Source organism: candidate division WOR-3 bacterium (assembly GCA_039802005.1).
Classification (GTDB): Bacteria; Hydrothermota; Tepidihabitantia; order SM23-42; family JAOAFX01; genus JAOAFX01.
Window position 1 is genome coordinate 1 of sequence record JBDRVV010000015.1, and the last position, 57,671, is coordinate 57,671.

Genomic DNA, 57,671 nt, shown 5'->3' on the forward strand with positions numbered 1-57,671 from the left:
ATATAATATTTCATTGCCAGCGTAGCTCAGGTGGCAGAGCAGCGGTTTCGTAAACCGCAGGTCAGCAGTTCGAATCTGCTCGCTGGCTATAAGAATCTTAGAAAATTTTTATAGATTTTTAACTAATTTTCTGGGGATTGCTTTTTCTTTAATAACTCTCTACTTGCCGCAGCAAGAACCTGGTCTTTCTGATTTGCTATTTTCTTCAGAATTTCTATGGATTTCGGAGTACCAATTTTTGCAAAGGCATTCAAAACCGATAACTTTGTTTCCTGAATTATGTCGCCTTTAAAAAATGGTTTTTCATCTAAAATTGCTGTTAAATAATCAAGAATTGTATCATCACCTTTTTCGCCAAGAACTTCAATGATTGACCTCCTGAATTGTTCCTCTTTTTCATCCGGAATAGATTTACGCTGTTTCAACCAGGTGGCGACCTCAACCAGTTTTTCCTTTACATCTTCTTTGGGTAGCGACTTGATTGACAAAATCACCACCGAACGATGGGGACTATTTAATCCAAGTTTTATATATTCATAAATTTTTTCGCCATCAATTTTGTTTAAACTTTCAATAACTGCCAGTTGTACCCTTTCATCTTTATCCTCCATCAATTTGCCAAGGTGTTCTACTGCTGTCTGTGCTTTTAATTCACCCAAAATATATATACCATTACGACGGACATACCACTCTTGTGAATTAAGCAATTTTACTATTTCGGGGATAATCTTTTCACCCATCCGGATAAGAACATCAATAATTTTCATCCTGACTGACTTATCTTCAGCATCCTTAAGGGTATCAATAAGCATTGGTATAGAGTAATCAGCCATCGCAATCAATGCATCCCTTGCTTCAACATACGAACCCTGATCCCATAAAAGGGAAACAAGCTCGGGTAGATAATTCTGATCTTTTATCTCTGCAATAGTCCTTATAACAATATGTTTCTTATCAAGTAAAGATTTTTCTTTGCGCACAAGATGCCGGCTGAATTTTTTAGAAATAAATTGCACGATCTCTTCACGCTGATGTTTTTGTGCAAGAAAATATAAATTCTTAAGACTATCTACTATTTTTTTGAAAATACTTATATCCTCTTCTGTATCGCTCAATGTATCAAAACGGTCAACAAGTAATCTGACAAGTTCGTAATTCTTAGTTTCAAAAATTTTATTACTCAATTGCATTAGTTTGTCAATTGCCTCTGTGCGGTTCTGTGCCGAGGAATCCCTCAACTGGGGGAATAAACTCCTCATCTGTTGTTCTAAATTCTTTTCCATTATTTTATCTGCAACATCAGTTCCTTTCGTTGCCTTCATTTCACTCATCAATCGTGCAACAATCTTCTCAAAATTTATCTCCGGAACATTGACTCGTATTGATGAAAGTATATCAGGTAATCTTGTACCTGTAATATTCTTTAAGATATCAACGATTTCATCTTCCACATTTGGTGATTTTTCTTTTGCCTTAGTTGCAATGATATCAATAATGTCTTCATCAGCCATAGTAGGAATTAAACTTTTAAAAAGCAGTGCAAGTTTCTTATTTTCAGTTTTATAACGCACAATATTTTTCTTAATAGTAGGTGAAAGAACTGCAAGCATACGCGAGAATATTACCGCATACTCATCCCATCTTTCTTCTCCATACTGGTCAGCAATCATCCCTGCGAGTTTCTCAAGTCCGGTTATTACTTTACTCGTCTGAATTTCTGCTGATTCATTACCGAGAACACCAATTCCAGCAAGAAAACTGCCCAGCTGTTTTATCCGCTCTTCTTCAGTCCAGGTTTGTTGAGAAATCACAAGTGACTCCAGAAAATTCGTCCAGTCAAGTTGTTTTACTTCTTCTTCCGAAGAAACAACACCAACACGATATTTGTTTATTTTGATACTCAAAATACCTCGTGCTCTCACCAGAGCAACGATATCTCCATAATCAGCAAGATCCGCTGGCGTAGCTGCCATTGCCAGGAAGAAAGCGCGTATTTCATCTTCCGGCGCATTTATATCAAACGTAATGCTTTTAACACCAAGTCGGATAAATCTATCCACAAGACTTTTTACAAGTGGTAATTTTTTCGATTCAAACCTATCTTCGCCCATCATCAAAACATCCTCTATTACAACAACAGATACCGATTCTTGTTCTATTGGCAATTCTTTTAGTAAAATCTTTATTCGTTGAATTACCGGTTCCAGAGAGGGATGCCCCTTAGGGTAAATGCGACAGATATTAATACCGAGTCCAAGTTGTTTAATGAATTCAGTTTTAAATTCAATGGTTTGATCCTCGGGCATAATCACCTCAGTTTTAATTTATATGCACGAACTGTAATATAATTCTCAATGACTTCTCCATATTCTTCGTATTCAAAAAAAGAACGAGTCGCCTGATAGAGCGATTCTCCCACCAAAACTACATTACTTTCTGCATTCTTTTGTAATACAAGACTCTTAGCAAAACCCTCGGTTACAAAGATTGCATTACGTAAATCTCCTTTTATATTGTAGATAGATGCGGGTGCCATCTCTAGCCCACATTTTATTTTACATTCTTTTATTAGTGGAGAAATCTTATTGCATTCCTTAACTTTTTTAATTATCTCTTCAACCGCCATAATTGAGAGATGGGGTGCGTAACCACTTTCTCTGTTTAAACCAAATATACCAACAATTTCATCACCAATAACCTGATATAGTATGCCTCTATATTTCTCAATAATTGCATAGAAACTACCGAAGAGACTGTTTAAAAAGTTCATCACATCTTCTGCTGTCATGCTCTCACTTAACCCGGTAAAGCCCGATAAATCAGCACGTAAAAAAGTTAATGGTAACTCCTCAAGTGGTAATGTTTTTTCTAAAGAAAGTATCTTACCACAATAAGGACAAAAATTTGCCTTTTCGGGCAAAGTATTTTTACATTCAGGACAATTTGACATTTAAATCTCCAGTAATCTGGTATATTCTTTCTTTTTAATAAAATATGAGCGATTTTCCGAGTTCAATCTTGACTTAATATCATCGAGAACATAAAGTGCCTTGCGTCCATAATAATGTGCCTGTTCTATCTCATTGTGTTCATAACAAAATACTGCAAGTTTATACAATGCCTGTCCAATCAATGGTGGATATTTCAATGTCTCACTGATAGTAAGTGCATTTTTTAGATGATCCATCGCCTTTATCTCATCAATATCAGAAAGTATTAAATAACAATAAAATTCAATTTCCTTATTATTTAACTTTTGTGCTAAATTAAAAGCACTGTTAACAAATTCCCTTGCCCTTTCAACCTGATTCAGGTTTATTAAACTTAAAGACTTCTTCAGATTAATTTCTGCCAGTAAATTATCACGTACCAATAAGGAAATTTTCTTATCAGCAATATTTAAATAACGATTGACTTCAGCCTCATTTTTTTGCATCGACTCTATTATTGCTAAATTTAGCACAGATTTTAATGTAATTTCAAAACCAATTTGCTCGGTCAGACTGAATGCCTCCAGAAAATATTGTTTGGCCTTTTGTAAGTTACCCACCTGATAATAATTCTCTCCAATTAAATATTTCAATTCTGCAAGATCGAGTATTTCATTAACTTTTACTAAATCACTCTGTGCGTAGTCAAGGTACTCAAAACTGAGCTCATAATTTCCAAGATTTTGGTGCATTTTTGAAAGATTCAATAGACACGGCAATTCACCTTCTTTATAATTATTATTGCGTGCAGTAACCCAAGCGAGATTATAATTCAACAAACTTTTTTCTGGTTCATTTCTCGACTGATAGAGTTTACCCAAACCAGTATATAGTAGTGTGAGTATATCATACATTTGGTCATTACAAGTTTCAATTGCGGAAATATATAATTCTTCCGACCTTTTAAATTCATTAAGTAAATAACAGGCAACGGCTAAACGCTCGGTAAAAAGAAGATTCCATCTTAATAAATTCAACCTGCGAGTATTTTCCATACCCTGTTCAGATATTGTCTTCATTCGCTGGATATCGCCTTTCAATTCATAAAGGTCGCTGAGATTTAATTGACATTCAACTATTTTTTCAAGTTCAATTACCCCTGGATGTTCTTCTACAATTCTTAAAACAGTGTTGTAATAATTCATTGCAGGTTCAATCGAATATAAAGTTTTTGCTTTGTCTCCCGACAATTTGAAATAATAACTTGCCTTCTCAAATCTTTCACAGGATAGAAATTGTTGAGCGAGAACTTCGTAATATTCAGAAAGACAATTGGCATATATATTTTCGAGTAATTCGGCAATCCTTTTGTGTATATCTTTTCTTTTTTTAATTGGCAAAGTCGTATATACCGCATCTCTTAAAAGATTATGCCTAAAAATATATACCGGGTCTTCACTGTCACGAAACTGGACGATGTAATCTTCTTTTATTAAGTAATCAAGCCGTTCCTGTATGTCGGGTACATTACCCAAAAGATTTGTAATAATCTTTCGAGTAAAACTGTATCCTACAACGGATGCATAATCAATCAACAAGCGATGGGCTGAAGAGAGAGCATCTATACCCGACATCACAACACCATAAAGGTCATCAAGGAAAGGTAATCGTCTTTCTTTTTCTAAATACCATTTACCTTCTTCATTTTGTTTGATAAGTTGAGTCCTCCTAACATTTCTTATCGTTTCAATAACAAATAATGGATTGCCTCCGGATATACGGAATATGAACTCTGCAAGTTTCTCATCCACCTCACAATTCAAAATGTGTTTAATCAAATCTTTAACGGCATCAAACGAGAGGGGGTTTAAGTTGATGATATCAAGAGGCTGATTTATTTTACCACTTATGTCCTCTATAAAATTCACCATCAATAAAAAAATTGGAAAATCCGAAAGTTCATTAACAAAATAATTCACCAACATTTTACTCAAATTGTCTGCGCGATTGAATTCCTCAAAAATTAAAACTAATGGTTTTCTTTTACAAATTACCTTGAGAACATTCTTTACTGCACTAAATATCTCCTCTTGTATCTTATGTAATTTCTCTCCCCAAATCCGTCTCATATCCGTTGTAAAAAGATGTTTTAAACCTTGTGCGTCCTGTAATGTCAGATTATTGTTTTCTATAAATTCATCAATTTTTTTCTCAATTTTTTTTACATCATCATATTCATCCAGACTCAAAAGTTCACGGAAGAACGTCTTAAATGGATAATATGGGGTATGGATCTCTATCGCACAATAACTTTCGTAAACATAATAATTTCTGTCATGTTTGATAAACTCTATAAATTCTTCTTTAAGTCTGGTTTTACCGATACCCATCTGACCTGTTATTGCACAAATTTTCAGAGTTTTTGTTTCATTCACCATTTTTGCAGCATTTACCAATTTTTCAAATTCTTTCTCCCTTCCTAACAATGGAAATTTGGATGCAACAATTTTCCTTTTTTCTTTTAATAACCCTTTTAGTTTATAGATTTTGATGGACCCAGTTCTGCCCTTTACTGTTCGTTCTCCCACAAAATCAACATCTACGATATTAGAAACTCCTTCGTAGGCAGAACTACTTAAGTATATTTCGTCCGGCGGACATATTTGAGTCAGCCGTGCTGCTACATTAACTGTATCGCCAATAATAGTTAAATAAGAAAGTTCCTCTATTACATAACCAAAAAATACCCAACCAGTATTCACCCCGAATGAAATACGCCAGTCTCCAATTTCTTTTTTTCCAATTTTATTTTGATAATAATCTCTTATTGCTAAGATGCACTCGATTGCTCGCTCAGGGTCATCGCGATGTGTCCTTGGAATGCCAAAAGCAGCAAGAATGCGGTTATCAGGGAAAATCTTATTAGCAGTACCTTCGTATTTTTTTATTATATTCTCCAACTCATCCATTGTTTCAGCAAGATAAATTGCATTCAGACGGGCTTTTGACTTATCTATAACCTTTGCCGTATTAATAAAATTAACAAAAAATAATGTTGCGATACGAGATTCACCACCCCATAATTTTACATGTTCGCTATCAATTTGAGATTCTACTGAATGAACAAGCTTTGCTCCACAATTAGGACAAAATTTGTATGACTCTAAAATTTTTACATAACCACAAAAACTACACTCCCCCATAGCAAGAAATTATACACAAAATTTACAAAGTGTCAATAATGAAAAATTTAATATTTTGAATAAATACAGCGCTAAATGCTTTTAACTTTTGTGCAGTAATTTTTCAATCTCATAATGTTTCCCATCCTCTGCCGCAAGAACCGATATACCAGTTTTCTCACTTAATTGCCTTGCAATATTCCAGGGCCCCTTACGGATAATGGTCATACCAAAATGAGTGATGATAGCGACCTTTGGTTTAATACCTGAAATTATCTCTTCACAATCGGAAACAGATAGGTGGTCAATTTCAGAAGATTCAAGTTTCAGAAGGCTCAATATGACAATTTCGCCTTTATAGGCATTTATCAATTCTGGGAAAAACTTCGTATCAACAATATATGAAATTGAATAATTATCATAACTTAATTTAATACCATAAGTTTCGACCCGATGTTCGTGTTTGATGGGAAATTTAATTTTTAATCCATTTAATTGAATTTCAAATCCCGGGGTAATTATCTTTATTTCTTTTAAAAATTCTAATAAATAATCAAAAACTACACCTCCTTTGCCAAATGCATCACTCGGCGCAAATAAGACTCCATTCTTTTTAAATCCACCTTGGGTCAACACATCAAGATAAACATTTATATCTGCGGAGTGATCAATGTGCTTATGAGTCAAGATTATCGCATCAATCTTTTCAGGATTAAATTTTGGTAAATATGTTAAGAAGCGATAATATGACTCTGGACCAGGGTCAACAAGGATATTCTTCCCTCCTATTCTAAAAAAAATCCCACCCGTTGCACGTAGTTGTTTGGCAATAACAAACCGTGCACCTCCGGTGCCCAAAAAAATAATTTCGTCTTTCTTCGGTTTTTTGATCTTTGTCGTCATTTTAATACTTTTCACACAAATTATTATTAAAAAAAATAAATAATTTCACCATACTCTAAATCGTTTCCCTGTCAATGATTTTCAAAATCTCCGTAATGGTTTCTTCAAGGTTTATATTCTTCACCACATATTTGTAATCTTTCATATACTTTAGTTCCTTGGTCGCGGTTTTCAAACGATTCTCAATCTCCTTTTCGTTATCAGTATTTCTTTTTATCAATCTTTTTTTTAACTCAGCAAAATCAGGTGGCAAGACAAATATATAAATTCCATCGGGATATAGTGGCATTAATTTCTTTGCACCCTGGACATCAATATCCATTAGAACATGGAAACCATTTTTTAAATTTTTTTCTAAAAAATCTTTAGGTGTTCCATAATAATGTCCGTGTACAATTGCATATTCAGCAAACTTACCCTCTGCAATCCAGCGTTTAAATTCTTTTTCAGTAAGAAAAAAATATTCCCTTCCATTTACCTCACCTTTTCTTTTTGCCCTTGAAGTTGCAGATATAGAATACACAATATCTTTACGTCTTGCTACTATTTCATTACATATAGTAGTTTTACCAACGCCGGATGGACCTGAAATAACTATTAATTTCGCCCTTTTACTCAATGTTTTGTACCTGTTCTCTGATTTTTTCTATCCCCTCTTTAATATTCACTACCGATTCACTTATCCTCAGGTAATTTGCCTTAACACTCAATGTATTTGCCTCTCTCTGCATTTCCTGAAGCAAAAAATTCAGCCGTCTTCCGGGGTATTTTTCATTATCAAGGGCATCTTTAAATGCCTTGATGTGTCCTGATAATCTTGAATATTCTTCTGCAACATCGGTTCTATCTGCAATATAAAGCATTTCCTGATATAATCTTGAACGGTCAACATTTTCGTTAATTCCTTTAACCAAATCATTTAAGTGCTTTTTGTAGTACTCATTCCTTTCCGGTATCATTAATTTAATCTTCTCAACTTCCTGGATAATATCACATAAGATTTTCATAATTTCTTGTTTTGTATGTTCACCCTCTCTTTTCTTTGACATAATCAATTCATTCAATGCCTGATTAAAAATTGGTTTAAAACTTTTGAATATCAATTTTGTATCTGTCTGACTCTGACTTATCTTTATCAAACCCGGTATGGAAAGCAGAGTATTTATATTTAATGAACCTGTCACTTTATACTTCTTTTTAATTTCTCGCGCAATTGTTAAATATGCATCAAGCAATTCTTTGTCAACTTCAAATCTATTTCCTAAGATTTCGCGGTCCTGTTGAACCACGACAACGATATGCCCACGACATATGTTTTCCTGTAGAATTTTCTTTATCTCATCTTCAAATGGGCTGAAAGAACTTGGCAACTTAAGGGAGATATCAAGAAACCGATGGTTATATGACCTTATCTCCACATCAAATTTTATTGGCGGATTTTTTATCTCACCGCTCGCCCTGCCTATTCCGGTCATACTATATGGCATAATTAAACCTCCAGGATGATTGTCACAGGCCCATTATTTTCCAAACTCACAAGCATCCTTTCACCGAAAACGCCCGATTTTGTAGAAATACCATTATTTCTTAATTTCTCAATAAAAAACTCATACAACCTCTTCGCCCTCTCTGGCTCTTCTGCGTTTGTAAAAGATGGCCTCCTGCCCCTGCTTGTGTCAGCGAGTAAGGTAAATTGAGATACCACCAATGCTTCACCATTGATGTCTTTTAGTGAAAGATTAAATTTTCCATTATTGTCTTCAAAAATTCTCAAATTTACACAGGTTTGTGCTAAATCATCTGCCTGCTTTTCAGTATCACCTTTTTTTACACCGAGCAATATCAACAGCCCCTCCCCAATCTTGGAAATTATCTTATCTTCTATTATGACTTCTGCTTTTTTCACTCTTTGTAAAACTGCCTTCACTTTGAAATTGCCTCAAGAATTGACTTTGCAAAGTCCTTCGCTGCTTGTGGTCCTGAACCTGTGATAACATTACCACAGATCTCTATATCCCTGCCTGTATATTCTCTACAATGTGGTTTAATTTCATCTGCAACTCCGGGATAAACAGTCACCTTTTTATCCTTAAGAATCCCTGCCCTTGCCAGAACAATCGGGGCAATACAGATCGCTGCAACAATTTTGTTTTTTTCATAAAAACTATTGATAATGGAGTGAAGGATTTTATCATCCCATAGTTCTCTACAACCAATTCCTCCTGCAATAATCAATGCCACGAAACTATCGGGATTCACTTGAGATATTAAAATTTCTGGTTTTACTACCATACCCATCATACCCATTGCAGGCGTGGTATCAGTAGAAGCAATAACAACCTTAAATCCTGAATTTTTCAAAAGTTCAAATGGTTCCTTAAATTCTTCATCTCGAAAATCATTATGCGCAATGACAATCAGTACTGATTTTTTCTGAAAAACTTCATTCTCGGTTTTTGAAAATGTTGGTTTTTGTTCTTTACTACCTCCACAAAACACAAAAAGTAGTAACCCGAGAATAAAATTTCTTTTCATAAAACCTCCTGAATTCAATTTAAAAAGCGGGAGACGGGATTCGAACCCGCAACCAACGGCTTGGAAGGCCGTGACTCTACCATTGAGCTACTCCCGCATAACTCTCTTCATTTCTCTTAAAATTTTATTGTTTGAAATAATTATACCTGTTTAAAAGAAAAAGTCAACAATCAAAAAAAAAACAGCTCCTTGACAATCTTCTCTACTTCATTATACTAATTATGATGGCTGTAAATATACAGGAAATCGCAATAGACTTGATTAAAACAATAAAAGCAGCACAAATCTATCAAACCAACCATCCAAGTTTCAAAAATTTTTTTAATCAGTTTTACAAAGACATCACTGAATATCTAAAAACTAATTATGAATTTATTCTCAAAATAGAAAGATTTTCAATACGTTATGAAGAAAGAATTATCTATGAAGAAACTGAAAAAGATATCAGTGTTGCCTTTAGACTATTCAAAGACGGGATAAGGGAAATTAAGTTTACTGAAGGTATCACGGAAGATGAATTGTTGATCTTTATAGAAATTGTAAGTCGAACTGACCGTGATCAGGATATTGCCTTAAACCTTTGGGAATGTGATTTTTCACACATAACTTTCTATGTTGTAGAAGAAGAGGAAGAAGAAAAATTCGCATATACCCTCCCTGAATTACCAAAACTTGAAATAAATTACGACGATACGGTGAAAGGGATTCTTACCAGAGAAAAGATTGACTTCGCTGATAAAATATCTGTGGAAATAACCCCCGAGGAACTAAGAACTTTAAAATCGGAAATTGATGAAATTGAAAACCAAACCGAACTTAGTATTGTAATCACCACTTTGATTGATGTGTTAAAAAATACAAAATCGCCTGAAGTCGTTGAGGCTCTTGCGGAAATACTCGAACTTTGCATCAATAGTAATGATTTCAAAAATGCAGTTCTAATCGTAAATTACCTGTGGAATTATGCAGATATAAACCTTATACCGAGAATAGAAAATGAAGGTATGATCGCAAGCTTTGCAGAATTACCGGACACCCTCGACGACCAATCATTTAGCGATTTCGTTGCATTGATTGGTTTTTTTTCAAAAAAAACAATCCCTTGGTTCATCCGTATTCTAAAAAATGTGAAAAATGATGAACGCCTGCGCGTTCTACAAGAACGACTGGCTTATATCTGCCAGGGTGATGTTGAACCAATTTTAACTTTTCTAAAAGAAAGAGACATTAAAATCCTCACAAATGCAATTGTAATTTTGGGCAAGATAAAAAACCCTTCTGTTATCTCACATTTAAAAACCTTAACTTTGCATCCATCTCCCCTGGTTAGAAAGTCAATAGTGGACGCCTTAACTGAATTTGGTGAAACCAAAATGATCTCTGATTTTCTTGAAGACACGGATGTAAATGTAAGGATAAGGGCGCTCCAGGCTCTTGAAAAATTAGGTGGCTATACTGCTATCTATCAAAAATTGATTAGAACAATAAAAAAACGAGAATTTTTGAATTTGAATTACAATGAACAGAAAGCATATTTTGATTGTCTGATTGCCAATGGGAATAAAAATCTCGTGAGAGATTTAGAAAAAATTTTATTTAAATGGATTTTGTTCGGTAAACAGAAATATTTAGTAAAAAGACAGTTATCAGCACAAGCTCTGGCTAAAATTGGTAATGAAACTGCTGTTTCTATTCTCAGGAAAGGTATGAAGAAGAAAAACGAAGATATAAAGGCGGTATGTGAAACCGCTTTAAAATTTATAGAGAGTAAAAATGAGCAAACCCGATAAAGATTTTATTAATAGTCTTTATGCCCTCATAAAAGCGACTTTTGTTTATGATTTTAACAATGATGTTGTTGTCAACCTTATAAATAAGTTTATGAATCAGTTAAAATTTTTCTTCCAAACAAATAATCAAATTGAGATCATGAGATACCGTGATTATATATTCTTTAACAAAATAAGAATGCGTTTTGAAATTGAAGGTTATGCAAGTTTACAATTCATAGAAGAAAATCTAAAAAAACTCGGAATAAAATCAATTATATTACTTCCGAACTTAAAAGCCCAAGAAATACTAAAATTTGCATCCCTCTTTAAACTCAACCGAGAGGGATTTGTTCAGAAATATAACGAAATCAAATTTAATTCAATTAATGTTGAATTTTATACTGAACAGGAAGAGACAATTCCTGAATTTCTCAAAGATGGAGAACAGATAAAAAAAACATACTTTAAGGCACTAAAGGTGACAAAAAATTTAATACAGAACCTTTGGAATCGACAGGCCGTTGATACTAAGAGCTTCCGGAGGGTTATTTATACATTGATTGACAGTTTGAGTCAGGATGAATTTGGTTTAACAGCACTAACCGCTATAAAAAATTTTGATGAATATACATATAACCATTCATTGAATGTTGGTGTTCTTTCTCTGGCTATGGGACAGCGCCTTGATCTGGAACGAAAAAATCTTGTAAAACTTGGGACCGGCGGATTATTACACGATATAGGAAAAGTCGCTATTTCAAAAGATTTAATTGACAAAAATGGACCGCTCACAAAAGAAGAATGGGAAATTATGAAGAAGCATTCGGTCTTTGGAGTAAGCGAAATAATAAAAACAAGGGGGTTAGATGATATCGCCTTCGCATCACTTTTAGCAGCTTATCAACACCACTGGAATTGTGACGGCACTGGATATCCCGAAAAAATAGATCCCAAAATACAACCCAATCTCTTTGCACGGATAATTCGTATTTGTGATGCATACGATGCAATGACCACATCAAGACCCTATCAGGTTTTACCCTATTTGCCTGCTGTAGCAATACGGGTGATCTGGGCGCATGCCGGGACTTATTTTGACCGAACACTGACTAAAGTTTTCATCCAAATTTTAGGAATTTATCCAGTGAGCAGTTGTGTTGAACTCAACAATGAAGAAATCGCAATTGTTTTACGTCAAAATCCTGCTAATATTGATAGACCAATTATTAAAATTGTATTAAATAATAAGAGAGAAAAAATAAACGGGCCGATTGTTGACCTTGGTTTAGAAAAAAGCCTAAATATACTGAGGGCAATTTATCCACAAAAATATGATATAAATCCTGCAGAACATCTTATTACACTGTAACAAAATTTACCTATTGACTTTTGCATATCTATAGATAAAATTGGACCATGAATAGAAATATTGCTGTTTTAGCGTCGGGTCGGGGTTCAAACCTTGAGGCAATCATCAAAAATATTGAGAATGGAACCTGTATTGCTAATCTTGTGCTCGTTATTAGCGATAATCCTGAAGCACGGGCATTGCAAATCGCCCGCGACCACAATATAAAGGCATTATATCTTGACCCCGGGCCAAAAAAGACATGGCTTTTACCGGAATATGAAGAAAATTATGTAAAGGTATTAAAAGAGCATGATGTCTATCTTGTATGTCTCGCAGGATTTATGAGAATAATCAAACAACCGCTATTGACGGCATTTCCTGGTAGGATTTTGAATATTCATCCATCTCTGCTCCCAGCATTTCCCGGGCTTGATGTTCAAAGGAAAGCGCTTGAGTATGGAGTTAAATATTCGGGATGCACTGTTCATTTTGTTGACGATACAGTGGATGGCGGTCCCATTATAACGCAGGCAGTAGTACCTATTTATGACAATGATACACCAGAGGCACTGGCAGAGAGAATCCTAAAAGAAGAACACAGAATTTACACCGAAGCAATAAATCTTGTTCTATCAGGTAAATTTAGGATAATAGGTAGAAGGGTCATTCGGGAAGAATCTTGATAAGATATTTCGCAATTGTTAATAATAAAATCACCGAAAGTGATAAAGACTCTGCAGCCATATATTATTTTATAAATCCAGACGACAATGAAAAAAAATTTCTCATCGAAAATTATAGAATTGATGAGCATACACTCAATTCAGCGCTTGACCCCAACGAACTTGCCCGTATGGAGTTTGAGCCAGAACATATCGCCATAATTTTAAAAAGGCCCAAAAAATATGAAGCGCGCGACCAACTGCTATTTAAAGTGCCAACAATTGGAATATTCTTATTCAAAAACTTTATGTTAATCGTCTCGGCAGAAGATATAATATTATTTGACGGCAAATTATTTTTAAGTGTATCAAATTTAAATGAACTACTGCTCAAAATAATTTATAGGTCAATCCACCATTTCGTTGACCATCTTAAAGTAATCAATATGATAACCGATGAATTGGAACAAAAAATAAACCGCTCAATGGAAAACCGTTATTTGATAAATATGTTCACTCTTGAAAAAAGCCTCGTCTATTATCTTGATGCAATTCATTCAAATAGTATGCTAATCGAAAAGATAAAACATAATGCGGCTAAATTTGAACTGAACCAGGAACAATTAGAGTTACTTGATGATATTACCATTGAAAACAATCAATGTTATGAACAGGCTCAGAACTATTCTGAAATTCTTGCAAGTTTGATGGATGCCCGCGCCTCCATTGTGAGTAATAATCTAAATATTTTAATAAAGGTATTAAATATTATTACAATTTTATTAATGGTGCCGACGATGGTCGTTTCTATATTTTCAATGAATGTGCCATTGCCTTTACAGGGGCACCCTTATGCATTCTGGATTATTCTTGGCTTATCAGGGTTGAGTGTGCTCACGGTGATTTTTATTTGGTGGAGATTGAAGCTTTAAAAAGATGGTTAGTGGGTTAGGGTTGAGAAACTACTGAATTGGTCATTGGGTTTAGTAGTTTGTTTAAAGACCAACAACCATAGACCAAAGACCATACCAGCATCCATGCCCATTAACCATAGACCATCTGTTAAAGGGCGGTTAGCTCAGCTGGTTAGAGCGTCGGTCTCACATACCGAAGGTCGAGCGTTCAAGTCGCTCACCGCCCATGCGAAATTGGCTTGCAGTCACCAAGTGAAACGCAGGTGAATGCAACTGCCAAATTCAGCATCCCGAACGCAGTGAGGGATATGTTAAGTTTGTAATAAATTTTTGAAATTTTTGAATTCAGCGTATATCTTCTTTTTCAGAAAAATATCCCGTGGTTCTCCCTCGGGTATTTTACTTAAAATTTCCTCAAGTAACTTATCAGCGACAGATAAATGATTCTTTGATTCAGTTATCTTCGTTAAATAATAATAAACCTGCGCCAGATAAAAATTTATTACAAATTTGGTTTCGTTATCATATTCAACCTTTTCATATCCAAGGGCAGTTTTTAGCAGATCAAGTGCTGTGTATAAATGTGTAACGAGTAATTTTTTTTCAATAATTGATTGTTTTATTTTCACCTTTGCCCTGCCAATTATACAAGTTAGTTTACTTTCAGGATCAAATAATTCTTCACACCTTTTTTCTAATTCCTCAAACATATTAAATGCCTTTTCATAATTACCTTTTTCTGTCTCCAATTCAGCAAGACTTATCATTACTTCATTTGCGTTCCTAACACTTCCTAATTTAACAAATATTTCATAAGCATTTTTAAAATAATATTCTGCTTTTGGTAGGTCACCCTTTTCAAGATAAATGTTACCAAGGCCATAATTTCCGTAGCCATTACCAAGTTGATTGTTTATCTGGGCATTTATATTTAAATATTCATTATATTTTTCTTCTGCCTTATCTAATGCACCAAGTTGATAATATGTGTTGCCGATATTGTAAGTAGCAATCGCACGGGCAAGGAGATTACCTGTTTTTATATCTATCTCAAGCGATTTGTTAAGATATTCAAGCGCCTTATAGTAATCTGATTGACGCGTATAATAACCACAAATATTATTGTATATAACCGCCATACCAGGTATATCCTCTAACATTTCGTATATCTTTAATGCCTTACTATACGCCTCAAAAGATTTTTCATATTCACCAGTATGAGAATAGATTGAACCAAGTTGATTATAAACCCTTGCGATTTTTTTCTTGGTTTGAATATTGGGGGCATCTTTCACATTTGTTAGTATCTGTTCAAGAACATTACGTGCCTGTTTTAATTCGCCCTTGAGATAGTATATCCAGGCAATACCAAGCCAGGTGTCGAACTTTTCCTCCTCGGAGAAATCTATAAGTAATTTTAATGATTCGTCATAAATTTGCAGCGCTTTTTCATAGTCACTGATTCTCTGATATGCATCTGCCATTTGATTAAGTATTTTGACCTTATCAAGTGTGCTATGTGCTATTTTAAATGCCCTTTCATAAAGCTCAATAGCATCTTCGCAACATCCTATTCTACTATATATTCCTCCCAATTTATACATTGTATCAAAAATAGTTTTGCTATCTTCGTCGGTATCAGGCTTTAATTCCTTAAGTACATATAAATAATACGAAATTGCTTCCATATTTGCGTAGCATTTTTGTGCATTTTCGCCCGCTTTCAAAGCATAATAAATTGCCTTATCTTTACAATCTGCTTTCGCATAATGTTCAAAAAGAACATCGTAAAATTCTGCAATCCGTTCAGAAAATAATGATTCGATAGTTTTCGCAACCAAAAGATGTAATTCTTTTACTTTCTTATCAGGAATACTTTTATAGATTGACTCTCGAACCAGTGCATGATTGAATGCATAATCCTGGTGATTATTTGTGTAAATGTAGCCAATTTCTAAAAGTCGGTTTATTAGATTATCAAGATTATCCCAGAATCGTGTGAATCCCTGCAATACCTTTTTATTAAATGTCCTTCCTAAAACTGCCATTTCAGAGAGTAAATCTCTCAATTCGGGACTCAATGTATCATATGACGCCTGTATTATACCTTCAATTGTATAAGGAATATCAAATTCAATCTCTCTTTCGCTCGCCAGCCACTCATTGCCACGCCGATAAATTATACCCTTAGAAATTAAAAATTTGATTAATTCTTCAAGAAAGAATGGGTTGCCGCCTGCATCACTTACTATCTTTTCTACTAAATCTTCGGGCAATTTTGGTATTTTTAGTAAATTTTTTGACAGTTCCAAGGTTTCTTCTCTGGTTAAAGGTTTAAGATAAATTTCATTTATTTTAATTTCCTTTTTTAATTGTTCTTTTATCTGCCAGAATGGTTTATTCTTTTCGGGACGTGAAATTAAAATTATGAGTGCTTTAATTCCGCTGTGTGTCTGCAAGAAAAATCGCAGTAACTCAAGAGTTGATTCGTCAGAAAGATACAAATCGTCGATGCAATAAACAGCAGGATTTTTTTGTGCATAATTCTCTAAAATCTGACTCACGGCATTAAAAATCTGCAATTTTATTTCTTCGGGTTTTAAATATTTAACCTTTTCTTCGTATTTTGCAGCAAGTTTAATATTAAAAAGTTCTGCGATATAAGGGAATATATCCTCTGCCTTTTCACCCATAAGTCTTTCAACTGTAGTTAAAAGTTTTGCCATCATCGACATTTCGCTATCTTCAGTTCTTATGTCAAAAATTTGTTTAAGAATTTCCAAAAATGGATAATAAAGTGTTTCACGATAGGGCGAACACCTACCAATACACCAGTTTATATTCTTTACCTTTTCCAGCGCCATACTCAATGACTGCGTGAATAGTTCTTCAAGTAACCGTGACTTTCCCACGCCAGCTTCTCCAAGTATAAGAACAATATTACCCTTTCCTAAAAATAGTTCTTCAATAAAATGGGAAAGAATAACCAATTCCTGTTTTCGGTCCACAAGTGGTGAACTTAAACCTTCAATTCCCCTTCTCTTTACAAATCCGGTCTTCTGCCTCTGTACATTATACACAATTATTTCCTGTTTTGACCCCTGTGGTAAAAATCGCAAAGGTTCTGAAAACTCAAAAACCGGTTTAGTAATTTGATAGACTTCATCGCTCACAAGCAATTCGTTTTCCTTTGCATATTCCATTATCCTTGCGGCAAAATTGACCGCATCGCCCATTACGGTATATTCGGATTTAATCTTTGAACCAACCGATGCAGCATATACCCGTCCTAAGTTTATGCCGATCCTTAAACCCAAAGGTTTCTTGATTTTTTCTTTTAGTTTTGAAATCTGATTGAGCATCAATAAACCTGATTTGATCGCCCTTTCCGGGTCCTCTTCATGGGCAGATGGTACACCAAATGTTGCCATTAAAACTCTACCTTCATGTTTGTCAATGTTTCCTTCATACAACTTAATCGCCTCGTCCAATTCATTAAATACAGTTTTTATAAATTCAACATATTCTTCGGTATCCAACTCTTGCTTCCAGGAATCTATCTGCGTAACTTCAGCAAACAGAATTACACAGGGTTTTAACCTCGCTTCTCTATCTTTTTCCATTCTTCAATTATCTCCTTGTTGTTAGGTAAATTCAAAAATTTATTTTGATATTCAAAATTTTTAATCTTTTGGGCACGAGAAACAACAATGTCATAAGAAAATTGCAAAAATTTGTATGCCTCCTTCGTTCTATTAATTTTATTCAGAATTTTATAATGGGTGTAGTAAATTTGTTCTTTATCTCCTTCAATCTCCTGTATACTTAAAAGTTTTTCAACCGCCCAGCTTGAGTATTGAAATGCCTTTTTTATATCATCTCTTTTTAACCATAAAAGTGCAAAATTGGATTGTGCAATTATCTCGTATGATGGATTCTTCACTTCCCGTGCCAGAGAAAGTGCAATTTTAAGTTCTTCCTCGGCATAATTTAAATGCCCCACCTGTAAATACACAATCCCTAATAGATTATGATAATATGCCAGATATTCTTTGGAGCCAATCTCTTTCGAAATTTCAATTGCGTTCTTAAGATACCCAACTGCCTCATCATATTTACCACTTTGTAGAGAGCAGGTGGCAATATTTCCATAACGGATTGCCATTCCAGATTTGTTCTTTATCGACTCGTCAATTTGTAAGGCTTGCATAAAGCATTCGAAGGCCTTCTCAATATCGCCTAATACCCCGTAAATATGCCCGATATTTGACAATCTTATTGCCTCTCCTTTTCTATTTAATTTCCTACGATCTATCTCTAACGCCTCTTGAAAATTTTTTAATGCCTCTTCATACTCACCAAATTGGATATGGACTCCCCCTATATTAGAAAGTATCTGCGCAACAAAAAGTGAATCGTTAATCTTACGAGCAATATTAAGCGCATCTTTATAATAAATTAGGGATTGTTCAAATTTGTTTAAATAATAATAAACATTAGCAATGTTCACATTCAATCTACTCAATGCGATTTTATCCTCTCCTTTTTCGTACATTGTCTTTGCTTTTGAATAATAAATAAGCGCCTGCTCTTTATCCCCAAGTTTCCAGTAACAGAGTCCAACGCCCTTTAAAATATTTCCTATGAGCTTATAATTATCACTTTCTTTCATAGAATCTAATGCCAAATTAAAAATTCTCAAAGCCTGAGAAATTTCATTCTTATTATAATAATTAATGCCCATTCTTTCAAGTATCAGTGTTTCTTGTTTTTCTTTATTCAATCTATTTAAAATTTCTAATGCACTATCATAATCTGCGATTGACTCAAAATATTCAGCCTGTTTCAACATTGCCTTCCGTTGATAATCCAAATTATTTATTTTTACCGCAAGTTTATACAAATCATTTATTGTCTTTAATTCTTCGTTTCTATCGCCAATCATATGAAGCAAATTTATTTTTTTAATTAATATATCACATTTTTCATCTTCATTTGTTGTTACCAGGTCTAAAAGTTCGTTATAAACCGTTAAACATTTCTCATAAGAAAACTCTTTTTCAAGATAATCTGCCCATTTTATTAAAAAGAGATATGCATCTTTTATTTCGCCTGCTTCTTTTAAATGAAATGCAACAAGTCCATAACTTCCCAATTGATTTGCATTCTCTTTCAATGCATCTGCAATCTTTAAATGAATTTCCTGACGATTTTTTTTTGTTAACCGTGTCCCTATACATTCACGCAGGGTATCCGAGTTAAAATATATTTTTGAATCTTTGTAATATAATAGCCCTCTATTAAGACAGTAATTTAAGAATTCATTTGCATCTGGTAACACTTTTAGAATTATTTGATAATCTATTTCATCATTTATGAGACTTAAAATACATAATCCTTTTAAATAATTCCTCGGTATTGAATCAACAATTGCCTCAGTAATTTCTTTAATTCTCCAAGAATTTGGCAATTTTTTTAATTCACTACCCATAGGAAATGAATTCTTAATTAAAATACTTATTTCCATGGCATAATAAGGATTACCACGGCACAAATTTACAATATCTTTTTTAAATTCATCGGTAATAAAATAATCCTTAAGATGATAAGCAACTATATCTAAAATAGCACAATCAGGCAATGGCTTAAGTTCTATAAATTCAACACTTTTTTTTATATCCCCTATTATTTTCTCTATAATCGGTAAATTTTTATCCCGTACTTCAATAATAATAGTAATTTTGTTATTTTGAATGTTTCCTTTCAAATATTCAAGAAAACTCAGCGAATGTTCATCAATAACTTCAACATTCTTTAAAATAATTATTACCGGTTTTGTTTTTGATGATTGTATAAACACGCTTAGCATCTCCCGGAATAATTTAAATTTATAATTCTCTTCACCCGGAGGAAGAGTAAAATCTGGGGAAATCTGATATACAATTTTCATAAAGGCTGAGCAAGGGATAAGATAATCTTGTTCGTTAAAAGTTGTTTCATATACATTAAATATATTGTTTTTGTTAATTCTATTTATAGCCTCATTTATAAAAACTGTTTTCCCAATTCCCATATCGCCCGAAATGATTATAAATTTAGGTATCTTTAAAAGTGCGTTATAAATTTTTTCAAACTCTTCACTCCGATATTCAAAGAAAAAAGGAAAAGCAACACCCGGAATAATTTTTTCCTTAACTTGAAAACCCTCCTTGGATTTCTCAAACAAAAAGTAATCTTTATTGATATCATAACATTTTTCATTAACGAGAATCTCCCCTTTTTCTGCAATTTCCTCCAGATGGGAAACTTCATCAAATAGATGTCCGTATATTTCTTCTCCCAATATCAGAATCTCGCCGGTTCCAACCCCAATATGGACATCTACTTGATAACGCATTTTCTTCATTGCCTCCTGAATCCTTAAGGCACTCCATAATGCATTACTTGAATCATTTCCATAAGAACGCGGGAACCCGAATATGGCAACCACTCTGTCTCCCTCATGTCTGATTATTGTCCCATAATGGCTATGGATTATTAAATCAATATTATTAAAACACTCATTTATAAAATCAGTTGTTTTTTCCGCCCCAATCTTATTAGTTAATTCAGTAAATCCAGAGATATCAGCGTAAAGAAGCGTTGCCAATCTCTTTTCATTCACATTTTGATTATATAAAAATTATTAAAAAATTCAAGTATATTCAAAAATTCTTCTTGACTTTCTAAAAATATTCAATATAATATAAGTGATGGAAGCAAAAGCCATCAAAAAATCCCCAATAACTGAAGATTATTTTACTCCTGAAGAGATTGTTGCCCGGCTTGACCGTTATATCATTGGGCAATCGGAGGCAAAAAAGGCAGTCGCAATTGCTTTAAGGAACCGCTGGCGCCGTCAGAGAGTCAAAGGAAAAATTAAAGAAGAAATATACCCTAACAATATTATACTTATTGGACCAACCGGCGTTGGCAAAACTGAAATCGCAAGAAGGTTAGCAGATCTGGCAAATGCCCCTTTTGTTAAAGTTGAAGCCTCACGCTATACAGAAGTAGGTTATGTAGGAAGGGATGTTGAATCAATGGTTCGCGACCTTGTCGAAATTGCAGTGAACATGGTTCGTCAGGAAAAGTACCGCACAGTTGAAGAAAAGGCACGTCAGTATGCCGAAGAAAGAATACTTGATATAATCTTACCAAGCCCAACTCGGAATGATAAAAATGGAATCAGTGATCAAACCCGTGAAAAAATCAGGGCATTGCTAAGAGCCAATAAACTTGATGACCGGATTGTTGAAATAGAAGTAACACGGAAGGCAACACCACTTATTGAAATTTTCAGTCAGGCAGGTGTTGAAGATTTTAGTATTGCAATTGAAGAAGCACTGGGCAACAAATTGCCTAAAAAGAAAAAGAAGAAAAAAATGACAGTTAAAGAAGCCATGAAGTATCTTCAAATGGAAGAAACAGACCGGCTGATTGACATGGATGAAGTTATAAGTGAAGCGAGGGAACGTGCCGAACAAACTGGTATCATATTCATAGACGAAATTGACAAAATCGCAGGTGGTGGTATCACAAGTGGACCGGATGTATCCCGTGAGGGTGTTCAAAGGGACCTCTTACCCATTGTGGAAGGTTCAAGCGTAATGACAAAATACGGAATGGTAAAAACTGACCACATTCTATTCATTGCGGCTGGTGCATTTCATAATAAAAAGCCTTCGGACTTGATACCCGAGTTGCAGGGAAGATTTCCGATCAGAGTTGAACTCTCACCATTAACGAAAGAAGATTTTTGTAGAATTCTTGTGGAACCAGATAATTCTCTTATAAAACAATACATTGCCCTATTTAAAACCGAGGGTATTGAATTAGAGTTCACCGATGACGCCATCAATGCTATTGCGGAGACAGCCGCGAAGGTAAATGAATCTACCGAAAATATTGGCGCACGAAGACTACACACAGTGATGTCCAAATTGCTGGAAGAACTTTTATTCACCGCACCAAACATCAGTATGAAAAGTATAAAAATTACAGGTGATTATGTGCACAGGAAACTTGCTGAAATAGTGAAAAATGTTGACGTATCAAGGTATATTCTTTAGTCTCTAATATGGAGACCAAAGAATTCAATACTATAGAATTCCCCAGAGTTTTACTTTATGTCGTTGATAATACTGACCAGGGGATATTCACTCCAGCAATTCAATTTTGTAAATTATTCAAAAGTCAACTCTTTGTTCTATTTGTTCTCGAAGAACATAGAATATCAAAATTAGCTTCTATAACTCACGAAAATATTGAATCAATAAAACAAAGAATTGAAGAAGAAGGTTGGGAAATGCTGTATCTTGTTGAAGATGAAGCAGTTGAAAATGGAGTAAGGACTTCTCTCCATATGGAGAATGGCCAGGTTCCGAGAGTAATTAAAAAATATTTGGAAAATTATAAAATTAATTTAATCCTGGTTAAGAAACGCGAAGAAACAAAAAAAATTTTTGTCTCGGCAACCGTGCCGGTATTTGGTTTATAAATAAAAGGGGGTGTAATGGAATTAAAAATTTCAAACTTTCTCAAACCTGAGGCAGTCATTATGGAAATGAATGCCACAGAAAAATTGGCAGCGATAAGAGAGCTGGTTGAATTTATGGTTGATAAAAATATCGCCCGCAACCGTGAACAATTATTTGAAGCGCTGGCAAAGAGAGAAAATCTTGAATCTACGGGAATTGGAGATGGCATCGCAATTCCCCATGCACGTACTGACTCAGTAGACGACCTCGTTCTTGTCTTTGCACGCTCCTCAGCTGGTATTGACTTTTCATCTATTGATGGGAAACCATCTCACATAATTTTTTTAATAGCCTCCCCCGAGAATAAAAAATCAGAATACATAATTGCGCTGGCGAAACTATCCAGACTTTTAAGGAAACTGCCCGTAAGAGAACAATTGAAAAATGCCAGCAATCCACAGGAGGTTCTTAATATAATTAAAAATAACGAAGAATAGAAACCCTATGCATTTGAATTTAATTCTAAAAAGGATGCCGAGATTATATTTAATTATTCTAATTTTATCGTTTTATACCCAATCATTCGCAAATAAAATTCTGATCCCTATGGATTTATCTCAAACCGAGCACCTAAAAGCTTACGGCATTGCCTACCACGCCCTTCAATATGGCATTACTGTGGAATGGTTGCTAAACTATCGAGGTGGTTCTTTTCTTATGGATTATAGTTCAATAATAGAAAAAGAATGCGCATTTGAAAACGTTAAATTGGAAATAGTTGCACCATCTCAAGTGTTAGAAATTTATCAAATGATACAGGACAATAATATGGAATCAATACTTCTGGAAAAGGCGCCGAAGATAGCAGTCTATATTCCTGAAAATTTTGAACCCTGGGATGATGCAGTAACCCTTGCCCTTGAATACGCTAAGATTCCTTACGAACAAATCTGGGATGAGGATGTATTAAAAGGAAAACTCACAAAATATGATTGGCTCCATTTACATCATGAAGATTTTACCGGGCAATATGGAAAATTTTATGCGGGATACCATAACACCGAGTGGTATCAAGAAGAAGTGATAAAAAATGAAACAATGGCAAAAAAACTGGGATTCAAAAAAGTATCCCAATTAAAACTTGCTGTCGCACTTGCGATAAAAGATTATATAAATCAAGGTGGTTTTGTATTTTCAATGTGTTCTGCTTGTGATACATGGGAGATAGCACTTGCCGCACAATTCACCGATATATGCCATAATGTTTTTGACGGTGACCCATTTGACTATAATGCTAATAATAAACTTGATTTTTCACAATGTCTCGCCTTTGAAAATTTTCAGGTCATCCTTGACCCACTTGTATATGAACACTCAACGATAGATGTTAGTATTGAAGCAGCCCAGCGAGGACCAAATACATATTTTTCATTATTTGATTTCAGTGCCAAGTTTGATCCTGTCCCTTGTATGCTCGTTCAAAATCATACTTCTCTCGTTAAAGAATTTTTAGGACAATGTTCGGGATTTAGAAGAAATACACTTAAACCATCAGTCCTCGTGCTCGGTGAAGTTATAGGAACAGAAGAAATTAAGTATATTCACGGAAATTTTGGTAAAGGAACATTTACTTATCTTGCTGGGCATGACCCTGAAGATTACCAGCATTTTGTGGGTGACCCCCCTACTGATCTGAGAAATTATAAAAATTCACCAGGATATCGTTTAATTCTCAACAATGTGCTCTTTCCTGCTGCGAGAAAAAAGGAGTTAAAAACATAAATAAATCAAGATTGTCAATCCCCTTAATTGAAATTAAAGAAAGAGAAATATTGGTATTTGACGATTTAGAAGAGAAAGAATTAAATCTTGCCGAGAAAAAGTATTTTACCAGTCTGAAAATAGTAAATGCCAGGATAAGTATTACAAAAAAGGCACTCGGCGTGAGTGCAGACTTCAATGTTCAATTCAATGTTGAACTTACATGCGCAAGGTGTCTTACTTCCTTCACGCAGGATTTTAATGAGTCGTTGCACCTCGATTATGTTGCAGGGAAAGACCCACTTTTATCCTCGGAAAAAGTTGAATTAAAATCTGGCGACATAGATAAAGTATATTATACCGGACCCGATATTGATCTCAGCATTGGTATTAGAGAAATAATCATTCTTGCTATTCCCCCAGCGCCTTTATGCAATAAAGAGTGTAAAGGCATTTGCCCAATCTGTGGAAAAAATCTGAACAGAGAAAAATGCAATTGTAAAATTATAAAGTCTGGCCTGTTCACACCGAAAACAAAAAATGCTTAACCTTCTTATATTAAGCATTCTTTCTATTGACACAATCATCAATGTGCCAGAATTGAAAAATGCCCATTATGGAATCATCATTTTAGATTTAAATAAAGACAGTATTATCTACAATTACAATGGAGAAAAGTTGCTGGTGCCTGCATCAAATATGAAAATTATTACGACTGCTGCATCATTATATTTTCTTGGCAAAGAATTCCGATATAAAACCTGCCTTTATCTAAGAGGTACAATAAAAGATAAAAAATTGTATGGAGATATTATCTTACAAGGGCGTGGTGACCCTTATTTTAGTCTTGAAAATCTTGAAAGATTTGTGAATAAAATCAAATCTCTTGGAATCATTGAAATAAACGGCGGGATAATTATCATTGATGATTATTTCACTGATGAACGACTCCCTGCTGGCTGGTCCTGGCATTATCTTGATGCAAAATATGCACCAGAAATAAGTGCCCTCTCATTTAACAAAAATGTTGTATCAGTAAGATTACGTCCCACAAATGTCGGAGAATTAGCAAATGTTTATATATATCCTGCCACAGGTTATATAAAATTGATCAATCGTATGACGACAACGGCAAATTCAGAAAATATAATAATTTACCGAAAGCCAGAGGAGAATACTATCGTAGTTGATGGATTTATAAACATTAAAAACGCGAGGGATATTAATGTGGCGGTTAAAGACCCAGCGATGTTCGTTGGAGAATACTTTAAAGAAAGGTTAATTGCCAGTAATATAAAAATCTCAAATCCTGTATCAAGAATTAAAACTTATGAATTGTTTTTAAACCAGACACAGCCGCTTTTAATTGATTCGATCCTCTCCCCTGCTCTATCGGAAATAATAAAAGAAACAAATACTGAAAGTGAAAATCTTTATGCTGAAATTTTATTAAAAACTCTTGGTGCATTTAGATACAAAGAAGGAAGTTTTAATTCCGGATTGAATGCGGTAAAAGAATTTCTTAATGTTTGCGGGGTTGACACACAAAATATATCTATATGGGATGGTTCAGGACTTTCAAAAAATAATCTTGTCTCACCTGCAGCATTGATTGCGGTTCTTAAATTTATGTATAATAGCTATCTCTTTGAAGATTTTTACAACTCGCTCCCCGAACCCGGAAAAGGAACGCTGAAGGCACGATTTAACGGTTTTTCCGATACACTTAGAGCAAAAACCGGTGCTATTCAAGCAACTTCTTGTTTAAGTGGGTATCTCAAAATCATCAATGGCCAAGATTATGCGTTTTCAATGCTCTTCAACAATTTTACCTGTCCGACAAGAAAAATTACACAAATCCAAGAAAAAATTATTCGTTCATTTGTTGAAGAAGTTCACAAATTAAAAGTAGATGATACAGGTCTGTTAAATCCAATGGAGGTTATAAAGCAATGATAGATTTCAAAAAAAAGCACCGTATCATTCCTCCGCGGAAGCATTACCAGCCAATGAGATTCGTCGGGTTTGGTTTGATATTGATGCTGGTGATAATATTTATTCTCTATAAATTAATTGTAAAATAAATAATTCGCCCGCAACTTATCTTTCTTTGACTGAAGAGAAAACTACCTGCGACGACGCAAAATTCTTAACAGAACCATAAGTCCAATGATAACGAATATTATTGGCCAATCACGATAAAATGAAAAACGGAAACCATAATTAGAAGCCCAAATCCAGACTCCGATAATGATTAAAAATAACGCCCAGAATAATCCACAACCCATTATACCTCCATTTAATATTTCAAATCTTCTTTTCTATCCTTACATCACCATAGCGGTTATCTATCAAAATCTTAGCCTTAGGAGAGTTTAAAATTCCTTTGAGAAAATTATTTTTCTTAATTGTATCTTTCAACGGAAAATCACAATGTATATCTCCATTCATACTTGATATTTCAATCTCTGCTTCGGTCTTATCGCTAATTTTTAAAACCACATCACCGGAACGCGCTTTTATCACTATTCCATCCACATTTTGATATTCAAGTTCAACATCGCCTGAAACAAATTCACCGACAAAACGACCGCTCAATCCTTTGCCGACAATATTTCCTGATACTGAAAGAATTTCAATCCTACCATTTATATTCTCCACTATCAAATCTCCTGATACACCCTTTATTTCAACATTAATATTCCTTGGCGCATCTATTTTTATGTCGCCGCTAATTGTTTTTATCAATAATACATCATTCTCTTCATATATTCTGACTATACCATCCTTTTCTATGATAAAATTATTAATGTCATTTCCCTTTATCTCAAGATCACCGCTTATTCCTTTAAATTCAAGTTTTTTCTTCCCTGGAATTTCTATTTTCTCTGATGTAGAGTGATTTTTAAAAGAAGTACTGAAAATCGCACCCATCATATCCGACATAATATCAGAGAATGAACCCATTCCCTCCCAGAAAAAATTGCGTTTTTTCTTTGATTCAGAATCCCTGACTGCTTCAAGAAGCCTTGCTGCCTCTTCCGCCGTTATCTTACCCTCTTCAAGGAGCTTCAATATCTTCATTTGTTCATTCAATATACACCTCCACCCGCTCATTATCTTCAGTACTTTCCACTTCAACGAGGTTGAATCTGCCGCTTTCTCCTAACTCACCGACAATTTTGTCAATCATTTCCGGAGTGAACTCATCAAGATGGAATTCTTTTCCTTTTATGTTCATTTTGAAACCATCTGGTGCCAGCCCCTGAAATGTTGCACCAAATTTTAATAACAACCTCAAAACACCAATCGGGATATCAACCTTTACCTTTATCTTATCATTATTGCGGTCATAAACACGGACTCTAAAAAAATGAGCCTTATCTGTTGTATCTTTTAAAACCGACAAAAGACGCTCTGCTTCTTCAGGCGTTACTTTTCCTTCAGCGACCATATTCAAAATCTTTCTTCTTTCTTCTGACATTTTAACCTCCTATTTTTTATCTTCGCCTTTTTAAGAATATTTTAATCAACTGTAATACTCCAAATAAAATTAGTATCAATGGCCAATCCTTGTGCCAGTTTATAGGCAATAAGCCAAGATTTGAAAACCATATCAACAAACCAATAAAGATAATAAAAATGGCATCTAAGGTTGGCAACATAAACGACTTTATTTTGCACCTCCTTTTTTCCTACTCTTCAAAATAGCAATTGCCTCATCCACGGTCAATTTCCCTTTTGCAATACCATCTATAGGGTCAATAGGTTCTTCGTAGGGTTTTAGATTCAAACTATTCAATAAGTGGTCGATCTTTGATTTTATAGTAGGATATGAAACACCCAATATCTTCTCAATATCTGTTATCTTTCCTTCAGTCCTTAAGAATATTTTCAAGAATTCATAATCTTCTTCGGGTAATTGGCAGAATTCGCAAGGCGAAAGATCTTTTTTCACCCTTAAATCACATTTTTTACACCTAAGTTCACTTATAACCATTTCTCCACCACAAAGTGGACAGTTTTTAATTTTTTTAATCATACATATATATTATAATCAAATTTTTTAAAATGTCAAGGGATAAAATGAATAAAATTTAAAATATAGTGTTTTTGCATTCAAACCTATCTGCGCTAACGCTTGATAGTTTTGAGCAAAATTGGTGAATGGCAGGCGGGCTGAGTATTTCAAACGCAGTGCAAAATACGAAGTCCCGAGCACAGCGAGGGAAATCGAACCCGTTATTTTTTCCCAAAATCAATGATAAGTTCTTCTTTCTTCCGTCGCGAAAAAGATTTTATCTGTCTCTCCCGATTCAACGCAGAACTCAAATCAGAAAATTCCTCATAATAAACCAGTGAAAAAGGACCTTTATTCTTGGTAAATTTACTTCCCCGCTGGGTATTATGCCTTTTTATCCGTTCCACTAAGTCCTGGGTGATTCCAACATAATAATCCCCAGAAACACTGCTTATTATGTAAACAAAATACTTATTCATAAAAAAATTTATTGGTGCCCCTCATTTCATTCGGGACACTCAATTTTGCATTCAAACCTATCTGCGCTAACGCTTGATAGTTTTGAGCAAAATTGGTGGAGGCGGCGGGAATCGAACCCGCGTCCAGAGTGTTTCAGTGAAGAGGACTACATACTTAGTCCCCTTATGAATCTCCCCTGACCTTAACCAGGGGACGGGTTGGTCAGGGCGAGCCTTTTAAGAAGCCACTATCACCCCCAAAGGCTAAGGAATGATAGGGTTTTGCCCTTTATGACGCCTGTTCCAGGTCGGGCAATCCCGGACAGACGTGACTGCATTTATTTATGCAGCCAGTGCGTATCCTGTGTATGCAGGATGTTTTTTTCTCATGGTCGGATTAACGAGGTGACCAGGACCCTCGGTATGCCCTCTTTCACCCCATTCACCCTGTCAAAACCATTCGCCCCCATTTATTTTGACATCTATGTTTCTAAAATATATTATATCTTGATTTTCATACCTGTCAAGACAAAAAATTAAGTCTTACTTACCTATCTGTAGGAGTGGGATGAAATTTTTATCATAAGGGGCAATAACAATAGTATTATTGGGTGAAGTATAAAGGTGCTGTAGGTTCTCAAGGTATTTCCAGGAAAGGTATGCCCGCCCCCGGTCACCAACCAGAGACTGAGCAATTATTTGCTGGGCTTCGGCAATGCCGGTAGCTTCGATTTTCTTTCTCTCCGCTTCTTTTTTTTCTTTTAATAATACAAACTCCATTTTTTGGGCTTCCTGTTCTGCCTCAAGTTTCGCTTCAATTGCATTCTTCACCTTTGCTGGAAGACTGATGTTTCTCAATAAAACCCTCTCAAGAACAATACCTCTTTTATTAAAATCCTCTGCAAGTTGTCTTTCAATCTCAGATTCAAGATCCTGCCTTTTTTCCGCATATATCTCTATTGCCTGATATTTTGAAGTCGTATTCCTTATTGCAGTCCTTGCTGCTGGGCGAACTATCTTTTCAACATAATCAGCACCTATTTTCTGGAATACATTACCTGCTTCTTCAGGGTTTAAATGATACCAGACTGTCAAATCCATCTTCACTTCCAGCCCATCTCTTGTTAATGCAGTTATTGCATCATCACCTTTAATCTGCCCCTCTTCGTATGCGATAGACATGGTATATGCCTGTGTTCTTATACTCATAATATGCAGGTCGACAAAGGGATTAACTATATTCAAACCCTCGGAAAGCGTCGCCTTTGTCAAAACTCTACCGAATAGTATCTGAACACCCACTGAACCTGGTGGAACAATCCTAAGTAAAGAAAAGAATATCAACAGACCTCCAATGATACCCGCTCCCCAGGTTACATAGTTCCGTATCTTCAATATATTATCAATCCTTCGGTCCTCACCTTTTACTTTATATAAAGAACGGAAAACAAAAAGACCAATAATGAGCATTAAGCCAAGAATAAACATAATACCTCCTTTCCAAAGATTATATACACTATGCAAATATAATCAATACAGAGTATGTACTTGCCTTTTTTAGTGTATTTATGTATACTGATTATATGGACAGCGAAAAAGAGTTGATTAAAAAAATAATAGACGGAGATGAAAAATCCTGTGAAAAGATTCTAAATCTTTACAAAGCACGTATATTCAGCTATATATTAAGGCTCGTAAAAAATTATGATGATGCTGAAGAGATAACATTTGAGGTATTTATAAAATTTTTTAAAGGTATCAAAACATTTGATATCAATAAACCGATTGGAACTTATCTTCTTACTATCGCCCATAATCTTGTGATTGATTTCTTCAGGAAAAATAAGGTTGAATACGAGTATCTTGATGAAAGACATTCAATTAGTGCAAATTTTATTGAAAAATATAGAAATGCAAAAATTATGCAAGCCATTGAAGAAGCAATACAAAAATTGGCACCTTTAGACCGTGAAATAATGATTTTTTTTCACAAAGAAGATTTGTCCTATCAGGAAATAAGTAAAATTTTAGATTTACCAATTACTACGATAAAAACACGACTACATCGTGCGCGAATGAAATTGAGAGAAATATTGAAAAATAAATATCACAGTAATAAAAAATCAGATATTGACGGGAATAATTTTTGAATTATAATAAATTATGGAAAGCATCATAAGAAAGATAGGCAGAGAACAACTTGAGATTCTTTTTGAAATGACCAGTTCTCTGAGTTCAACCCTTGAACTCTCAAAAATTCTTGATATTATCATTGAAAGTGCCAAAAATCTTCTTAAAGCCGAAGCGAGTTCTCTATTATTGCTTGATGAGACAACAAATGAATTATATTTTGCCAGTGTTACTGGTGAAGTATCTGAAAGATTGAAGAATCTAACTGTCCCACTTGATAAAGGCATTGCCGGCGCCTGTGTGCGCGAAGGTAAACCAAAGATTGTAAATGATACAACAAAAGATAAAGATTTTTATTCAAAGATTGATAAATCAACAGGCTTTGTCACACGTTCCATAATTGCAGCACCCTTGAAAATCACAGGAAAAACGATTGGTGTTATTGAAGTATTAAACAAAAAAGACCAGCAAGAATGGACAGAAGAAGATAAAAATTTAATCATGCTCATTGCTTATCAGGCAGCACAGGTTATCCAAAATGCACAGAACCATTTAAAAATCCATGAATATAAGGAATTACTCAGAGATGAAATTGATTCAAGATATGCACTTATTGGCAGGAGTGAACAATTTAAAAATGTGTTAAATCTCGCAGAAAAGGTTGCCCAGAGCAATGCTTCAGTTTTGATCTTGGGTGAAAATGGAACTGGTAAAGAGCTAATTGCGCGTTATATACACCGTTTAAGTCCGAGAAGAGATAAACCATTCATTGCGGTCAGTTGTGCAGCAATACCATCCACACTTTTGGAAAGTGAATTGTTTGGATATGAAAAAGGGGCTTTTACCGGGGCACTCACCCAGCATAAAGGCAGGTTTGAACTTGCAAATCAAGGCACAATTTTTCTTGATGAAATTGGAGATATGCTTCCCGAAACCCAGAGTAAATTGTTACGGGTATTACAAGAAAAAGAGTTTGAGCGACTTGGTGGGACCAAGACAATAAAGGTTGATGTGCGCGTTATTGCTGCAACAAATCAAAATCTTGAAGAAAAGATAAAGCAAAAGTTATTCAGAGAAGATTTATTTTATCGTTTAAATGTTTTTCCAATATATATACCACCCTTAAGGGACAGAAAAGATGATATAATAATAATCGCAGAACACTATTTAAGTTATTATTCAAAACAGATGAATAAAGATATAAAAAAGTTTTCTGATGAAGTTATTGAAAAAATGATAAATTACCCATGGCCCGGAAATGTAAGAGAATTACAGAATGTAATTGAAAGGGCAGTGGTTTTGACAAATACAGACACGATCAGACATGAGGCATTAATGCTTCCGACCGAGCCGGTAGAACTTCCAATGACATTTGATAAAAATTTGAAAGAAGCAGTTGAAGAATTCAAAATGAAATACATCAAAGAAGTGATCAAAAGATGCGGGGGGAATCAGAGAAAGGCAAGCAAAATTTTGAAGATCCAGCCTACATATCTATCAAGACTTTTACACAAAAAGAGATAAGTATTAAATGTAAGGCAAACCTTCAGGTTTGCATTTATTTAAATTCAAAGATGCAAGGCTAAAGCCTTGCCTTACAAGTATCTGTCGTTTTCCTCTTGGTTATTTGCCGATAAAGACGAATTTGCCTCTTTTTAAATCATTACCTTTTTTTTGCACGACATAGAAATAGACACCTGATTCTACTGGCAAATTCATGTGGTCAGTCCCATCCCAGATTAACCTTTGATTCAGATTATCAAATTTCTTTATCAGCCTTCCCGTAGCATCATAAATTATCAAAGATGCATCCTTATCAGGAATCTGGGCGAACGCAAATTCAATACTTCCCGTTGCAGGATTACTATGCAGTTTAACAAATGATTCGATCTGTTTTTCCCTATCCGATTCGGTTATACCAACTGGATTATTCCCGATTGTGAGCGAGAAATTAATTCCCTGGGTTATCGTACAGGTATCATCCTTAAATGTCAGTATCAATTTCAATGGTTTTACTGCACCGGGTGTCGCATTGCGACTGCATCTTACAACAAATCTTGAGGCACTATTATTGCCCGTGCTCTTACGGTATATCTTCGGAAAAGTAGCGGTTCCGGTCTGGACAACAATCTGTGTATCAAGGGAGATGAGTTGTGCAGTGATATTGTATGCGGAATCAAGGGGATGGATTGCACGGTTTCTGATCCTCATCCATAAATGGGATGTCTCATTTGGGTCAAGTTGACCTGTTCCATTTCCCAGTGAAGTATCAGCAACGACCGGTTGGAGATTATCAAAGAATACACCGGCAATCTTGGTGAAATAGATATTAACCGGACGGCATTGGTTTATGTTATTTTGAATTACCGTATAATTATTATATCCATCCCAGAAATCAGTCTGGTTTGTCTCAATGCTGAAGGCATAAGTGACAAACTTAGGCACACCATTATGGAGGGTATCCTTCATCTCCCATTCAATTGAAGTTCCATTCGCCGCATAAAGAACCCGATATATCGGACCTGTGCGCGCCGCAGAAAATCCGTTCTTCACCCGCATTGAGTCAAGAATCTCCCAAACCGTGACCGAATCTGGAATCGGCTCGGCACTACCGGAATAACCCCAGACACAGAGATTATATGCCCCATAAGAATGGTAATCAATCTGGGTCCTTATTTTTTTGGGTAAGAAGAAATCACGTGCATTCTGAGTCTCTATCTCTGAAAATCTTGAAGGACCGCGATAAGCATCAGAAGTTACCGATGGGCTTGAACCAACATCATTATAACCCCATTTATAACCATAATTACGATTTAAATCTACACCCGCAGTTGATGAACTCTGGCCTGAATATAAATGCCGGTTCTTACGGATATTACTCGTTGCACCACCAGAATCAGAATTGTATCTATAACCATCTGGATTCATCACCGGTATAAAATAAATTTCACGATTATTTACAAACCAGGTGACAAGAGAATCTGTGCCATAATTAGTTAGTAAATACTTTATGTAATCAATGCAAAGGGTCGTTCCCATAGGCTCCCTTGCATGGGTTGCACCATTGAAACAGACTGCGGGCTCCATTTCATCAACGAGGGGATTATCCGAAATTTTGAAAGCAACCATCTGCAACCCTTGGTAGGAATTACCCGCACTATAGTATCGGGTAATATTTGGAAATGAGTTTGCAAGGGTTTGTAATGTATCCCTCATCTCCCAGTAGGTGTAGAAATAGCCAAAGTCCCTTAATATCTGTGGGTCTCTTGAACCCGCCATCTCGTAGAATTTTTCCGCAATATCTTCATAGGTGATAACGGTCTTAAATCCGAGTGCCCTTATCTGCTCATATTGTTCTTTTGTTGTATTTAGTACCAGATAGTATTCACCATTATCTGCTTGTTGCACCGTGCAGATATCCAGTTCACCAAAGAGCGTCCCCATCTTTGAAAACAATTCATCCGCATCCTTGAAATATAGCCATACCTCCATCTTGTTTGACGCCATTCCAAGCGAAACCAAAAGCATTCCGAGACTTAAGCATCGGATAATATGTTTCATAAACCTCCTTCTGTTAAAATTATTATAATAAAAAAATAAAAAAAATCAAGGGGGAGATTGCTCTCCCCCTTTTTGTTTCTTACTTCAACAGGATTCCGCGTGTATTGAACGATTTATCTTCAATCTGGAGGTTGAAGAAATATACACCGGATGCAACTTCCCGTCCGAGTTCATCATCACCCGACCATTTTGCAGTATAAACACCAGGGGTCTTCGTTTCGTCAACGAGTGTCCTTATGACCTGACCGATGGTATTATAAACTTTTACAGTTATCTTTGCCTTCTTATCCACCGTATAGAAAATATTAACCGAATTTCTTGCTGGATTCGGCGCCAGACTTATCCTTTTTGTTCCCGGGTCAACATAGTTCGTAAATTCCTGAACTCCAATCCAGTTCTTCATCTTCGGCTGTTTAGTTGTAAACTTTATTGCCCTACCGGCAACGAGCGGTGCCGCACCGGTGTCATAGACTTTATTAAAGAGATAGCTCATGCCGTATTTTTTCAACGAATCCTGCTGTCCGACCGTGCAGCTCGTCGGATTAGTGACCCGCCGATATTGAATTACAATATCATTGCGCATTCCTGGACCAGCAGTAGTGGAATCATAGATTATATACTGGAATGACTGGAACATATTGGCAAGGGTAATGAAGGAATCACACTGGATTATCAGACGGTGATTTGTAGCATCATTATAATACCACCAGGTAGCAGGTGAAGAACCATTGAGGTCATCCCAGAATGCCGCGACCATATTAGGCACTGAACTCTGTGAGCCATAATCCATCATCTTTGGTAATATGCTATTGTATTGAACAGTGCTCGTCTGCCTGCCGAATGCAATCCAGCCATTGGAACAGACTGAAATACTATCCGTAGTTGCACCGCCAAGCCTCTTTGCATAATGTCTGATTGTGAAGGGTGAACGAATTCTCAGCGTGACATCATTTCCACCGGTTCCAATGCTCGTTCCGGGACCGCCCTGGTTGGCATTTATGTTTATCCAGTTATAAATTGGCGCCTCAGTGTAGAAGGAGTCTGTATTATCAATCATAAAATAGCCAAAACTATCCGGACCACAGATTGAACCCATTCTAAGTTGATAATACAGTTTTCTTGTATAAGTTCCGGCAGTTAGTTCTAATTCAAATGGCACCAGCGTACCCAGTTGAATAAGTGTATCTGCTTGGAGTACAAATGGGTCGGCTCCATTATGACCCTTTGCCTTAGGATTGATGTTTCCAAAAGTTGCAGTTGAATCAATGATTGTTATGCGTGGGCTTGTAGTCCTTAATTTACCAGTTACATTTGTCGCCGTGGCAGTTCCCAAATTGATTATTGTGTCAACGAGGGTAATGCGCTCAGAAGGATCAAAGTACCCATTACCATTGCCATTCGGTGCTGGGTCAAGAACGACCGTGCCGAATTCCGCAAGGCGCAAATCAGGCAGTGAACCAGAAGCAGGTGTCATATCTATTGCCCGCTTTGCACGGATTCTTCCCGCACCATACATGGTATCCTTGCCAGCAGTTCCAAGGTCGAGGGCACTGAACTGCATGATACTATCAATCTGGGCAACGGTTAGATTCGGATTCTTTGAAAGTAACAAAGCAGCAAGTCCTGCACAATGTGGTGTCGCCATGGAAGTACCGCTCATTAAAGTGTAACCGTTGTTACTGCTATATAGACATGACCTTATATTAACTCCGGGGGCAGCAATATCCGGTTTCAAAATTCCAGGTCCCGGTCTAAACGGGTAGTCCCAATACCATGGTGCATCTTCCCAGCACGAAGGACCGCAGGAAGAAAAACTGGCAAGCGCATTGAGACTATCGGTTGCCGCAATAGAGATCGCACCCGCAAGCCTACCCTGTGCTTCTGATGGATGATGCCAGGGTGGAGGAACATCACCTGGGCAGCGGAGATTATAGGGAACAGGACAGTAAGTATAACCTCTCTCATTACCTGCAGCAATAAAATATGGTATACCCGCAAGTGCCACATTCGTTACTGCTTTACGCCACATACTCCTTCTTGGTGTCCAGGCAACATACCAGCCCAAAGACATTGATATCACATCTGCACCATGGGTTGGCGAAAGAGGTGGAGCGATACAGAACTGCATCGCATCAAAAACATTTTGCTCGGAAATAGTATCAGGCATTGGATAGGCGATGGATGTTCTAACCCTGCAAACCAATATTGAACATTGAGGTGCTACACCACAGGTGTCACCAGCTGAACCATCTGATGCAATAGTGCCTGCGCAGTGCGTACCATGACCATTAGCATCCATCGGGTTATTATTATTATTTTCAAAATTCCAGCCATGATAAGGATAATTTGGGTCGGTCCACATATGGTTACTTAAGTCAAGATGGTTGTAATTAACTCCCGTGTCAATGATACCAACAATTACACCCTGACCTCTATATCCGGCTGCCCAGCAGGAATCAGCAGCAATAAGTTTTAGATTCCATACAATTCCTCGGCTATCAAGTACATCAACCGGCACCGGCTCGCCATAAGTCAATAAAATATTCTCACTGACAATATAGGGATAAGCAATAAATGCGACATCATTTCTATTCGCTATTTCATTTATTATATCTGGCGTTGCCTTGCAATAAAGTGCATTTATAATCCACATAGATTTAATCTCAGAAACCTTATTGGATTGGGTCTGAAGCGTAAGGTAATTGACAAGCGGTTCCTGAGTCCTTGCGGAAAGTTCTTTTAAGTAATTTACCACAGGATATCTCTGTTCGCGTCTGGGTAAATCAGCGACGAGATTTCGCAGGTAGTCTTCATCTGATTGCTCATTAAAGACCACCAGTATCTCAACCTGGTCATTGTCTTTCACTGAAGCGATGACCTCTTCAAGTTGTGGGTCAATCAAAGCCTTGGCTTCTACTACCCCCACAACTGAAATTAGCGCTATTAATATGTATACTGATCTCATAGAACCCCCTTCTTATTATTTTTATCCCCTTTTTTAATATCTTCGTTTTTTATTCTGGCATCACCTCCTTTCAAATTTTCAAAATCTGAATGTTTCTTATTATGTTAAATTATAATTAAAATTTTGAAACTGTCAACCATAAAATAATGTATAAGATTGCCATTGACTTTATCTATTTTTATTATATAATCCCATAACTTTTTAAGAATTAATTCTTTACAGAAAGGAGATAAAATGGCAAAAATTTTAAGTGGAACAGAACTTGCTGAAAAAATGCGTGAAGAGATGAAACAAGAAATTGCCGAATTAAAGACAAAGCATAATATTCTTCCAGGACTCGCAGTAATACTTGTCGGTGATAATCCTGCCTCAATCTCTTATGTGAAAGGAAAAGAGAAAGCCTGTGCAGAAGTAGGGATTATGTCCAGGGAATATAAATTTGATAGTGATTATAAAGAGTCCGAACTTTTAAAATTAATTGAGCAACTAAACCACGACCCAGCAATCCATGGAATTTTGGTCCAACTCCCTTTACCCAACCATATAAATGAAGAAAAGGTTTTATATGCAATAGACCCGGATAAGGATGTTGATGGATTCCATCCCGTAAATGTAGGTAAATTGATGATCGGTGTGGATTGTTTTCTGCCCTGCACACCCCATGGGATACAGCAGTTATTAATACGCAATGGAATTGAAATTTCGGGAAAACATGTCGTAATTGTGGGAAGGAGTAATATTGTAGGTAAACCACTGGCAATGATGCTCGTCCAAAAAAAACCTGGTGCAAATGCCACGGTCACAATGTGCCACACTGGCACAAAGCATATGGCAGAATACACGAAACAGGCAGATATACTCATTGTCGCTGCTGGTCGCCCACACACTGTAAATGGTGATATGGTAAAAGAAGGTGCAGTCGTGATTGATGTTGGTGTAAATAGGATAGAAGACCCTACAAAAAAGAGTGGTTTTAGATTGATCGGCGATGTAGAATTTGAGGAAGTCAGTAAAAAGGCGAGTGCAATATCACCGGTCCCGGGTGGTGTTGGTCCGATGACGATAACAATGTTATTATACAATACGATACTTTCAGCAAAAAGGCATTCAGGAATAATATAAATGCTCAAATTCAAAACCATAGAATATGATAAAAATAGAAATGAAATAATTATCCTTGACCAGACAAGACTCCCTGAAAAAGAAATTTATCTTCGTTTGAAAAATATAAAAGATGTGTATAATGCAATAAAAACCTTAAAGGTGCGTGGTGCACCATTGATTGGAGTGACCGCGGCTTATGGTTTGGTTCTGTCCGCACGCAAAGATGCATATAAAAAAATTTTCAAAGATGCTGAGTATCTAAAATCTGCCCGTCCCACTGCAGTAAATCTATTCTGGGCAATTGAAAGAATGAAAAAATGCTTAAAAAAAATAGGAACCCGACATGATATATACCAAACATTATTAAAAGAAGCACAGGCAATTGAAAGAGAAGATAAAGAGGCATGTAAAAAAATAGGTTTTTATGGGGCAAGGCTGATTAAAAATGGCTATAAGATAATGGTGCATTGCAATGCTGGTGCCCTTGCAACGAGTGGCATAGGGACTGCATTAGGTATCCTTTATACCGCAAAGGAAATGGGAAAGAAATTTACTGTCTATTCCTGTGAAACAAGACCGCTTTTACAGGGTGCAAGGCTTACAACCTGGGAGCTCACTAAAAATGGAATAGAAACATATGCAATCTGTGATAATATGGCAGCCACTTATATGCCAGAAATGGATTTGCTCCTTGTTGGTGCAGACCGAATTGCCCGAAATGGAGACACCGCAAACAAAATTGGAACCCAGGGACTCGCGATAATTGCCCGATATTATAGAGTACCATTCTATGTTGCGGCACCGATATCAACATTTGATTTTAATATAAAATCGGGGAGTGAAATTCCGATTGAATTCCGTTGTGCAGATGAAATATTCTATTTCAACAATAGACGCATAATTGCTCAACAGGCAAAGGCTTGCAATCCAGCCTTTGATGTTACACCTGAGAAACTGATAACAGGGATTATAACAGAAATGGGAATAATTAAGCAGCCATTAGCCAGAAGCATAAGAACGTTAAAGCAAAAAATAAAAAACTGATCAAACTTTTTTATTCAATACTTCCATCATTTGATTGTGTATATAGCCATTCGTGCCCAGAACTTCTTTGCCATATATATTAAATGGTTTGCCTTTAAAATCGGTTATTTTCCCACCTGCTTCTTTCAAAATCAGAGAACCTGCCGCCTGGTCCCAGGGTGAAAGTTTGATCTCCCAATAACCATCAAATCTTCCGCAGGCAGTATAACATAGATCAAGTGCTGCTGAACCGAGTCTCCTCACTGCCTGGGCGGTTACACAGAAACGTGCGAAATAATCAAGATTATTTTCTTTACTCTCCCTTATATCATAAGGAAATCCAGTTACAAGCAGACTCTGTCCAAGTTTTTTTGTCTTTGAAACCAATATCTTTTTTTTGTTAAGAAATGCACCCTTACCTTTGATTGCCGAAAATAATTCCTTCCTTGTTGGGTCATAAACAACTCCGAGCACAATCTCACCTTCAACTTCAAGCCCAATAGATATTGCCCATATGGGTAAGTCATGGGCAAAATTTGTTGTTCCATCAAGTGGATCAATGAGCCATTTTATTTTTTTGTGGGTATCATAACTAATATTTTCTTCACTAAGAATACCATAATCCGGGAATTCCTTCCTCAGATAATCCACAATTCTCTTCTGGGCAATATTATCAAACTGCGTAACAAGATTTACTACTCCCTTATAAGATATATGTTTTCTTCTATTGGAAAGGTGGTAAATATAATCCCCGGTTTCTACAACAATTTTAATGACCTTTTCCTGTATTTTATTTAACATCATTTTTATTACGATTCTTAAAGATTCTCTCTGGTTCAATTATCGGTTTTATCCTTTCTGCCTCTTCATAGGCAAGCATTCCATATTTTGAATCTTTATCAATTTTTATACATTTTTCAAAATATTCAACTGCCTTACGAAATTCATATCTTTTTAATTCTGCAAGGCCTAAATAATAATATGCCTCCTGGAGATTGGGTCCGAGTTTTAGTGCCTCTTCAAAAAATTTTACTGCATCTACAACCATACCTCTCTCATAATATACAAGCCCCAGATAATAATTGGCATAAAGTCTTGCCATTCTATCTTTGGTCTGTTTAGCAACCTTGCTCAAATGTTCAATCGCCTCTCCCCAGATTCCCTTTTTATAGCATATAAATCCAAGGTTATTCAATGCAAAAGGATTCCCGGGTTCAATCAATAAAACCTTTTGGAAATAGAGCATAGCCTCATCATATAATTCTTTATTCATTAAAACCAATCCACTCAATCCAAGTGCACGGGTATTTTTCGGGTCAATATCAAGTGCCTTTTTCAATACGCTCATTGCCTCATCATAATCTTCCATGACAATCAGATTCCAGGCACGATCAAGAAGTGTAGCAAGATCAAGCTCAGGTGAAGTGCGTGCCTTTATAAATGAATAGAATCTATCCATATCAACCTTACTCGTCTTTCGGTTCCGAAAATCTTGTGCGATTTGTCTCAATTCATCCTGAGCCTGATTTAAGTATTTTATATTATTCGCAATTTCAATATAAATATTCTTTATAAGTTCTTTTATAGCCGATTCTTTATCTGGTGTGTATTCCTTTATTAATTTTCTCAGCTCTTCTAATTTTTTCTTTATTTCATTAATCATTGTCCTGCCATTTCCGTAAGTTTTTTTACAATAAGATGTAAAGGTAAAACATAATCAACAGCACCAGCATCAATTGCTGATTGAGGCATACTTGCAATTGTTGCCTCTGAAGGCTCCTGGGCAATCGTTATTCCTCCCAGTTGTTTTATCTTCAATAAGCCTTTTGTTCCATCGTGCCCCATACCAGTAAGGACAATCCCGATTGCTTTATCTTTGTATACATCCGCCATTGATTCAAGAAGATAATCCGCACATGGTTTTAACCCATACCTGGGAGCCTCATCGCTCAAAATGACCGACTTACCAGATGGATGTATTTTTATATGACTACCACCTGGTGCAATTAGGACTGTATCCGGTAGTATTAAATCATTGTTTGATGCCTCTTTTATATTAAGGCTTGATTTCTCGTCAAGATGCATCGCCAGACTGGCTGTAAAGAATTTAGGCATGTGTTGCACAACAATGATCTTAAAACCAGAATTTTTATTTAAAGATGAAAGTAAAAAATTCAAAGCCTTTACCCCGCCAGTAGAAGATGCAATGCCGACTATAAAATCAACTTTCTTTATACTTGGAACAACCCGAGGTGCTGATAAAAATGGACGCAGATTTGCCTGTGCAACATATCTTAATTTTGTAATCAATTCTTCTTTGAAGTCATAGAGATCGATAGAGATAGGACCCGAAGGTTTCGGGAAAAAATCAACTGCGCCTAAATTGAGAGAATTTATTGTAATTTCTGCCCCTTTATGGGTATGTGCAGAAAGCATCAGAACCGGGGTTGGTCTAATAGACATAACCCTTTGCAGAAATGCAAGTCCGTTTTCCCCGGGTAATTCATAATCCAGGGTTATAACATCAGGATTACATTTATTAAACTTTGCCCACGCTTCGTCAACATTCCGGGCATATCCGCATACTTCAAATTCACCAGACGATTGAATAATATCTCCGATCACCCTCTGCATCAATACAGAATCTTCAACAATCAACACTTTCTTCATACCTCAAATCTTCTTTTCCCCATGACGATATGATTTTATTAAAACCTCACCAGTATTTACATAGAAAAATATTGTCCTTCCCCAGTTACCATGAACATCCTCAGCAACAAGCGGTATTGAATATCTTTTCAATTGTTCTTTAGTTTCAAGGACATTCCTCTCACCAATTGATGTTTGTAATAATTCACCAAACATCGTTGAACCACCTGCTATCTTTGCGAGGATTTGGCTCCGGTCGACTCCCATATTGGAAAAATGTTTAAGCAACTCCTCAATCGCACCTCTGGGATGTTTGAAACTACCATCGGCACCATGGGGTAGAAGAATATGGGCTAATCCACCGGTACGGGTTTTTGGTTCATATAGTGCAAGAACTACACAGGATCCAACACCATAGGCAGAAAGTATCACATCTCCCCTGACTACCTTTACCTCACCAATACCCACTCTGATCTCGTTCGTCATAATTTTATGCGTGATTAGATCTTATCATGAGGTGACCTTCTGGTATACACGCTCTGTCCTGTTCACAATATTAAAAAATTTTGCTTCAGGTATACCAAGAAGTAATTCAACCTTACCTATCACAAGATAACCACCGGGTTTGAGAATTTCATAGAACCTGCGGACCAGGTCGGATTGAGCGCTTCTGCTCATATATATCAAGACATTGCGACACATAATCAAATCACAGGGACCATATGGAAAGTTATCAAATAAATCAAGATGGAAAAATTTAACAAATGATTTAATATTATCCTTAATTTTATAATCTCCGTCGTATTTTACAAAATATTTAATAAGATATTCTGACGGCGTATACTCAAATACCGCTGTCGAATAAATTCCTTGCTCTCCTTTTTTTAATGCATCATCATCGATATCAGTAGCATAAATTATGGTCTTTTCTATGATATCTGCTTCAGAAGCAATTATAGCCAATGAATATGCCTCTTCGCCCTGGGCACAGCCTGCGCTCCAGAAAACAACTTTTTCACTTTTGGCAAATTTTGGTAAAATATCTGTCTTTAGATAATCAAATGTCTCAAAATTTCTGAAAAAATAAGAGAGATTTATGGTTATTACACTGAGTAGTTTTTTAAGTTCGTCAGGATTTCTATTAAGATATTCATAATAATCGGAAAATTCATTCAATCCAACCGCTCGCATCCGGACCCTTATACGTCTTATTAAAGGTCTTTCTTTATAACTGTGACATTTAAAACCAGTCTTTTCTTCAATAAATTTTATCAGATTATGAAAATTATTGTCCACGAGACTTCTTTAACAATTCAATATTCTGGATAATTATTGTATTTGTAGGGTTTAATTTCCTCGCCTTTTCCCAGTTATTTAAAGCCCCGTCAGCATCACCAAGCCTCATCAGTATATTACCCAATTTAAACAGAGTTTCCCAATCTCTTTCTTCTTCCGGGATTCTCTCATAAAATTCCTTTGCCGCTCCAAGAATCTGTGATTCATAATAAAAATCCGCAAGATTTCGGCATATCTTATTATTCTGAGGTTCATCGTTGATGGCCTGGCGATAAAGACGTTCTGCTTCTTCAGGTAAATCAAGTGATTCATAAATAACTGCAAGGTTATTTTTAAATACGGCAAGGCGTGGAAATTTATCAATGCACTCTTTGAGAAAATCAACAGCCCGTTGGATATCACTTAACTTTATATATATTAAGGAAAGAAAAATATATGGAGTAATAAATTCTGGTTTTCTTTCAATCACTTTTTTAAATAAATTCTCTGCCTGTTCTAATTCATTACGATTAAAGAAAACAATACCCAAATTACAATTTATCCTGGGATCGTCTGGTGATAATTCAAGGGCTTGACTGAGCTCCGTCTGGGCTCGATCAAAATCTCCTTTTTTACTAAACAGATAACCTAAATTATTCAATATTGCAGGATTCCTTTCTATCTCTGCTGCTTTCTTCAAAAGATCCTCAGCCTTTTCAAAATTTTTTCTTTTCAATTCAATTAGACCGCAATACATAAGTGATTCGGCATTATCCGGGGCTATCTCTAATGCCTTTCTGAATTCCCGTTCGGCTTCATCATACATACCGGTTTTAAAAAATGCATATCCGAGATTTTTATACTCATTTATATCACCTATCGCCTTCTTTGCAACCTCTGTCTTTTCAGGTTTTTCTACAATTCCTGCTGAAATCAGAGCATAGATTGTGCGGCAAGTCTCAAAAAAGTCAAATTCAGATAATTTTAAAATGTCGTCAATTGTACGATTTCCATCAATCAATTGTAAGACTTTCAATTCCTCTTGTGTCAATGGTATTTCGCTGTAATCTTTCTTTACTGCAAGGATTGATTCAAATGAAGGCAATCTTTTTTCCAGTTTACGCCACTCATCTATACGCCTTGCACCCTCAAGCAAGAGTTCCTGGGGTGATAGTTGGACAAGAAATTCTTCGTTTCCTGGCAATAAATCGGCTTCAAAATTGAAATAGCCTGTTTCCCAGGTGAGCATAGTGAATATCGTTTCTGCTATTTGGTTGGCAAGTTCTTTCTCAAGAATTTCTTTTGTAATATATCCATTTTCAACGAGAATCTCCCCTATCCTTTTATTTGTTCTTTTTTGTTCTTCAAGCGCGGATTTTAGAGCAGATTCGTCTATGACCTGTTTGCGCAAAAGTATATCACCCAGACGGTCTTTTCTATTCAATAATGTAGCGTAAATAATTTTTCCATCTTTGATAAAAATATTTCCAAAATTCTTCCCATCGGTGACCGACAGACAACCAGACCTCAACGAAAAACTTAAGAGCTGAATTACATCAGGTAGGGTTGCTTCACTTAATGAACCTTTTATCGCCATCTACTCACTCCTGGGTAAAGGTACATAATTTTCTTCAAGTAGTTCGTCGGATAATTCTTGAATAATCAAGCGCTCTTCTTTTAATTTCTTAAATTGGGTTTCAGCGGGCTTAGATTGAGGTTCTACTGCAGGTTCAATGATTTGAGTTATTTCTTCGCGGGGTTCAATTTTTTCAATAATCGGTTCTTCAATAGCCGGTTTGAGAACCTCTTCGCCCGGCAAACCTAAGCTTATAATTTCTTCAGCTGGCTTTTCTTCTACAACAACTTGTGGTTTTCTTAAATCAACGATAAATGAGTCTATCTCCTGGAAACTCTTGAACTCGGGTATTCCTTTTGCTTTAATTATCTCATATTCTTCTGGAGAAACTTTTGATTTAAGATAAAGTTCGGTTATCTCGGGGTCCGGTTCTTTTAAATTTGCCTCAATGCCGAGTTGTAATACCATTTTCTCATTATCGTTTAATGTAACATTGTCACCGAATGGTTCGGAAAAGATAAACACTCCTTTTTCCTGTTTTATATGTCCAATGATATTTTCAATCAATTTGTTACGCAAATCAAAATCCAGCAAAAATATCTTATGAAAATTATCAATTAATAAAACATCGGCTAACTCTTTTAATTCAGAGAGTGCCTGTGTATCACTTTCAAAATCCATAATTACAGGATTATAGCCACGGAATTTTAAATCCTCCGCTATCGTCTGACAGAGAAATGTTTTCCCTGTCCCCGCACCACCGAATACTATATAGGGGTTGAACTCTTTCCCCAAGGAAGGAATAATTGTCTTTTCATACAATTCTACAACAGTCCTGTTGCAATCGGTTATCCAATAATTTCTGAAAGGTTTTTTCTCTTCGCCCTTTAATCTCTCTTTTATTGAGTTTAATAATGCCTCAATTTCTTCTATTTTATCGGGTGAGAAGAGCATAGTTTCTATTTTCATCGCATCTTCAGGGAATTTTGAAACATTTAAGGCACCAAATTCTTTCTGTAACTCAATCAACCTCTCCACTTTTTTTATAAAGACATTATAGGCACTGGCGAGCGTGTCAATCTCGGCATCAAGCAGAGGTTTTAATGCTGATGTATCAAAACCCTTCATCTCCCAGATATAAATTTTTTCTTTGTATTCGGTGCGTGGGTCTTTGACTTCTGCAATTTCAGTGATAACTTCATCGGCACTCTTTTTCAATTCTTCAACAAGCGATGCTACCGGGCTATATATGCCCCGTGGATAAAATTCTTTTAATATCAAACGGATTGTATTTAAATCAAATGTAATATTACCAAGCGATGCATAAGCAACCAATCTATTTAACATTCCGTCTATTGTTCTTAAAGAACCGCCTGAAAGTTGAGTAAGTTCAAGGGCTATTTCATCAGGGACAATAATTCCCCTCTCCTCGGATTTCTTTTTTATAAATTCCACCAGTGCAATCTCACGCGGTGCTTGAAGGTCACATACAAGTCCACCTTCAATACGCGATATCACCTTTGTACCCAGATTTTTTAACTCCCGGGGCGGCGCATTCCCGCTGAAGCATAATTGTTTATTCTTTGTAATCAAAATATCAATCATCGCTAATATTGAATCCTGGAATCTTTCGTTAACCCGATTTATATCATCAACAAATACCGCGGTATCAAATTGTGTATTTTGCTGCAAATATTCTTCAAATTCTCTTGGTGTAAAAATAAAGGCAGACTCTTTCTTTGATAACTCAGTGTAAAGAGTCCATAGAAAATGGGTTTTACCATAGCTACCAGTAGCGTAAACATAGAGGGGATTAAATACCTCACCCGGAAATTGAACAACCTTTTGGGCTGCCATAAATGCAACCTTATTCCCTTCATAAACATAGAAATTGTCAAAGCTAAAATTCTTTTTGATCATGCTATCCTCAAAATGTTTCTAAGATTCTTTGTAAATTCTTCTGAAGCAACTTTTACAACACCGGGTATTGTTCTGTCGTCAAACAGCGAAACAAGTAGATACTCTCCATCAAGTGCCACATAATATAGACTCACCCTGTTTCCTTCTTGTAACAATTCAAAAAATTTTTTTTCTCCTATAATATGTGCAAGTTCCATCGTAGAATTAAATATGTTGCAAGTAAGAGCAGCAATAGCCAAAACATCAAAGGGTCTTGTAAAACCTCGCTGCACTAATAAATGTCCGGAGCTGGTAATCAACATTGACCATATCACATTTGTTTGATTATAAAAACTACCCAGCAGTTTTTCCAGTTTTTCGATCTGGGCATCAGTTAAGGTAATTGTCGCAAAATTTCCCTTCACATAAAATTATAATAAATTTTTTAAAAAAAGTCAATATAAAAATACGATTATTTTACTCTTTTTAATCTCGCAGCAAATATACCATCTGTATTATGAAAACCTGGAAGAATCTTCAAGTATGAATCCGCACTCGAAACAAATTCTTTTGCTGGTTCCAATTCAAAATTCTTATTTTCATTTAAAAACCGTTCTATAATTTCTTCATTTTCACGGGGTAAAATACTGCAGGTGGAATATATAATGGAACCTCCAACTTTTAAAAATGATGCAGCATTAACTAACAGATTGAATTGAAGATTAGACAATCTTGCGAGCACTTTTTTATTTACCCTCTCCTTCACTTCTGGTCTCTTCGCGATAACCCCAGAATTTGTACAGGGTGCATCCACAAGCACTTTATCAAAATCCTTCAATTGATAACGCCGACCATCTGCAAGCACATATTTTATTATATTAATTCCCAGTCTTTCGGCATTTTCTACAACGAGTTTCAACCGGGTACTGCTCACTTCACTCGCAACGATTATGCCCTGATTATTCATTAATTCGGCAATATAAGTAGTCTTGCTTCCGGGTGCAGAACAGACATCAACAATCCGCTCATTGGGCTTCGGGTCAACAAGTTTACATATCATACCCTGTGCTTCATCATGTATAGAAATAAATCCCTGTTTTAACAATGAATTATTGATAAGAGAGCCGAGTCGGCTTATTTTACGAAAATCTTCAAGCCAGTTTCCGGGACGGGATTCAATACCCATTTCCTTTAATTTTTCTTCAATTATTTCGGGTTTTGTCTTCAATCTATTTATTCTAATATATGGTGTAGGGCGATTTTTGAACGAGTCAATTATCCTTTCACCTTCAACTGGATAGGCTTCAAGGATTTTTCTTAAAACCCAAACCTGGGGTTCGCGCATTGACTGGACTTTTTTATTACGAATCACCCCTCTTAAAACTGCATTTATCAATGATTTTTCTTTAACACTTCTACCTAAATTTACAGCTTCATTGACCACTGCATAAACAGGAATTCTATCAAGAAAGAGATATTGATAGACTGCAAGGCGAAGAATATTTTTTAATATTGGGTCGGCAGCGCTAAAATCACCAATAAACGTCTCTTTGATTATCTGGTCTATCTCTTCACGATGACGCAGGGTCCCAAAGGCTATCTCATTTGCCAGAGCGCGGTCATCCTCTGTAAGTTCGTCCCTTTCAAATATAAGTCCCAGGGCGACTTTCAGATTTGTGCCATGGTCAACTTCACACAGGGCATTTAACGCTGCTTCTCTTGCGTTCATATTTGAAACCTTTCTCCACTTTTTATCCGATATCCATTTATAAAATCAATGGCGGCCATTACCCGACGATTTTCCGGTTTTAATGTCTTCAATATTATTGAACCATCCCCTGTTCCCACATAAAACTTTTTATTTTCAATATGAAAAACACCGGGTTCAATATCTTTATCTCCAATTTCGGATTCAAGGATAATGAGTTCGCTGTTCCGGAAATGAGTGCGTGCACAGGGTGCAGGATTCAACGCCCGAATCAAATTATAAATCTTCTCGCTTTTATCTCTCCAGTTGATAATTGTTTCTTCTTTTTTTATCTTTGGTGCATAGGTCATTTCAGACTCATTTTGTTCAATAACCTTATATTCATTATTTTCAATCAATCTCAAAGCCTCAATCACCATTTCTGCGCCAAGCAAAGAAAGCCGTTGAGACAAACTTCCGTAGGTATCATTTTTATCAATTTCTATTTCCTTTTGTAAAATTATCTTTCCATGGTCTATCTTTTCATCCATAAAAAATATTGTCACTCCTGTTTTTTTCTCTCCTGCCATAATTGCCCTTTGAATCGGCGCAGCACCACGATATTTAGGCAAAAGCGAAGGATGAATATTAATGCCCCCCATTTTAGGAACCCTAAGAAGTTCTCCACTCAAGATATATCCATATGCAGATAGGACTATGATATCGGGTGATATCAAAGCAAGATTTTCAATAAATGAAATTTCGTTTGGATTTTCGGGCTCAAATAATTTTATATTATTTTCCACCGCCCATTTTCCAATTTCGGGTAATTCGACTGTTAAGCCCCTTCCTTTCGGTTTTGGTTTTGAAATGACTACACCCGCAAGCCCATAATATTCATTTATCTTTTTTACAATAGGCACAGAAAAGTTTGTAGAGCCAAAAAATACTATCTTCATACTGATTTTATATTTGATAAATAATCTTTTACTTTATCCTTCTCTTTTTCATTAACATAATCAATAAAAAGGACGCCATTCAAATGATCAATTTCATGTTGGATTGCCCTTGCCACAAGCCCATCTGCTTCAATCACAATGCTTTCATTAAACAAATTTTGATAATGAAGGATAAGATGTTTATATCTCGGAATTTTGAGGAATAAACCCGGAAAACTTAAACATCCTTCTTCATCCTCTACGCTTTCTTCATTTTTTATAATCTTGGGATTGATAATTACTACTGGCTCAGGTTTATCATCAAAAGGCTTCAGGTTTAGAACAAACAAATTCCACAAGGCACCCACCTGATTGGCTGCCAGACCTATGCCATCATTATTAAGCATTGTTTTTATCATAGATTCTGCAAGATCAAAAATCTCTTTGGTAATCTTCTCCACCGGTTTTGCTTTCTGTCTCAAAATCTTATCAGGATATTTTAAAATAACCATTTCCTTTACCTAAACTTAAGTTTGGGGAGAATATATACCATTTCTAAATATCTACCTAAACCTATATTATTTGCTTTCCTCTGCAGATCCAATTTTCGTAACAATATGATTTTTATCAATATCCACCTTTACACCATCAGCAATTACAAGGCTTATAACATTATCCTTCACATTGGCAATCGTTCCATATATGCCTGAGGACGTAATCACTCTATCACCCTTTTTAAGTGAATTAAGTAATTGCTGATGTTGTTTCTGCCTTTTCTGCTGAGGAAGAATCAGCAGAAAATAGAATACAACAAATATAAGAATTAAAGGTAAAAGACTAAATACAGGGTTCGTTTGATTTTGACCCGAAGTTTGACCATAAAGAAATTCCATTACGCTCCTTTGGATAATTATAACTAAATTTAGACAAAAGTCAATAAGTTAGGTTTATTTAATTAAATTTATTGACAATAGACTAATTTGTTGTATAATTGTATATGCAGCTATTGTCTAATTTAAACGACAGTGAATTATTGAATGAATTAAAAGATATTGGCGTGGCGACTGAGGCATATCAAATATTTTTAAAAAAATCTGCTTATCGGATAATTAGAATTGAGAAACTTTCACCTGCCCAGGCAAACATTTTGAAGCAGATTGCTTTGATTTGCGGTGGTGATGTTGCGGTACCAAAGGATGCATATTTTGGTTCAAAAAAAAGAAGATTTGATGTACTCTTGTTTGCCAATTTAAGGGAAATTGAGAAAATTAACCACCGATTGCAGGAACAACCCTGGATGATGCAAATTAGGAACCAATTGTCTGAAATAATCAATCCTTTTAAAGAACCGATTTTAAAAATTGGAAATGAAGAAATTAAATTTGAACGAACCTATATAATGGGGATTATTAATATCAGCCCTGATTCTTTTTATAGTGGCAGTCGCTACACAACGATATCTACAATAAAAAAAGTTATTACAGAAATGCAGCAGGAAGGTGCTGATTTTATTGACATCGGAGCTGAGTCAACGAGACCCGGGGCAAAAATGTTGAGTGAAAAGGAAGAAATAGAAAGATTAAAATCTGTATTGCCAATTGCTGTCAAATTTTCACAAATTCCAATATCGGTCGATACCTACAAAGCAGAAACAGCAAAATATGCACTCGACCAGGGTGTAAAAATAATAAACGATATATCCGGTTTTGGATTCAGCCGCCCCAAAAAAAAACTTGCCCGAGTAATTGCACAATATAAAGCTACGGTTGTTATAATGCATATCAAGGGCACGCCCAAAACGATGCAAATCAATCCCCAATATAAAAATCTTTTATCGGAAATAAATAATTATTTTAGAGAACGAATTGATTTTGCGATTCAGAATGGAATTGAATCAAACAGAATTATTATTGATCCAGGTTTAGGTTTCGGCAAAAGGCTGGAAGACAATTATGAAATAATTGAAAGGCTTGGCGAACTAAAAATATTTAGGCGTCCGATTCTTGTTGGGCACTCCCGTAAATCATTTATTGGTAATCCTTTTAATCTACCACCTGAAGAAAGATTGGAAGGTACCCTCGCGGTGGAGGCATTATTGATAAAAAATGGCGCATCAATCATCCGTGTTCACGATGTTCTGGAAGCAAAGAAAGTTGCCCAATTAATTGACAAAATTACGAAATGAAGTTATTCGGATTTCTTAATCTCAGCACCCTCGATATTATCGACATTTTAATAGTTGCCATATTAATATACCAGTTTTTAAGATTTATAAAAGGGACTAAAGCAAATCCTATTTTATTCGGCATTTTAACAATATTTGCTATATCTTTTGTTGCACGCTGGTTCAATCTCCGAGCCCTTGCATGGATAATGAATTCTATTCTTGCGGTCTGGGTTGTTGCATTTGTCATACTTTTCCAACCCGAAATAAGAAACGCACTTGCATTCATCGGCAGGCAACGACCTCTGCGATTTTTCTTCAAAGTTGGGCCCTTTCCAACCGTGAGTGAGATAATAAACGCAATCAAAAAGCTTTCCGAACAGCACCACGGTGCCTTAATAGTAATTCAAAGAAATGACAGTCTCAGTGACATAATTGAATCCGGTATTCGTATTGAGTCTTTAGTAAATTCAACTTTAATTCAAAGTCTTTTCTTCCCGGACAATCCTCTCCACGATGGGGCATGTATTGTCCAGGGAGACAGAATTATCGCTGCTGCGTGTGTCCTTCCGTTAAGTGAAAATCCAGACCTCGGTGGCAAATTTGGATTGAGGCATCGTGCTGCCTTAGGAATTGCTGAACATACAGATGCATTCTGTATCGTGGTGTCTGAGGAAACTGGAAGAATCTCTTTTGCATACAAAGGTAAACTTATAACCCGTGTCTCTGCTGATACCCTTGCAAAAACCTTAAAAAAGGTCATTAAAGAATAGGTTCTGGAATGCTTGACAGATTCAAATATTTGAGTATTATATATCATCAGGAAATTAAGGAGGTTTGATGCGATTCGTGGGATTATTGTTTGTCGTGGTTGTAATTGGATTTATGATAGGATTTATTGTGCTAAATGCCGATAAGAAGGTTGATGTTAATATATTTGGACAACAATTCACAAATATAGCCCTTTCAATGGTATGTTTTTATTCTTTTGTGGCGGGAATGATTTTCGTCCTGGTCTTTGCCCTTGCGGATGAAATTGTCTTAAGAAATACAATGAACAAATTAAAAAAAGAAAATAACAATATCAAAAAGGAACTTGATGCACTCCGTAATCTTCCACTTGAGGAGGAAAAATGACAATCCTGATTATCATCATCATTGCCCTCATTGCTTTCATTCTTTATTTTTATTTCCGGCCACGTAAGCCAAAAACTCAGGTAAATATACCATACCTTGAATCTTTGATTGCAGAATTGGAAGGTAATGATGAACTTGCTATTAAAAAATTAAAAGAAGCGTTAAACATTGATACCAATTTAGTTAATGGATATATAAGGTTAGGTAATTTGTATCGTAAAAAAGGTGATATTGAAAGGGCAATAAAAATCCACCAATCCTTAACTGTAAGACCAACCTTACGCAAAGAGGAAGAGAAAAAAATATATTTCAGTTTAGTACAGGATTATCTGGAATCAAACCGTCCAAATCGGGCAATAGCATTTTTAAGAGAGATTTTGAAAATTGACAAAAATGATAAAAATGCGTGTCACCTCCTTCTGAAGATTTATGAAGATATACAGAATTATCAGGATTGTATTACATTAAGTGAGGAGTATAAAGAGATAGTAGATGAGCAGCGGCTTGCCTATTATTATTCAGCATTAGCTACTACACGCCTGTCTGAATCCGGCGAAGAACCGGAAACAAGAATAAAAGAAGTGGGCAATCTCTTAAAGAAAGCATTAAAAATCAAATCTGATTCAGTAAGTTCATTATATTATAATGCTGATTTCTACAAAAATCTGGGGGATTTGAAAAAAGCAAAAGAATACTATCTGAAAATCCTTGAATTGCAACCTGATTTTTCATTTATGATTTTAAACGATTTAGAAAAAGTTGCATATGAAACCGGAACCTTTGAACAGATAATACCACTGTATGAAAAAATTTTCAAGCAGAATCCAAAAAATTTCCCGGTTGGGTTTGCCCTGGCAAATTTATATGAAAAGAAAAACGAAATTGAACAGGCAAGGGATATCTATCGGAAAATTAGCGAATTATATCCGGAGGCTGTGTTACCAAGAATCCACATAATGAAATTATCGGCTGATACGAAATCTTTCAAAAAAGAACTCAGCGAAATTGAAAATCTATTATCACTTCATAATTTTGTGTGTAAAAAATGTGGCAATAAAACAAAAAAATTTACTTTCTTATGTCTAAATTGTCGATCAATAGAATCATATTTTCCACAGCTCTAATCGTCTCTGTAGTCTTTGCACAGAATATTGATGAGGCGATTAAGCTATTCAATGCATTCCAGTTTGATAAAGCAAAAGAGATATTTAAAGAATTAGCGAGGGACGAAAATAATCCTCGCATTGCTGAAGTTTTTTATTACCTGGCGCGACTAACAACCAATCCAGATTCCTCTGTTCACTATTATAGAACGATAGTTAACAAATATCCGCAATCAAGATATGCGGATATTGCATATCTTGAAATTGCCAAGATTTTTATTGGAAAACAAGATTTCAAAAACGCCCTGTTAACACTGGATCAGTTGAACAAAGATTATCCATATTCAGAATTAAAAGATGAAGCATTATTCTGGACAGGAGTTGTCTTCATTGAAACCGGCAATAAAGAAAATGGTTATAAAGTTTTACAGGAATTAATAAATGCATACCCTAAATCCATATGGGCGAATCGCGCAAAAAATCTTATACCGTCAACCGTGCCACAGAAAGAATATTATACTGTCCAGATTGGCTCTTTCAGAAATAAAGAAAATGCAGAAAAAAGACTTGAAGAATTAAAAGCAAAGGGTTTTGATGCCCGTATTGTAGAAGCAGTAATTATGGATAAAATTCATTATCGCGTATGGATTGGAGAATTTGAGACTATGGAAGAGGCTAAATCGCTTGTTGCAAAACTTGATTCATTAGGCATAAAAGGGAATGTGGTTAAAGGATATTAAAATTTTAACTTGCAAATACTGAATTACAGATATAAAAATATAAATTTTTAGAAGTTTTGACTTTTAAGAAATTTTAAATATGCAACTCACCCCTCTTCTGGAGCAGTATCAACAGATAAAAAATAAATATAAAGACACACTTCTTTTATTCCGGGTGGGGGATTTTTATGAATTTTATTATGATGATGCGAAAAAAGCAAGTATCCTGCTCGGTATTACATTAACTTCAAAAACAATAGGCAAGGGAACAAAAGTTCCCCTCGCCGGTATTCCAGTAAAGGCAAGCGAAAATTACATTGCAAAATTAGTCAAGAATGGATTAAAAGTTGCAATTTGTGAACAATTAGAACCACCTGACAAATCAAAAAAGCTCGTCGAGCGCGATGTAATTGAAGTAATAACTCCAGGGACTATATTCAGACCTTCATTACTTGAGGAAAACAAGGCTTTATTCGTCGCAGGTTGCATACCAGACGAAAATATTATCGGCATTGCTTTATGCGACATAACAACGGGTGATTTTTCTTCGGGTGAAATCGAACCTGGACAATTATTAGAAATACTGGCGAGAAAGGAAGTTAAAGAGTTGATCCTACCTCAAGGTATTACATTAAAATTAGATATTCCGATAACCTACATTGATGGCTATCGTTTCATTTATGAAATTGCATATCAGCAATTAAAAGAACACTTTAAGGTTATCACCCTTGATGGTTTCGGTATTGAAGGAAAAAGGCTTGCTATTTCGGCTGCTGGTGCCCTTTTATATTATCTAAAGGAAAATCAGAAATCAACATTACCTCAGATAACAAAACTTAATTATTTTGACTCTCGCAACACAATTTATCTTGATGGTGCTACCAGAAAAAATTTAGAACTTGTAATAAATATAAGAAATGATGAAACAAACACATTATACTGGGCAATAGATAACTGCCTTACACCCGCAGGGAAAAGGATGCTCCGTGGTCAGATTCTTGAACCTTTGATTGACTGCAAGGTGATTAATGAAAGACTTGATGGAGTTGCTGAATTAAAAGATAGAGAATTTTTGCGAAAGCAACTCAGAGAATTCCTTAAAAATATTCGCGATGTTGAAAGGATTACCACACGATTGATGTGTAATAGAATAATGCCACGCGAGATGAATGCTCTGAAAGATTCTTTAAAGATCTATCCCGAGATCAAAGGAATTCTGTTAAATTGCGATAGTCAAATATTAAAAAAAATTTATAATCAAATTGAAAACTTCGATACAATCGTTGAAAAAATAGAAAATGCCATTTCACCGGAACCCCCACCAACCCTTGATGAAACTGGCATTATCAGACCCGGATATTCAAAAGAACTGGATGAATTAAGGGACATTGCCCATAATGCTAAAGAATGGCTTAATAAATTTCAGAATCAGGAAAGAGAAAGAACCGGGATAAACTCATTGAAGGTTGCCTACAATACAATCTTCGGTTACTATATTGAAATAAGCAAAGCGAACCTCCATCTCATTCCCGATTATTATATCCGTAAACAGACATTGGTTAATGCTGAAAGATTTTATACGCCTGAACTAAAAGAATTTGAAGAAAAAATTTTAGGTGCGGAAGAAAAGATTAAAAATTTAGAATATGATATATATGTTAAATTGCGTGAGGAAATTGCCAGTGATGGAAATAAAATACTCAACAGCACAAAGGCAGTTGCATTGCTTGATATCCTCCAATCATTTGCCGAGAATGCTGTTTTGTATAACTACACACGCCCTGAAGTAAATGAAGGAGACAAAATTATCATTTCTGACGGCAGACATCCGGTGGTTGAAAGATTGATGGAAAAGGGTTCATTCATTCCAAACGATACTGAACTCGACCGCAATAGAAATCAAATTCTTATCATAACTGGACCAAATATGGCTGGAAAATCTACATATCTTCGTCAGGTTGCGTTGATTGTAATTATGGCTCAGATGGGTAGTTTTGTCCCAGCAAAAGAAGCAAAAATTGGTATTGTGGACAAAATCTTCACACGCATTGGCGCAAGCGATGATATTTCACGCGGTGTTAGCACATTTCTGGCAGAAATGATGGAAACTGCAAACATTCTAAATAATATATCGGAAAAAAGCCTCGTGATACTTGACGAAGTTGGCAGGGGCACTTCCACATATGATGGTCTGGCATTAGCATGGGCAGTGGTTGAAGAACTACATAACAACAAAAAACCCCGTTCTTTATTTGCAACCCATTTCCACGAACTCACCAAGATAGAAGATTTTTTGAGTGGTGTTAGAAACTATAATTTTTTGGTAAAAGAATGGGGAGATGAAATAATATTCTTAAGAAAACTCAATCCAGGACCTTCTGATCAGTCTTACGGCATTCAGGTGGCACGCCTGGCTGGCCTTCCCAAGTCAGTGATAGAACGGGCAAAGGAGGTATTAACAAAATTTGAAGAAGGTGAGGTTTTTAGTATCCGAAAATTAAAGAAAACCAAACTCAGCCAGCCCGACCTTTTCGTTGATAAAAAATAAAGAAATTACCACTTGACAGAATTCAGTTTTTAATTATAATCAAAAATGAAAATGAATTTCAAAATCAAAAATAATTATGTTTCTGCTGAATTGACCAAATATAGTAAAAAACATAAATTAAAGTCGTCGCAAAAAAGAAAATTTATAATTGATTATTTTCTGAGCCAGAATAAACATCTCAGCAC

At 35.7% G+C, this 57,671-nt stretch carries 52 protein-coding genes, 3 tRNA genes and 1 other RNA gene (1 of these 56 running past the window's edge); 24 read left to right on the top strand and 32 right to left on the bottom strand.

All coding sequences use genetic code 11. The annotated features are described in order from the left end of the window. The first annotated feature begins 15 nt into the window (after positions 1–15). Positions 16–88: transfer RNA gene (locus tag ABIL69_06150), tRNA-Thr, on the top strand. A 34-nt stretch (positions 89–122) separates the two neighbouring features. Here the strand turns inward: ABIL69_06150 and ABIL69_06155 are convergent. The 9 genes from ABIL69_06155 to ABIL69_06195 form a co-directional block, all read right to left on the bottom strand. Continuing rightward, entirely contained in the window at positions 123–2,306 is a 2,184-nt protein-coding gene (locus ABIL69_06155) for a HEAT repeat domain-containing protein (protein ID MEO0123570.1), read from the bottom strand. 2 nt (positions 2,307–2,308) lie between these two features. Further along, positions 2,309–2,950 carry an adenylate/guanylate cyclase domain-containing protein gene (locus ABIL69_06160; GenBank protein MEO0123571.1) on the bottom strand — a complete coding sequence of 214 codons (642 nt, stop codon included), beginning with the start codon at positions 2,948–2,950 and terminating at the stop codon, positions 2,309–2,311. Further along, entirely contained in the window at positions 2,951–6,133 is a 3,183-nt protein-coding gene (locus ABIL69_06165) for an AAA family ATPase (protein ID MEO0123572.1), read from the bottom strand. An 81-nt stretch (positions 6,134–6,214) separates the two neighbouring features. Then, on the bottom strand, positions 6,215–7,030 hold the full coding sequence (locus ABIL69_06170; protein ID MEO0123573.1) for an MBL fold metallo-hydrolase: 816 nt from the start codon (positions 7,028–7,030) through the stop codon (positions 6,215–6,217). 40 nt (positions 7,031–7,070) lie between these two features. Then, positions 7,071–7,634, bottom strand: coding sequence for a guanylate kinase (gene gmk, locus ABIL69_06175; protein MEO0123574.1), 564 nt, complete (start codon positions 7,632–7,634; stop codon positions 7,071–7,073). After that, on the bottom strand, positions 7,627–8,502 hold the full coding sequence (locus tag ABIL69_06180; protein MEO0123575.1) for a YicC/YloC family endoribonuclease: 876 nt from the start codon (positions 8,500–8,502) through the stop codon (positions 7,627–7,629). The genes gmk and ABIL69_06180 overlap by 8 nt, the downstream gene beginning before the upstream one ends. Before the next feature lie 2 nt (positions 8,503–8,504). Continuing rightward, positions 8,505–8,942 (bottom strand): D-aminoacyl-tRNA deacylase, encoded by a 438-nt coding sequence (gene dtd, locus ABIL69_06185; protein ID MEO0123576.1) that lies wholly within the window; start codon positions 8,940–8,942, stop codon positions 8,505–8,507. Further along, entirely contained in the window at positions 8,939–9,550 is a 612-nt protein-coding gene (locus ABIL69_06190) for a DJ-1/PfpI family protein (protein ID MEO0123577.1), read from the bottom strand. The genes dtd and ABIL69_06190 overlap by 4 nt, the downstream gene beginning before the upstream one ends. Before the next feature lie 25 nt (positions 9,551–9,575). Further along, positions 9,576–9,647 (bottom strand) — tRNA-Gly (locus tag ABIL69_06195). A gap of 127 nt (positions 9,648–9,774) precedes the next feature. Between ABIL69_06195 and ABIL69_06200 the strand changes: the two genes are divergently transcribed. The 5 genes from ABIL69_06200 to ABIL69_06220 all read left to right on the top strand — a co-directional run bounded on the left by ABIL69_06200 (position 9,775) and on the right by ABIL69_06220 (position 14,476). Continuing rightward, positions 9,775–11,340, top strand: a complete 1,566-nt coding sequence (locus ABIL69_06200; GenBank protein MEO0123578.1) for a HEAT repeat domain-containing protein — start codon at positions 9,775–9,777, stop codon at positions 11,338–11,340. Next, the gene (locus tag ABIL69_06205) at positions 11,324–12,691 is read left to right on the top strand and encodes an HD-GYP domain-containing protein (GenBank protein MEO0123579.1); all 1,368 of its coding nucleotides are present in this window, start codon (positions 11,324–11,326) and stop codon (positions 12,689–12,691) included. The genes ABIL69_06200 and ABIL69_06205 overlap by 17 nt, the downstream gene beginning before the upstream one ends. Before the next feature lie 47 nt (positions 12,692–12,738). Beyond that, positions 12,739–13,356, top strand: a complete 618-nt coding sequence (purN, locus tag ABIL69_06210; protein MEO0123580.1) for a phosphoribosylglycinamide formyltransferase — start codon at positions 12,739–12,741, stop codon at positions 13,354–13,356. After that, a complete protein-coding gene (locus ABIL69_06215) occupies positions 13,353–14,267 on the top strand; it encodes a magnesium transporter CorA family protein (protein ID MEO0123581.1) in 915 nt (304 codons plus the stop codon). The genes purN and ABIL69_06215 overlap by 4 nt, the downstream gene beginning before the upstream one ends. 135 nt (positions 14,268–14,402) lie before the next feature. Further along, positions 14,403–14,476 (top strand) — tRNA-Val (locus tag ABIL69_06220). Positions 14,477–14,560: 84 nt separating this feature from the next. On the opposite strand, the gene ABIL69_06225 is transcribed toward ABIL69_06220, so the two are convergent. Both ABIL69_06225 and ABIL69_06230 read right to left on the bottom strand, forming a co-directional pair. Next, positions 14,561–17,872, bottom strand: a complete 3,312-nt coding sequence (locus ABIL69_06225) for a tetratricopeptide repeat protein (protein ID MEO0123582.1) — start codon at positions 17,870–17,872, stop codon at positions 14,561–14,563. Then, entirely contained in the window at positions 17,845–20,913 is a 3,069-nt protein-coding gene (locus ABIL69_06230) for a tetratricopeptide repeat protein (GenBank protein MEO0123583.1), read from the bottom strand. Before ABIL69_06230 ends, ABIL69_06225 begins: the two co-directional genes overlap by 28 nt. Before the next feature lie 88 nt (positions 20,914–21,001). Here ABIL69_06230 and hslU point away from each other — a divergent pair, with 88 nt between their 5' ends. Genes hslU through ABIL69_06265 form a run of 7 tightly spaced genes read left to right on the top strand, consistent with a single transcriptional unit; the run spans position 21,002 to position 26,613 of the window. Further along, complete coding sequence (gene hslU, locus ABIL69_06235; GenBank protein MEO0123584.1) at positions 21,002–22,360, top strand: ATP-dependent protease ATPase subunit HslU; 1,359 nt, start codon at positions 21,002–21,004, stop codon at positions 22,358–22,360. 8 nt (positions 22,361–22,368) lie between these two features. Next, on the top strand, positions 22,369–22,788 hold the full coding sequence (locus ABIL69_06240) for a hypothetical protein (protein ID MEO0123585.1): 420 nt from the start codon (positions 22,369–22,371) through the stop codon (positions 22,786–22,788). Between the two features lie 15 nt (positions 22,789–22,803). Beyond that, positions 22,804–23,265, top strand: coding sequence for a PTS sugar transporter subunit IIA (locus tag ABIL69_06245; protein MEO0123586.1), 462 nt, complete (start codon positions 22,804–22,806; stop codon positions 23,263–23,265). Between the two features lie 34 nt (positions 23,266–23,299). Continuing rightward, positions 23,300–24,550, top strand: coding sequence for an asparagine synthetase B (locus ABIL69_06250; GenBank protein MEO0123587.1), 1,251 nt, complete (start codon positions 23,300–23,302; stop codon positions 24,548–24,550). Between the two features lie 50 nt (positions 24,551–24,600). After that, positions 24,601–25,077 (top strand): DUF177 domain-containing protein, encoded by a 477-nt coding sequence (locus tag ABIL69_06255; protein MEO0123588.1) that lies wholly within the window; start codon positions 24,601–24,603, stop codon positions 25,075–25,077. Beyond that, entirely contained in the window at positions 25,070–26,485 is a 1,416-nt protein-coding gene (dacB, locus tag ABIL69_06260) for a D-alanyl-D-alanine carboxypeptidase/D-alanyl-D-alanine-endopeptidase (GenBank protein ID MEO0123589.1), read from the top strand. Before ABIL69_06255 ends, dacB begins: the two co-directional genes overlap by 8 nt. Further along, a complete protein-coding gene (locus ABIL69_06265; protein MEO0123590.1) occupies positions 26,482–26,613 on the top strand; it encodes a hypothetical protein in 132 nt (43 codons plus the stop codon). Before dacB ends, ABIL69_06265 begins: the two co-directional genes overlap by 4 nt. A 42-nt stretch (positions 26,614–26,655) precedes the next feature. Here ABIL69_06265 and ABIL69_06270 read toward each other — a convergent pair whose 3' ends face one another. The 7 genes from ABIL69_06270 to ABIL69_06300 all read right to left on the bottom strand — a co-directional run bounded on the left by ABIL69_06270 (position 26,656) and on the right by ABIL69_06300 (position 30,496). Further along, complete coding sequence (locus ABIL69_06270; protein ID MEO0123591.1) at positions 26,656–26,817, bottom strand: DUF5668 domain-containing protein; 162 nt, start codon at positions 26,815–26,817, stop codon at positions 26,656–26,658. 19 nt (positions 26,818–26,836) lie between these two features. Next, positions 26,837–27,613, bottom strand: a complete 777-nt coding sequence (locus tag ABIL69_06275; protein MEO0123592.1) for a DUF4097 family beta strand repeat-containing protein — start codon at positions 27,611–27,613, stop codon at positions 26,837–26,839. A gap of 4 nt (positions 27,614–27,617) precedes the next feature. Then, positions 27,618–28,013: a hypothetical protein gene (locus tag ABIL69_06280; GenBank protein MEO0123593.1), complete on the bottom strand. Its 396-nt coding sequence runs from the start codon at positions 28,011–28,013 to the stop codon at positions 27,618–27,620. Positions 28,014–28,202: 189 nt separating this feature from the next. Next, positions 28,203–28,571, bottom strand: coding sequence for a DUF2089 family protein (locus ABIL69_06285; GenBank protein ID MEO0123594.1), 369 nt, complete (start codon positions 28,569–28,571; stop codon positions 28,203–28,205). 200 nt (positions 28,572–28,771) lie between these two features. Continuing rightward, positions 28,772–29,029, bottom strand: a complete 258-nt coding sequence (locus ABIL69_06290) for a GIY-YIG nuclease family protein (protein ID MEO0123595.1) — start codon at positions 29,027–29,029, stop codon at positions 28,772–28,774. Between the two features lie 93 nt (positions 29,030–29,122). Further along, positions 29,123–29,476, bottom strand: a transfer-messenger RNA (tmRNA) gene (gene ssrA, locus ABIL69_06295). A gap of 75 nt (positions 29,477–29,551) precedes the next feature. After that, positions 29,552–30,496, bottom strand: coding sequence for a prohibitin family protein (locus tag ABIL69_06300; GenBank protein ID MEO0123596.1), 945 nt, complete (start codon positions 30,494–30,496; stop codon positions 29,552–29,554). A gap of 95 nt (positions 30,497–30,591) precedes the next feature. Between ABIL69_06300 and ABIL69_06305 the strand changes: the two genes are divergently transcribed. Further along, positions 30,592–31,158, top strand: a complete 567-nt coding sequence (locus ABIL69_06305) for an RNA polymerase sigma factor (protein ID MEO0123597.1) — start codon at positions 30,592–30,594, stop codon at positions 31,156–31,158. Between the two features lie 13 nt (positions 31,159–31,171). Next, complete coding sequence (locus ABIL69_06310; protein MEO0123598.1) at positions 31,172–32,662, top strand: sigma-54-dependent Fis family transcriptional regulator; 1,491 nt, start codon at positions 31,172–31,174, stop codon at positions 32,660–32,662. A gap of 99 nt (positions 32,663–32,761) precedes the next feature. On the opposite strand, the gene ABIL69_06315 is transcribed toward ABIL69_06310, so the two are convergent. Together ABIL69_06315 and ABIL69_06320 are read right to left on the bottom strand one after the other, a co-directional pair. Further along, the gene (locus tag ABIL69_06315; protein ID MEO0123599.1) at positions 32,762–34,699 is read right to left on the bottom strand and encodes a M14 family zinc carboxypeptidase; all 1,938 of its coding nucleotides are present in this window, start codon (positions 34,697–34,699) and stop codon (positions 32,762–32,764) included. A 79-nt stretch (positions 34,700–34,778) separates the two neighbouring features. Further along, positions 34,779–37,664, bottom strand: coding sequence for a S8 family peptidase (locus tag ABIL69_06320; protein ID MEO0123600.1), 2,886 nt, complete (start codon positions 37,662–37,664; stop codon positions 34,779–34,781). A 234-nt stretch (positions 37,665–37,898) separates the two neighbouring features. Between ABIL69_06320 and folD the strand changes: the two genes are divergently transcribed. Together folD and mtnA are read left to right on the top strand one after the other, a co-directional pair. Continuing rightward, a complete protein-coding gene (gene folD, locus ABIL69_06325; protein MEO0123601.1) occupies positions 37,899–38,786 on the top strand; it encodes a bifunctional methylenetetrahydrofolate dehydrogenase/methenyltetrahydrofolate cyclohydrolase FolD in 888 nt (295 codons plus the stop codon). Next, entirely contained in the window at positions 38,787–39,812 is a 1,026-nt protein-coding gene (mtnA, locus tag ABIL69_06330) for an S-methyl-5-thioribose-1-phosphate isomerase (protein MEO0123602.1), read from the top strand. Here mtnA and ABIL69_06335 read toward each other — a convergent pair whose 3' ends face one another. The 12 genes from ABIL69_06335 to yajC form a co-directional block, all read right to left on the bottom strand. Further along, entirely contained in the window at positions 39,813–40,631 is an 819-nt protein-coding gene (locus ABIL69_06335; GenBank protein MEO0123603.1) for an inositol monophosphatase family protein, read from the bottom strand. Then, complete coding sequence (locus ABIL69_06340; GenBank protein ID MEO0123604.1) at positions 40,582–41,454, bottom strand: tetratricopeptide repeat protein; 873 nt, start codon at positions 41,452–41,454, stop codon at positions 40,582–40,584. Before ABIL69_06340 ends, ABIL69_06335 begins: the two co-directional genes overlap by 50 nt. Beyond that, entirely contained in the window at positions 41,451–42,461 is a 1,011-nt protein-coding gene (gene cheB, locus ABIL69_06345) for a chemotaxis-specific protein-glutamate methyltransferase CheB (GenBank protein MEO0123605.1), read from the bottom strand. Before cheB ends, ABIL69_06340 begins: the two co-directional genes overlap by 4 nt. Before the next feature lie 3 nt (positions 42,462–42,464). Further along, positions 42,465–42,926 (bottom strand): chemotaxis protein CheD, encoded by a 462-nt coding sequence (locus ABIL69_06350; protein MEO0123606.1) that lies wholly within the window; start codon positions 42,924–42,926, stop codon positions 42,465–42,467. 24 nt (positions 42,927–42,950) lie between these two features. Continuing rightward, a complete protein-coding gene (locus ABIL69_06355; protein MEO0123607.1) occupies positions 42,951–43,736 on the bottom strand; it encodes a protein-glutamate O-methyltransferase CheR in 786 nt (261 codons plus the stop codon). After that, complete coding sequence (locus ABIL69_06360) at positions 43,726–45,312, bottom strand: tetratricopeptide repeat protein (GenBank protein MEO0123608.1); 1,587 nt, start codon at positions 45,310–45,312, stop codon at positions 43,726–43,728. Before ABIL69_06360 ends, ABIL69_06355 begins: the two co-directional genes overlap by 11 nt. Beyond that, the gene (locus ABIL69_06365; GenBank protein ID MEO0123609.1) at positions 45,313–47,211 is read right to left on the bottom strand and encodes a DnaA/Hda family protein; all 1,899 of its coding nucleotides are present in this window, start codon (positions 47,209–47,211) and stop codon (positions 45,313–45,315) included. Beyond that, the gene (locus ABIL69_06370; GenBank protein MEO0123610.1) at positions 47,208–47,615 is read right to left on the bottom strand and encodes a hypothetical protein; all 408 of its coding nucleotides are present in this window, start codon (positions 47,613–47,615) and stop codon (positions 47,208–47,210) included. The genes ABIL69_06365 and ABIL69_06370 overlap by 4 nt, the downstream gene beginning before the upstream one ends. Positions 47,616–47,662: 47 nt before the next feature. Beyond that, complete coding sequence (gene rsmB / locus ABIL69_06375) at positions 47,663–48,919, bottom strand: 16S rRNA (cytosine(967)-C(5))-methyltransferase RsmB (GenBank protein ID MEO0123611.1); 1,257 nt, start codon at positions 48,917–48,919, stop codon at positions 47,663–47,665. Beyond that, on the bottom strand, positions 48,916–49,836 hold the full coding sequence (gene fmt, locus ABIL69_06380) for a methionyl-tRNA formyltransferase (GenBank protein ID MEO0123612.1): 921 nt from the start codon (positions 49,834–49,836) through the stop codon (positions 48,916–48,918). The genes rsmB and fmt overlap by 4 nt, the downstream gene beginning before the upstream one ends. Further along, positions 49,833–50,327 (bottom strand): peptide deformylase, encoded by a 495-nt coding sequence (gene def / locus ABIL69_06385; protein ID MEO0123613.1) that lies wholly within the window; start codon positions 50,325–50,327, stop codon positions 49,833–49,835. Before def ends, fmt begins: the two co-directional genes overlap by 4 nt. Positions 50,328–50,393: 66 nt before the next feature. Continuing rightward, a complete protein-coding gene (gene yajC / locus ABIL69_06390) occupies positions 50,394–50,708 on the bottom strand; it encodes a preprotein translocase subunit YajC (protein ID MEO0123614.1) in 315 nt (104 codons plus the stop codon). Positions 50,709–50,812: 104 nt separating this feature from the next. Between yajC and folP the strand changes: the two genes are divergently transcribed. The 7 genes from folP to ABIL69_06425 form a co-directional block, all read left to right on the top strand. After that, complete coding sequence (gene folP, locus ABIL69_06395; protein ID MEO0123615.1) at positions 50,813–52,000, top strand: dihydropteroate synthase; 1,188 nt, start codon at positions 50,813–50,815, stop codon at positions 51,998–52,000. After that, positions 51,997–52,752 carry a diadenylate cyclase CdaA gene (cdaA, locus tag ABIL69_06400; protein ID MEO0123616.1) on the top strand — a complete coding sequence of 252 codons (756 nt, stop codon included), beginning with the start codon at positions 51,997–51,999 and terminating at the stop codon, positions 52,750–52,752. The genes folP and cdaA overlap by 4 nt, the downstream gene beginning before the upstream one ends. 67 nt (positions 52,753–52,819) lie before the next feature. Further along, positions 52,820–53,116, top strand: coding sequence for a LapA family protein (locus tag ABIL69_06405; GenBank protein MEO0123617.1), 297 nt, complete (start codon positions 52,820–52,822; stop codon positions 53,114–53,116). Continuing rightward, positions 53,113–54,240: a tetratricopeptide repeat protein gene (locus tag ABIL69_06410; GenBank protein ID MEO0123618.1), complete on the top strand. Its 1,128-nt coding sequence runs from the start codon at positions 53,113–53,115 to the stop codon at positions 54,238–54,240. The genes ABIL69_06405 and ABIL69_06410 overlap by 4 nt, the downstream gene beginning before the upstream one ends. Further along, on the top strand, positions 54,195–54,959 hold the full coding sequence (locus ABIL69_06415; protein MEO0123619.1) for an SPOR domain-containing protein: 765 nt from the start codon (positions 54,195–54,197) through the stop codon (positions 54,957–54,959). Before ABIL69_06410 ends, ABIL69_06415 begins: the two co-directional genes overlap by 46 nt. Before the next feature lie 79 nt (positions 54,960–55,038). Beyond that, the gene (mutS, locus tag ABIL69_06420) at positions 55,039–57,486 is read left to right on the top strand and encodes a DNA mismatch repair protein MutS (GenBank protein ID MEO0123620.1); all 2,448 of its coding nucleotides are present in this window, start codon (positions 55,039–55,041) and stop codon (positions 57,484–57,486) included. A 45-nt stretch (positions 57,487–57,531) separates the two neighbouring features. Continuing rightward, positions 57,532–57,671, top strand: the start of a protein-coding gene (locus ABIL69_06425; protein MEO0123621.1) for a transcriptional repressor. The gene runs 325 nt beyond the window's last position; the window shows 140 of its 465 coding nt (coding positions 1–140); its start codon is at positions 57,532–57,534; its stop codon lies off the right edge, out of view.

Coding starts and splice junctions, on each gene's coding strand:
- ABIL69_06155 (MEO0123570.1), bottom strand. CDS start 2,306: ATGCCCGAGGATCAAACCATTGAATTTAAAACTGAATTCATTAAACAA.
- ABIL69_06160 (MEO0123571.1), bottom strand. CDS start 2,950: ATGTCAAATTGTCCTGAATGTAAAAATACTTTGCCCGAAAAGGCAAAT.
- ABIL69_06165 (MEO0123572.1), bottom strand. CDS start 6,133: ATGGGGGAGTGTAGTTTTTGTGGTTATGTAAAAATTTTAGAGTCATAC.
- ABIL69_06180 (MEO0123575.1), bottom strand. CDS start 8,502: ATGCCATATAGTATGACCGGAATAGGCAGGGCGAGCGGTGAGATAAAA.
- ABIL69_06190 (MEO0123577.1), bottom strand. CDS start 9,550: ATGAAAAGAAATTTTATTCTCGGGTTACTACTTTTTGTGTTTTGTGGA.
- ABIL69_06200 (MEO0123578.1), top strand. CDS start 9,775: ATGGCTGTAAATATACAGGAAATCGCAATAGACTTGATTAAAACAATA.
- ABIL69_06205 (MEO0123579.1), top strand. CDS start 11,324: ATGAGCAAACCCGATAAAGATTTTATTAATAGTCTTTATGCCCTCATA.
- purN (MEO0123580.1), top strand. CDS start 12,739: ATGAATAGAAATATTGCTGTTTTAGCGTCGGGTCGGGGTTCAAACCTT.
- ABIL69_06225 (MEO0123582.1), bottom strand. CDS start 17,872: ATGGAAAAAGATAGAGAAGCGAGGTTAAAACCCTGTGTAATTCTGTTT.
- hslU (MEO0123584.1), top strand. CDS start 21,002: ATGGAAGCAAAAGCCATCAAAAAATCCCCAATAACTGAAGATTATTTT.
- ABIL69_06240 (MEO0123585.1), top strand. CDS start 22,369: ATGGAGACCAAAGAATTCAATACTATAGAATTCCCCAGAGTTTTACTT.
- ABIL69_06245 (MEO0123586.1), top strand. CDS start 22,804: ATGGAATTAAAAATTTCAAACTTTCTCAAACCTGAGGCAGTCATTATG.
- ABIL69_06250 (MEO0123587.1), top strand. CDS start 23,300: ATGCCGAGATTATATTTAATTATTCTAATTTTATCGTTTTATACCCAA.
- dacB (MEO0123589.1), top strand. CDS start 25,070: ATGCTTAACCTTCTTATATTAAGCATTCTTTCTATTGACACAATCATC.
- ABIL69_06265 (MEO0123590.1), top strand. CDS start 26,482: ATGATAGATTTCAAAAAAAAGCACCGTATCATTCCTCCGCGGAAGCAT.
- ABIL69_06270 (MEO0123591.1), bottom strand. CDS start 26,817: ATGGGTTGTGGATTATTCTGGGCGTTATTTTTAATCATTATCGGAGTC.
- ABIL69_06275 (MEO0123592.1), bottom strand. CDS start 27,613: ATGAAGATATTGAAGCTCCTTGAAGAGGGTAAGATAACGGCGGAAGAG.
- ABIL69_06280 (MEO0123593.1), bottom strand. CDS start 28,013: ATGTCAGAAGAAAGAAGAAAGATTTTGAATATGGTCGCTGAAGGAAAA.
- ABIL69_06285 (MEO0123594.1), bottom strand. CDS start 28,571: ATGATTAAAAAAATTAAAAACTGTCCACTTTGTGGTGGAGAAATGGTT.
- ABIL69_06290 (MEO0123595.1), bottom strand. CDS start 29,029: ATGAATAAGTATTTTGTTTACATAATAAGCAGTGTTTCTGGGGATTAT.
- ABIL69_06300 (MEO0123596.1), bottom strand. CDS start 30,496: ATGTTTATTCTTGGCTTAATGCTCATTATTGGTCTTTTTGTTTTCCGT.
- ABIL69_06305 (MEO0123597.1), top strand. CDS start 30,592: ATGGACAGCGAAAAAGAGTTGATTAAAAAAATAATAGACGGAGATGAA.
- ABIL69_06310 (MEO0123598.1), top strand. CDS start 31,172: ATGGAAAGCATCATAAGAAAGATAGGCAGAGAACAACTTGAGATTCTT.
- ABIL69_06315 (MEO0123599.1), bottom strand. CDS start 34,699: ATGAAACATATTATCCGATGCTTAAGTCTCGGAATGCTTTTGGTTTCG.
- ABIL69_06320 (MEO0123600.1), bottom strand. CDS start 37,664: ATGAGATCAGTATACATATTAATAGCGCTAATTTCAGTTGTGGGGGTA.
- folD (MEO0123601.1), top strand. CDS start 37,899: ATGGCAAAAATTTTAAGTGGAACAGAACTTGCTGAAAAAATGCGTGAA.
- mtnA (MEO0123602.1), top strand. CDS start 38,787: ATGCTCAAATTCAAAACCATAGAATATGATAAAAATAGAAATGAAATA.
- ABIL69_06340 (MEO0123604.1), bottom strand. CDS start 41,454: ATGATTAATGAAATAAAGAAAAAATTAGAAGAGCTGAGAAAATTAATA.
- cheB (MEO0123605.1), bottom strand. CDS start 42,461: ATGAAGAAAGTGTTGATTGTTGAAGATTCTGTATTGATGCAGAGGGTG.
- ABIL69_06350 (MEO0123606.1), bottom strand. CDS start 42,926: ATGACGAACGAGATCAGAGTGGGTATTGGTGAGGTAAAGGTAGTCAGG.
- ABIL69_06360 (MEO0123608.1), bottom strand. CDS start 45,312: ATGGCGATAAAAGGTTCATTAAGTGAAGCAACCCTACCTGATGTAATT.
- ABIL69_06365 (MEO0123609.1), bottom strand. CDS start 47,211: ATGATCAAAAAGAATTTTAGCTTTGACAATTTCTATGTTTATGAAGGG.
- rsmB (MEO0123611.1), bottom strand. CDS start 48,919: ATGAACGCAAGAGAAGCAGCGTTAAATGCCCTGTGTGAAGTTGACCAT.
- fmt (MEO0123612.1), bottom strand. CDS start 49,836: ATGAAGATAGTATTTTTTGGCTCTACAAACTTTTCTGTGCCTATTGTA.
- def (MEO0123613.1), bottom strand. CDS start 50,327: ATGGTTATTTTAAAATATCCTGATAAGATTTTGAGACAGAAAGCAAAA.
- yajC (MEO0123614.1), bottom strand. CDS start 50,708: ATGGAATTTCTTTATGGTCAAACTTCGGGTCAAAATCAAACGAACCCT.
- folP (MEO0123615.1), top strand. CDS start 50,813: ATGCAGCTATTGTCTAATTTAAACGACAGTGAATTATTGAATGAATTA.
- cdaA (MEO0123616.1), top strand. CDS start 51,997: ATGAAGTTATTCGGATTTCTTAATCTCAGCACCCTCGATATTATCGAC.
- ABIL69_06405 (MEO0123617.1), top strand. CDS start 52,820: ATGCGATTCGTGGGATTATTGTTTGTCGTGGTTGTAATTGGATTTATG.
- ABIL69_06410 (MEO0123618.1), top strand. CDS start 53,113: ATGACAATCCTGATTATCATCATCATTGCCCTCATTGCTTTCATTCTT.
- ABIL69_06415 (MEO0123619.1), top strand. CDS start 54,195: ATGTCTAAATTGTCGATCAATAGAATCATATTTTCCACAGCTCTAATC.
- mutS (MEO0123620.1), top strand. CDS start 55,039: ATGCAACTCACCCCTCTTCTGGAGCAGTATCAACAGATAAAAAATAAA.